At 65.6% G+C, this 55,917-nt stretch carries 54 protein-coding genes and 1 riboswitch (2 of these 55 only partly in view); of the genes, 38 read left to right on the top strand and 16 right to left on the bottom strand.

Going from position 1 to position 55,917, the window contains the following annotated elements; translation table 11 throughout:
* The 5 genes from GGQ64_RS10315 to ppa all read left to right on the top strand — a co-directional run.
* Window positions 1-430, top strand: partial view of a cytochrome c oxidase subunit I gene (locus tag GGQ64_RS10315; RefSeq protein ID WP_183803256.1) — the end only. 1,343 nt of this gene lie to the left of the window's left edge; only the last 430 of its 1,773 coding nucleotides appear in the window; its start codon lies off the left edge, out of view; the stop codon is at window positions 428-430.
* Window positions 427-1,149: a cytochrome c oxidase subunit 3 gene (locus GGQ64_RS10310; protein WP_183803253.1), complete on the top strand. Its 723-nt coding sequence runs from the start codon at window positions 427-429 to the stop codon at window positions 1,147-1,149. Before GGQ64_RS10315 ends, GGQ64_RS10310 begins: the two co-directional genes overlap by 4 nt.
* A gap of 12 nt (window positions 1,150-1,161) precedes the next feature.
* Entirely contained in the window at window positions 1,162-1,884 is a 723-nt protein-coding gene (locus GGQ64_RS10305; protein ID WP_183803239.1) for a heme-copper oxidase subunit III family protein, read from the top strand.
* Window positions 1,885-1,893: 9 nt separating this feature from the next.
* Window positions 1,894-2,271: a cytochrome C oxidase subunit IV family protein gene (locus GGQ64_RS10300; RefSeq protein WP_183803226.1), complete on the top strand. Its 378-nt coding sequence runs from the start codon at window positions 1,894-1,896 to the stop codon at window positions 2,269-2,271.
* Between the two features lie 118 nt (window positions 2,272-2,389).
* Window positions 2,390-2,923, top strand: a complete 534-nt coding sequence (ppa, locus tag GGQ64_RS10295; protein ID WP_183803222.1) for an inorganic diphosphatase — start codon at window positions 2,390-2,392, stop codon at window positions 2,921-2,923.
* 43 nt (window positions 2,924-2,966) lie between these two features.
* Here the strand turns inward: ppa and GGQ64_RS10290 are convergent, their stop codons facing one another.
* Window positions 2,967-3,263, bottom strand: a complete 297-nt coding sequence (locus GGQ64_RS10290) for a DUF167 family protein (protein WP_183803219.1) — start codon at window positions 3,261-3,263, stop codon at window positions 2,967-2,969.
* Between the two features lie 4 nt (window positions 3,264-3,267).
* On the bottom strand, window positions 3,268-3,564 hold the full coding sequence (locus GGQ64_RS10285) for a YggT family protein (protein ID WP_183803216.1): 297 nt from the start codon (window positions 3,562-3,564) through the stop codon (window positions 3,268-3,270).
* A gap of 141 nt (window positions 3,565-3,705) precedes the next feature.
* Between GGQ64_RS10285 and GGQ64_RS10280 the strand changes: the two genes are divergently transcribed.
* Window positions 3,706-4,956 (top strand): MFS transporter, encoded by a 1,251-nt coding sequence (locus tag GGQ64_RS10280; RefSeq protein ID WP_183803213.1) that lies wholly within the window; start codon window positions 3,706-3,708, stop codon window positions 4,954-4,956.
* A gap of 25 nt (window positions 4,957-4,981) precedes the next feature.
* Here GGQ64_RS10280 and GGQ64_RS10275 read toward each other — a convergent pair whose 3' ends face one another.
* The 6 genes from GGQ64_RS10275 to hemC form a co-directional block, all read right to left on the bottom strand.
* Window positions 4,982-5,704: a glutamine amidotransferase gene (locus GGQ64_RS10275; RefSeq protein ID WP_183803210.1), complete on the bottom strand. Its 723-nt coding sequence runs from the start codon at window positions 5,702-5,704 to the stop codon at window positions 4,982-4,984.
* 131 nt (window positions 5,705-5,835) lie between these two features.
* Window positions 5,836-6,321, bottom strand: a complete 486-nt coding sequence (locus GGQ64_RS10270) for a tellurite resistance TerB family protein (RefSeq protein WP_183803207.1) — start codon at window positions 6,319-6,321, stop codon at window positions 5,836-5,838.
* A gap of 55 nt (window positions 6,322-6,376) precedes the next feature.
* Entirely contained in the window at window positions 6,377-7,990 is a 1,614-nt protein-coding gene (locus GGQ64_RS10265) for a heme biosynthesis protein HemY (protein WP_183803204.1), read from the bottom strand.
* Window positions 7,991-8,004: 14 nt separating this feature from the next.
* Entirely contained in the window at window positions 8,005-9,408 is a 1,404-nt protein-coding gene (locus GGQ64_RS10260; protein WP_183803201.1) for a COG4223 family protein, read from the bottom strand.
* Window positions 9,409-9,509: 101 nt separating this feature from the next.
* On the bottom strand, window positions 9,510-10,238 hold the full coding sequence (locus GGQ64_RS10255; RefSeq protein WP_183803198.1) for a uroporphyrinogen-III synthase: 729 nt from the start codon (window positions 10,236-10,238) through the stop codon (window positions 9,510-9,512).
* Entirely contained in the window at window positions 10,238-11,167 is a 930-nt protein-coding gene (hemC, locus tag GGQ64_RS10250; RefSeq protein WP_183803163.1) for a hydroxymethylbilane synthase, read from the bottom strand. Before hemC ends, GGQ64_RS10255 begins: the two co-directional genes overlap by 1 nt.
* Window positions 11,168-11,240: 73 nt before the next feature.
* Between hemC and tsaD the strand changes: the two genes are divergently transcribed.
* From tsaD to GGQ64_RS10200, 10 genes are all read left to right on the top strand, one after another.
* Window positions 11,241-12,335: a tRNA (adenosine(37)-N6)-threonylcarbamoyltransferase complex transferase subunit TsaD gene (gene tsaD, locus GGQ64_RS10245; protein WP_183803160.1), complete on the top strand. Its 1,095-nt coding sequence runs from the start codon at window positions 11,241-11,243 to the stop codon at window positions 12,333-12,335.
* Entirely contained in the window at window positions 12,332-13,324 is a 993-nt protein-coding gene (locus tag GGQ64_RS10240; RefSeq protein WP_183803157.1) for an NAD(P)H-dependent glycerol-3-phosphate dehydrogenase, read from the top strand. The genes tsaD and GGQ64_RS10240 overlap by 4 nt, the downstream gene beginning before the upstream one ends.
* A gap of 16 nt (window positions 13,325-13,340) precedes the next feature.
* Window positions 13,341-13,634 carry a YciI-like protein gene (locus GGQ64_RS10235; protein WP_183803154.1) on the top strand — a complete coding sequence of 98 codons (294 nt, stop codon included), beginning with the start codon at window positions 13,341-13,343 and terminating at the stop codon, window positions 13,632-13,634.
* 5 nt (window positions 13,635-13,639) lie between these two features.
* Entirely contained in the window at window positions 13,640-14,071 is a 432-nt protein-coding gene (locus GGQ64_RS10230) for an EVE domain-containing protein (protein ID WP_183803151.1), read from the top strand.
* Window positions 14,072-14,084: 13 nt separating this feature from the next.
* Window positions 14,085-14,732 carry a 50S ribosomal protein L11 methyltransferase gene (locus GGQ64_RS10225; protein WP_183803149.1) on the top strand — a complete coding sequence of 216 codons (648 nt, stop codon included), beginning with the start codon at window positions 14,085-14,087 and terminating at the stop codon, window positions 14,730-14,732.
* A gap of 406 nt (window positions 14,733-15,138) precedes the next feature.
* A complete protein-coding gene (locus GGQ64_RS10220; RefSeq protein WP_183804237.1) occupies window positions 15,139-18,390 on the top strand; it encodes a helicase-related protein in 3,252 nt (1,083 codons plus the stop codon).
* Window positions 18,391-18,394: 4 nt separating this feature from the next.
* Entirely contained in the window at window positions 18,395-18,829 is a 435-nt protein-coding gene (locus tag GGQ64_RS10215; RefSeq protein ID WP_183803146.1) for an RNA-binding S4 domain-containing protein, read from the top strand.
* 193 nt (window positions 18,830-19,022) lie between these two features.
* Window positions 19,023-19,361, top strand: a complete 339-nt coding sequence (gene fdxA, locus GGQ64_RS10210) for a ferredoxin FdxA (RefSeq protein WP_183803143.1) — start codon at window positions 19,023-19,025, stop codon at window positions 19,359-19,361.
* A gap of 373 nt (window positions 19,362-19,734) precedes the next feature.
* Complete coding sequence (locus tag GGQ64_RS10205) at window positions 19,735-20,304, top strand: CarD family transcriptional regulator (protein ID WP_112595444.1); 570 nt, start codon at window positions 19,735-19,737, stop codon at window positions 20,302-20,304.
* Window positions 20,305-20,680: 376 nt separating this feature from the next.
* Window positions 20,681-21,535 carry an RNA polymerase factor sigma-32 gene (locus tag GGQ64_RS10200; RefSeq protein WP_183803140.1) on the top strand — a complete coding sequence of 285 codons (855 nt, stop codon included), beginning with the start codon at window positions 20,681-20,683 and terminating at the stop codon, window positions 21,533-21,535.
* Between the two features lie 119 nt (window positions 21,536-21,654).
* Here the strand turns inward: GGQ64_RS10200 and GGQ64_RS10195 are convergent, their stop codons facing one another.
* From GGQ64_RS10195 to thiB, 5 genes are all read right to left on the bottom strand, one after another.
* Entirely contained in the window at window positions 21,655-23,721 is a 2,067-nt protein-coding gene (locus GGQ64_RS10195) for a mechanosensitive ion channel family protein (RefSeq protein WP_246422563.1), read from the bottom strand.
* A 195-nt stretch (window positions 23,722-23,916) separates the two neighbouring features.
* Window positions 23,917-25,425, bottom strand: coding sequence for a M48 family metalloprotease (locus tag GGQ64_RS10190; RefSeq protein WP_183803137.1), 1,509 nt, complete (start codon window positions 25,423-25,425; stop codon window positions 23,917-23,919).
* A gap of 284 nt (window positions 25,426-25,709) precedes the next feature.
* On the bottom strand, window positions 25,710-26,450 hold the full coding sequence (locus GGQ64_RS10185; RefSeq protein WP_183803134.1) for a thiamine ABC transporter ATP-binding protein: 741 nt from the start codon (window positions 26,448-26,450) through the stop codon (window positions 25,710-25,712).
* Window positions 26,443-28,056 (bottom strand): thiamine/thiamine pyrophosphate ABC transporter permease, encoded by a 1,614-nt coding sequence (thiP, locus tag GGQ64_RS10180; RefSeq protein ID WP_183803131.1) that lies wholly within the window; start codon window positions 28,054-28,056, stop codon window positions 26,443-26,445. Before thiP ends, GGQ64_RS10185 begins: the two co-directional genes overlap by 8 nt.
* A 47-nt stretch (window positions 28,057-28,103) precedes the next feature.
* Window positions 28,104-29,078 carry a thiamine ABC transporter substrate binding subunit gene (thiB, locus tag GGQ64_RS10175; protein WP_246422579.1) on the bottom strand — a complete coding sequence of 325 codons (975 nt, stop codon included), beginning with the start codon at window positions 29,076-29,078 and terminating at the stop codon, window positions 28,104-28,106.
* 86 nt (window positions 29,079-29,164) lie between these two features.
* A riboswitch (TPP riboswitch) is annotated at window positions 29,165-29,278 on the bottom strand.
* Between the two features lie 95 nt (window positions 29,279-29,373).
* On the opposite strand from thiB, the gene GGQ64_RS10170 reads away from it, so the two are divergent.
* Together GGQ64_RS10170 and GGQ64_RS10165 are read left to right on the top strand one after the other, a co-directional pair.
* A complete protein-coding gene (locus GGQ64_RS10170; RefSeq protein WP_183803125.1) occupies window positions 29,374-30,033 on the top strand; it encodes a thiamine diphosphokinase in 660 nt (219 codons plus the stop codon).
* 3 nt (window positions 30,034-30,036) lie between these two features.
* Entirely contained in the window at window positions 30,037-31,872 is a 1,836-nt protein-coding gene (locus GGQ64_RS10165; RefSeq protein ID WP_183803122.1) for an ABC-F family ATP-binding cassette domain-containing protein, read from the top strand.
* Between the two features lie 115 nt (window positions 31,873-31,987).
* Here the strand turns inward: GGQ64_RS10165 and GGQ64_RS10160 are convergent, their stop codons facing one another.
* The gene (locus tag GGQ64_RS10160; protein WP_183803119.1) at window positions 31,988-32,704 is read right to left on the bottom strand and encodes a hypothetical protein; all 717 of its coding nucleotides are present in this window, start codon (window positions 32,702-32,704) and stop codon (window positions 31,988-31,990) included.
* Between the two features lie 308 nt (window positions 32,705-33,012).
* On the opposite strand from GGQ64_RS10160, the gene sdhC reads away from it, so the two are divergent.
* The 17 genes from sdhC to lpdA all read left to right on the top strand — a co-directional run bounded on the left by sdhC (window position 33,013) and on the right by lpdA (window position 50,203).
* Entirely contained in the window at window positions 33,013-33,405 is a 393-nt protein-coding gene (sdhC, locus tag GGQ64_RS10155) for a succinate dehydrogenase, cytochrome b556 subunit (RefSeq protein ID WP_183803116.1), read from the top strand.
* A 12-nt stretch (window positions 33,406-33,417) separates the two neighbouring features.
* On the top strand, window positions 33,418-33,798 hold the full coding sequence (gene sdhD / locus GGQ64_RS10150; RefSeq protein WP_183803113.1) for a succinate dehydrogenase, hydrophobic membrane anchor protein: 381 nt from the start codon (window positions 33,418-33,420) through the stop codon (window positions 33,796-33,798).
* A gap of 6 nt (window positions 33,799-33,804) precedes the next feature.
* Window positions 33,805-35,646, top strand: coding sequence for a succinate dehydrogenase flavoprotein subunit (sdhA, locus tag GGQ64_RS10145; protein ID WP_183803110.1), 1,842 nt, complete (start codon window positions 33,805-33,807; stop codon window positions 35,644-35,646).
* Window positions 35,647-35,664: 18 nt separating this feature from the next.
* A complete protein-coding gene (locus tag GGQ64_RS10140) occupies window positions 35,665-36,444 on the top strand; it encodes a succinate dehydrogenase iron-sulfur subunit (protein WP_183803107.1) in 780 nt (259 codons plus the stop codon).
* 199 nt (window positions 36,445-36,643) lie between these two features.
* Window positions 36,644-37,198: a protease inhibitor Inh/omp19 family protein gene (locus GGQ64_RS10135; RefSeq protein WP_183803104.1), complete on the top strand. Its 555-nt coding sequence runs from the start codon at window positions 36,644-36,646 to the stop codon at window positions 37,196-37,198.
* A gap of 42 nt (window positions 37,199-37,240) precedes the next feature.
* Window positions 37,241-38,422 carry a cell division protein ZapE gene (zapE, locus tag GGQ64_RS10130; protein ID WP_183804233.1) on the top strand — a complete coding sequence of 394 codons (1,182 nt, stop codon included), beginning with the start codon at window positions 37,241-37,243 and terminating at the stop codon, window positions 38,420-38,422.
* A gap of 180 nt (window positions 38,423-38,602) precedes the next feature.
* A complete protein-coding gene (gene mdh, locus GGQ64_RS10125) occupies window positions 38,603-39,565 on the top strand; it encodes a malate dehydrogenase (RefSeq protein WP_183803101.1) in 963 nt (320 codons plus the stop codon).
* Window positions 39,566-39,593: 28 nt separating this feature from the next.
* Window positions 39,594-40,787 carry an ADP-forming succinate--CoA ligase subunit beta gene (gene sucC / locus GGQ64_RS10120; RefSeq protein ID WP_183803098.1) on the top strand — a complete coding sequence of 398 codons (1,194 nt, stop codon included), beginning with the start codon at window positions 39,594-39,596 and terminating at the stop codon, window positions 40,785-40,787.
* A gap of 16 nt (window positions 40,788-40,803) precedes the next feature.
* Entirely contained in the window at window positions 40,804-41,706 is a 903-nt protein-coding gene (sucD, locus tag GGQ64_RS10115) for a succinate--CoA ligase subunit alpha (RefSeq protein ID WP_183803095.1), read from the top strand.
* Window positions 41,707-41,860: 154 nt separating this feature from the next.
* Window positions 41,861-44,857 carry a 2-oxoglutarate dehydrogenase E1 component gene (locus GGQ64_RS10110; RefSeq protein WP_183803092.1) on the top strand — a complete coding sequence of 999 codons (2,997 nt, stop codon included), beginning with the start codon at window positions 41,861-41,863 and terminating at the stop codon, window positions 44,855-44,857.
* 15 nt (window positions 44,858-44,872) lie between these two features.
* A complete protein-coding gene (locus tag GGQ64_RS10105) occupies window positions 44,873-45,085 on the top strand; it encodes a YciI family protein (protein WP_183803089.1) in 213 nt (70 codons plus the stop codon).
* A gap of 55 nt (window positions 45,086-45,140) precedes the next feature.
* On the top strand, window positions 45,141-46,397 hold the full coding sequence (gene odhB, locus GGQ64_RS10100) for a 2-oxoglutarate dehydrogenase complex dihydrolipoyllysine-residue succinyltransferase (RefSeq protein WP_183803086.1): 1,257 nt from the start codon (window positions 45,141-45,143) through the stop codon (window positions 46,395-46,397).
* A gap of 12 nt (window positions 46,398-46,409) precedes the next feature.
* Window positions 46,410-46,823, top strand: a complete 414-nt coding sequence (locus tag GGQ64_RS10095) for an MAPEG family protein (protein ID WP_183803082.1) — start codon at window positions 46,410-46,412, stop codon at window positions 46,821-46,823.
* A 42-nt stretch (window positions 46,824-46,865) separates the two neighbouring features.
* Window positions 46,866-47,507, top strand: coding sequence for a LysE family translocator (locus GGQ64_RS10090; RefSeq protein WP_183803079.1), 642 nt, complete (start codon window positions 46,866-46,868; stop codon window positions 47,505-47,507).
* Between the two features lie 3 nt (window positions 47,508-47,510).
* Window positions 47,511-48,020 (top strand): hypothetical protein, encoded by a 510-nt coding sequence (locus GGQ64_RS10085; RefSeq protein ID WP_183803076.1) that lies wholly within the window; start codon window positions 47,511-47,513, stop codon window positions 48,018-48,020.
* Window positions 48,017-48,769 (top strand): SDR family oxidoreductase, encoded by a 753-nt coding sequence (locus GGQ64_RS10080; protein ID WP_183803073.1) that lies wholly within the window; start codon window positions 48,017-48,019, stop codon window positions 48,767-48,769. The genes GGQ64_RS10085 and GGQ64_RS10080 overlap by 4 nt, the downstream gene beginning before the upstream one ends.
* Window positions 48,770-48,796: 27 nt before the next feature.
* On the top strand, window positions 48,797-50,203 hold the full coding sequence (gene lpdA, locus GGQ64_RS10075; RefSeq protein WP_183803071.1) for a dihydrolipoyl dehydrogenase: 1,407 nt from the start codon (window positions 48,797-48,799) through the stop codon (window positions 50,201-50,203).
* A gap of 107 nt (window positions 50,204-50,310) precedes the next feature.
* On the opposite strand, the gene GGQ64_RS10070 is transcribed toward lpdA, so the two are convergent.
* Together GGQ64_RS10070 and GGQ64_RS10065 are read right to left on the bottom strand one after the other, a co-directional pair.
* The gene (locus GGQ64_RS10070; protein ID WP_183803069.1) at window positions 50,311-51,393 is read right to left on the bottom strand and encodes a TraB/GumN family protein; all 1,083 of its coding nucleotides are present in this window, start codon (window positions 51,391-51,393) and stop codon (window positions 50,311-50,313) included.
* Between the two features lie 150 nt (window positions 51,394-51,543).
* A complete protein-coding gene (locus tag GGQ64_RS10065; protein WP_183803066.1) occupies window positions 51,544-52,479 on the bottom strand; it encodes a tyrosine recombinase XerC in 936 nt (311 codons plus the stop codon).
* A gap of 133 nt (window positions 52,480-52,612) precedes the next feature.
* Here GGQ64_RS10065 and GGQ64_RS10060 point away from each other — a divergent pair, with 133 nt between their 5' ends.
* The 3 genes from GGQ64_RS10060 to GGQ64_RS10050 all read left to right on the top strand — a co-directional run.
* Window positions 52,613-53,515, top strand: coding sequence for a GNAT family N-acetyltransferase (locus tag GGQ64_RS10060; RefSeq protein ID WP_183803063.1), 903 nt, complete (start codon window positions 52,613-52,615; stop codon window positions 53,513-53,515).
* A gap of 55 nt (window positions 53,516-53,570) precedes the next feature.
* Window positions 53,571-54,704 carry an AAA family ATPase gene (locus GGQ64_RS10055; RefSeq protein ID WP_183803059.1) on the top strand — a complete coding sequence of 378 codons (1,134 nt, stop codon included), beginning with the start codon at window positions 53,571-53,573 and terminating at the stop codon, window positions 54,702-54,704.
* Window positions 54,705-54,774: 70 nt separating this feature from the next.
* Window positions 54,775-55,917: the 5' portion of a primosomal protein N' gene (locus tag GGQ64_RS10050; RefSeq protein ID WP_183803056.1), read on the top strand. 1,062 nt of this gene lie beyond the right edge of the window; the window shows 1,143 of its 2,205 coding nt (coding positions 1-1,143); it begins with the start codon at window positions 54,775-54,777; its stop codon lies beyond the right edge, outside the window.

Here is a 55,917-nt window from a genome sequence, read left to right as displayed (position 1 = left end):
GGGCCAGGTGCATTTCTGGATCACCTTCCTCGGCGCCTACCTGATCTTCTTTCCGATGCACTATGTCGGGCTCGTCGGCGTTCCGCGGCGCTACAACGAGATCGGCGAGACCAGTTTCGTGCCGGAATCGGTGCACGACCTGAACGTCTTCATCACCGTGATGGCGCTCGTGGTCGGCGCGGCGCAGATCCTGTTCCTGTTCAATCTCGCCTGGAGCCTGCGGCACGGGCGCGATGCCGGCGGCAATCCCTGGCGGGCCACGACGCTCGAATGGCAGACGCCGCAGACGCCGCCCGCGCACGGCAACTGGGGCCGGGAACTGCCCGTGGTGTATCGCTGGGCCTACGACTACAGCGTGCCGGGCGCGCCGGAGGACTTCATCCCACAGAACCAGCCGGGTACCTTTCCGACGCGGGAGGCCGGCGCATGACCGCTATGCTTCTGTTCCTCTGCGTGATCGCAGCGATCATCATCTGGTGGTCGGCCGGGCAGGGACTGATGTCGAAGCCCTGGCTCGAGGTCGGCGTTGCCACAGCCCACGGACCGGGAGACAGGCGCGATCCCGATCAGCCGAAGCTGCCGGCCCAGAAGATCGGGCTCGGGGTCTTCCTCGCCGTCGTCGGCGCGCTGTTTACGCTCTTCATCAGCGCCTACCTGATGCGCGTGAGCACGCAGGACTGGTGGGCAACGCCGGTTCCGCGGCTGCTCTATGTCAACACGGGCATTCTTTTCGCCAGCAGCCTCTGCCTGCACTGGGCGAAGGTCGAGGCCGTCCGCGGCCGGCGCGATCAGCTGAGGACGGCGATGCTGGCCGGGCTTGCGACCGCGCTTGCGTTCGTCACCGGACAGGTGTTCGCCTGGCGGCAACTGGTGGCGGCGGGCTACACCCTGACCGACGATGCCTCCACCAGCTTCTTCTACGTGATCACCGGCATGCACGGCCTGCACATCCTCGGCGGCATGGTCGCGCTCGTGCGAACGGCGCGCCTCGTGCGGGCCGAAGCGATCGTCACGCCGCGGCTGCGGCTCAGTGTCGAGCTCTGCGCCATCTACTGGCATTTCATGCTCGCTGTCTGGCTGGTGCTGCTGGCGCTGTTTGCGGGATGGGCCGGCAGCATCGTCGCTTTCTGCCAGCAACTGATCACATAGGGAGACCGGGTCATGGCACAGGTCGTGCAGACACATTCCGCAAAGCCGCACCTGCCACCGGACGGCCGGCAAGGCTTCGTGTCGGACTGGGCCTCGGACCAGCAGGTGTTCAAGAACGTTTCCTGGGGGAAGGCCATGATGTGGATCTTCCTGCTCAGCGACACCTTCATCTTCGGCTGCTTCCTGATCGCCTACATGACGGCGCGGATGTCGACTGTGGTGCCCTGGCCCAATCCCAGCGAGGTCTTCGCGCTGACGATCGGCGGGCACGACATACCGCTGATCCTGATCGCCATCATGACCTTCGTGCTGATCACCTCGAGCGGCACGATGGCGATGGCCGTCAACTACGGCTACCGGCGCGATCGCCGCATGACGGCGCTACTGATGCTGGTGACGGCGATCTTCGGCGCGGCATTCGTCGGCATGCAGGCCTTCGAATGGACAAAGCTGATCCACGAGGGCGTGCGGCCGTGGGAGAACCCGTGGGGTGCTGCGCAGTTCGGCTCGACCTTCTTCATGATCACGGGCTTCCACGGCACACACGTGACGATCGGGGTGATCTTCCTGCTCATCATCGCCCGGAAAGTCTGGCGCGGCGACTTCGACACCGAACGACGCGGCTTCTTCACCAGCCGGAAGGGGCGCTACGAGATCGTCGAGATCACCGGCCTCTACTGGCACTTCGTCGACCTCGTCTGGGTCTTCATCTTCGCGTTCTTCTATCTGTGGTGAGGCAGCGTCATGGCACAGGCAACCGTCGAGACCTCAGTTCATGGAGCCGTCCCGGTATCGGGAGAGGCCGAGCACCAGCAGCATCCGATCAAGCTCTACCTCGTCGTGTGGGGACTGCTTTTCGTGCTCAGCCTCTGCTCGTACATGGTCGACTACTTCGGCGTGCAGGGACTGCTGCGATGGTCGCTCATCATCGTCTTCATGCTCCTGAAGGCGGGGCTCATCGTGGCGTTCTTCATGCACATGGCGTGGGAGCGGCTGGCCCTGATCTATGCGATCCTGCTGCCGCCGATCGCGGTCCTGGTCTTCGTTGCCCTGATGGTGCCCGAGGCGCATCACACCCTGCTGACGCGGCTCGCCTTCTTCGGTGCGACCCCCGGCAACTGAGCCCCACGTGCAGGCGAAACCGGCCGGCGGCCAGTTCTCCGCTACCAATGGCTTGTTGCGTTGCAGCGCGTTTCGCTTTACGAAGCCGCGGAATTCCACAGCATTTAACGGAGCGATCATGCGCATCGATGCAATCTCCATCGGCAAGAACCCGCCGGAAGACGTCAACGTCATCGTCGAGGTTCCCGTCGGCGGTCACCCGATCAAGTACGAGATGGACAAGGATGCCGGGACGCTCGTCGTCGACCGCTTCCTCCACACGCCGATGACCTATCCGGGTAACTACGGCTTCGTGCCGCACACGCTGTCGGAAGATGGCGACCCGATCGACGTGCTGATCGCCTCCACCCGGCCGCTGGTTCCCGGTTGCGTCATCAATGTCCGCCCGATCGGCGTGCTGATGATGGAAGACAACTCCGGCAAGGACGAGAAGATCATCGCCGTGCCCTCGCCGCACCTGACGCTGCGCTACGAGAAGGTCAAGGAATACACCGACCTGCCGGAGATCACGCTCAAGCAGATCGAGCACTTCTTCGCGCACTACAAGGACCTGGAACCCGGCAAGTGGGTGAAGATCTATGGCTGGAAGGACGCGGCCACCGCGCGTGAATTGATCAACGAGGCAGTCGAACGCGCCAAGGCCGAGAAGTAAGCTTGCGACCGGGCGGCACCCGCCGCCATCGCCCTATATTCCTTCAGGCGCCGAGCCTTCTGACGATATCCTCCGGGTCGCCCTCGATCCGGAGGATTTTCTTTCTCTGCGTTTCGCCGCTGACGAGGGTGACCGCCGATTTCGCGACGCCGGCAGCCTTCGCCACGATACTCACCAAAGCCTTGTTGGCCAGCCCCTTCTCCGGCACCGCGCGGACGCGGACCTTGAGATGACGTTCGCCCTGCGCATCCGTGTCGATGCCGTCGACAGCGTCGCGGCCGCCGTTCGGCGTCAGGCGAACCGTCACGGTCACCTGGCCGTCGTGGCGGCGAAAGGGCATGTCCTCAGATGCTGAGGAGGGCCGGTGCGAGCACGCTGCGAATGATTTGCTCGAGGAAGAAGAGGATGATCAGGACCACGATCGGCGACAGGTCTACGCCGCCGAAATCCGGCAGGAAGCGGCGGATCGGCCGGTAGACGGGCTCGGTGAGGTTGTAGAGCGCGCGGCCGATCGAGGCGATGACCTGGTTGTTGGTGTTGATCACGTTGAACGCATAAAGCCAGGAAAAGATGGCCGATGCGATGATGATGAACCACGCGATGCTGATGATGAACAGCAGGGTGTTGATGATCGCGATCATGGTTTTCTCGTTGTCTCCTGTTACTTGCGACCACATGTAGCCATTGGCCGTCCTGCCAGCAAGTGGCCCCTGTTCCTGCTACCGCAAACATGTTTAATGCGCGCCATTGCGATCTGTCGTAGAAAATGAAAGATCACGTGCATGTCACCGCCCGCCGAAGGGCACAGGTTCGCGGCTTTCCGGCACGCGTCCTATGCCCGGTTTTTCCTGTCCCGCTTCCTCACCTCCTTTTCGACACAGATCATCAGCGTCGCGGTCGGCTGGCAGATCTATGACCTGACGCGCGATCCGTTCTCGCTCGGCCTGATCGGGCTCATGCAGTTCCTGCCGTCGCTGCTGCTCATTCTCGTGACGGGCTCGGTGGCGGACCGCTACAATCGACGCGCGATCATGGCGATCTGCCTGGTGGTGTGCACAGTTTGCGCCGCAGCCCTGCTGGGTCTGACGTCGCTGGGCCGATTTGCGACGCTTGCCGTCTTCGCCGTGCTGGTCGTCTTCGGCATCGCCCGCGCCTTTCTCGGGCCCGCCATGCAGTCGCTTGCGCCCAATCTCGTGCCGGCGAAAGACCTCGCCAATGCGATCGCCTGGAACTCGACGGCGCAGCACACGGCGACGATCGTCGGGCCGGTCACGGGCGGCCTGCTCTATGGCCTCGGGCCGATCGTGCCCTACTCCGTCAGCATCGTCCTGTTCCTCGCAGCTTCTGCAGCCGTCCTCTCCATTCCGAAGCCGCCGCAGCGCATGGCGGGTGCGGCGAGGAGCTGGGAGAGCCTGGTCGCCGGCTTTCGCTACATCCGGGCGGAGAAGGTGGTGCTCGGCGCGATCACGCTCGATCTGTTCGCGGTGCTGCTCGGCGGAGCGATCGCGCTGATGCCGGTCTTCGCCCGCGACATCCTGGCACTCGGCCCATGGGGGCTGGGGCTGCTGCGGTCAGCGCCCGGCGTCGGTTCCGTGGCCATGGCCTTCTGGCTCGCCGCGCGTCCGATCCGTCATCGCGCCGGCGTCGCGATGCTGGTCGGCGTCGGACTGTTCGGACTCGCCACCATCGTCTTCGGCCTGTCGCAGTGGGCCTGGCTGTCGATCGCAGCACTGATGGTCATGGGTGCGTCCGACATGATCTCGGTCTATGTCCGCAACACGCTGATCATGCTCTGGACGCCGGATGAGCTGCGCGGACGGGTGACGGCGGTCAACATGGTCTTCGTCGGCGCGTCGAACGAGCTCGGCGAGTTCCGCGCGGGCACGATGGCTGCGTTGATCGGTGCGGTGCCGGCCGTGGTGATCGGCGGCATCGGCACGGTGGCGGTCTCGGTGATCTGGGCGTTCGGCTTTGCCAAGCTGCGCAGGATCGATTCCCTTGCCGTGCCGGACAGGGATCGCCTGCCGGGATAGCCCGCAGGGAAGGGAGCCGGTTGCCTCAGTTCTCGTGGAAGACGCGGTCCAGGAAGCCCATCATCCACTGGCGCAGCGCGGCATCGTGCACCAGCCTGCCGTCGAGATGGGCGCTGCCGACCTGCGCGCCCGGCAGTTCGAAGCGCTGGGCCCCGTGCACCACCCAGCGATGCATCATCGCCAGCGTCAGCTCGCCGTGGAACTGCATGCCCCAGGCATTGTCGCCGTAGCGGTAGGCCTGGTTCTCATAGTGCTCGCCGGTGGCCAGTAGCGTGGCGCCGTCGGGAATCGTGAAGCCCTCGCGGTGGAACTGGTAGACCATCGACGGCCAGGTCATCAAGTCCCGCCCCTCGTCGGTGGGCTGCAGTGGGTACCAGCCGATCTCCGTCATGCCGTCGACATGCGGGCCGACCTCCCCGCCGAGGTGGCGCACGAGCATCTGCGCACCGAGACAGATGCCGAGGAAGGGGCGATCTTCGGAAAGCGGCACCTGCAGCCAGTCGATCTCGCGCCTGATGTAGTCGAGGTGGTCGTCGTTGGCGCTCATCGGGCCGCCGAAGACGACGGCACCGGCATGCCCGTCGAGTGTTTCGGGCAGGGGGTCGTCGAGCACGGGGCGTCGAATGTCCAGCCCATAGCCCGCCTGCTGGAGGATCTGGCCGACGCGGCCGGGACTGGACGTTTCCTGATGGAGGACGATGAGGATCGGGCGGTCTCTCGGACCGGGCTTGCGCGGTATCTGAAGCATCTCGTCGGCTATCCTGCGCGCTGACCCTCCGAGTTCGACATTTTCCCGGCAGGGCGCGCAATGCAATCCAAAATGTCAGAGGCCGTCTTTGCTGTCCACCCGATTGCGTGCCGCCGGAGAGGCCGATCCCTTCAGTCGCCCTGGTCTTCGGCGGCTCCGTTGCCGTCGCCGCGACGGCCGGCGACCTCCTGCCGCTTCATGATTCGCTCCCGCCCGGAAACGCCGAGAAGATCGGCGATCCGCCAGATCGCGTGGTCCTCGAGCTCGCTGCGGTCCCCGTCGGCATAGACGATCTCCCAGAGCAGGCCGACGAGATCGACCTTCTGTTCGTCAGTGAGCTGCCGCTTGAGCTCGGACGTGAACTGGAAGAAGTCGATCGCCTCGCTGGCGGCGGCCGTGCCCGTGTCGACGAGCGCGTTGAACTGGGCTTCATCGAGGCCGTAGAGCTCCTGGAAGCGTTCCCTGAGCGCGGAGCGTTCGGCATCCAGGACATGGCCGTCGGATTCCATGACCTGGATGCACAGGGCCATGACGGCCACGCGCGGATCCCCCGGCTCGAAATTCTGTCTTCCGGTGCCTGAGAGACCGGAAAGGAAACGCTGCAATTTCTCGAACATATCGCCCCATGGAATGTCGCAGTGAAATGGATCGGCCAGAGCCCGGGTTCTGTTCCTAGAAGAAGCGCAGGCCACCGCTTGCGGTGCCGGCCTCCTTGTGTACTTCGGACTTCACGCCCGGATCGTCCGGCAGGCCGCCGAAGAAGGGTTTCGGCTCGTCTACGGCAGGTGCGGTCCGGGCAGTGGTCGCAGGCGGCGGTCCCGCCCTCTCCACGGCCTGCGTCCCGGCGTTGGGCTTCAGTGCGATTTCTCCCGCAGGCTCCGGCTTCTTCGCCGGTACGCTCGCAGCGGCCCGGTCGGCGATCGCCACGGGTGGCAGCGTGCGGATCGCCTCTTCGGCGGAGTTGACCGCGCCGTTTTCGATCGGCCCCTGCCATTCGCTGACCGGCGTCTTCCACTCGAAGGCGTCGAGCTTGCCGGTGACCGGCGAGACGGGAAGCCATTCCGGCGATGTCACGCCGTCGGCCGTCCAGGCCGGATCGCGCGGCGCCTTCAGCGCCTGGTTCATCCAGTGGCGGATCCGGCCCTGGTCGCCGGTATCGGCGTCCTCGATGTCGGCGAGCAACAGGAAGGTGCGCTCGCTCGGCGCCAGCCTCGCGGCGGCTTCGGCCTTGGGACGCGCCACCGCGAACTGGCGCGCGTCGAGGGCCGCCTGGGCCACGGCGAAGAGCGTCTCGGCGTTGTTCGGATGCAGCGCCTCAAGCTTCTCTGCGCGCTTGAGCCGGTCGAGCGCGGAATCGCCGATGCGGGAGTGGACGAAAAGGCGGCCGACGTCGGGATGCGGGTTGGCCTTCCATAGCCGCTCGAGAATGTTGGATGCCTTGCGCAGGTTGCCCTCGCGCAGATAGGCCTTTGCCGCGATCAGTCCCGCCGGGATGAAGTTCTCGTCGATCTTCAGCGCCGCGAGCGCGTCGTCGCGGGCGGCCTTCGGATCGGTCTGGCTTTCCAGCCCCGCGCGTGCGCGAGCCGTGAGCAGGACGACCTTGCGCCGGTCGAGCTGCCTGCGCTCCTCGGGGGAGGCCGGCTTGTGGTGGTCGACGAGCTTCAGCGCCTCGTCCCATTCCCCGGTTCGCGAGTGCTGTTCGAGAACGGCATCGGCCGCCCAGGGCAACTGCGGAGCGGTTTCGGCGGCGCGTTCGGCATACTGTCGCGCGGCCTCGGAGGCGCCGAGACGGCGCGCCTCGAGGTAGAGCCCGCGCAGGCCGAGTTCGCGCGTTTCCGGATCGTCGGCCATCAGCTCGAACTTCCGGCGGGCCTCATCGTGGTTGCCTTCGATCAGCGCCGCCTGGGCTTCGAGAAGGTGGACCAGCGGCTCCTGGTCCGCCCTGATCAGCCCCTTGGCGCGCGACAGCATCTTGCGGGCGGAGACGGCATCGCCTGCGCCGGCTGCGATCAGCCCCGTCGACAGCGCCTGGTAGCCGCGATCACGCTTGCGGGCGCGGAAATGGCGCTGAAGCGCATGGGGCGAGGTCAGGACGACGCGCAGCAGCCACCAGACGAAGATCACCGCCGCCATCAGGGAAACGGCGATCGTGGCGGCGACCATCAGGCTCATGGCGATGCGTTGGCCCTGCCAGATGATAGACAGTTCGCCGGGCCGATCGGCCAGCCAGGCAAAGCCGAGACCGAGGGCGAGCACGAGGAGAACGAAGCAGAGCAGTCTTGTCATGATCGGTGCGCCCCTCAGCCCTGGTTGCCGTTCTTCGCCATGGCGCCGGAGACGATGGCGCCGACGCCGTCCTCCACCGCGATCCTCCGGTCGAGTTCCGCCTTGAAGGGCGCGCCTGCATTGCGCGCGGTTTCCGGCAGGGTCTGCCATTCGATCTGGGCGCCCTTGAGGTCACCGTTCTGCAGCTTGTTTTCGATGCGCGCCACGATCGCCTCGGGGCTGTCGCCCTCGACGCTGCCGACGGGCCGCACGGTGATGACGGAAGAGGCGCTGGCGAGCAGCCGGTCGACGATGCCCTGCTCGCCGGTCGGCTGGTGCACGGCCTCGATCATCTGGTCGGCGACCGGCTGGAACTGGCGCACCAGGTCGGCGCGCGAGGCGACACCGGTCGGCGCGTGCTCACGCAAGGGGGCAACGGACGTATCGTCCGGCGAGACGCTGGCATAGGCTTCCAGCTCCGCGAGATAGGGGCCGCCGCGGTCGATCGCCGTCTTCAATGCCGTCGCGGCCACCGCCCGCGCCATGGCGACGTCGTTGCGCGGTTCGGCAAGCTTCTGCTCGGCCGCATCGATCCGCTCGGCCAGCTGCGCGGACTGATCGGAGACCGCGCGCTCGGTGGCAGCCGCGCGGTCGCCCAGCGCTGCGACGTCGGCCGTCAGCTTGCCGACGGTGGCCTGAAGGGTCGCGATCGATTGCTGGGCCGCCTCGTCCACGCCGCCGGCTACCGGGTTCGCGGTAGCCTGCTCGAGGGCCGCAAGACGGCTTTCGATCGGCTGCAGGTCGGCTGCGGGCGCAGGCGCGGCCGACCGGAGGGTGTTTACCTGCGATTTCAGCGCTTCCAGTTCCGCGCTGATCGCCGCCGGCTCGCCGCCGGAGCTTCCGCCCGGTCCGAGCGCGGGCAGGTAGCCCCCGTATTGCAGTGCGCCGGCACCCGCCAGCGCGACCAGCCCGCCGACGATGGCGGCCGCAAACGCGCCCGACTTGCTCGGCGGCTGCAGGGTATGGGGCGGGGGCGCGGCCTCGAATTGCTGCTCATAGCGGGCTTCCGCCGGCGGCTCCTCGAAAGCGGGCGCTGTCGCAGCGGGGCCAGTGTCAGCGGCGGGTTTTGGAGCCGGCTCGTCGGCGGAAGAAAAGGGTTCCCGACCGGTCGTTTCCTGTTCAACGATTACTTGCGCAGTCGTTGCTTGCTCAGCGGCCACTTGTTCAGAGGGGACCTGCTCTGGAGATTCCTGGTTGGGGAGCCTTTCGTCGGGGGCCGCGTCGGTCCGGGAAGCGTCAGTGCCGCCCGCGGCCACATCCGGCTCGTCGCCGGGGACAGAGGGCGCGGTCTTCGCTTCCTCGGTTGCGGGCGCCGCTTCCAGGTCGATCGTCACGGGTGTCGCGCCTTTCTTGCGGCGTGGCGGCTTTTCCGGTTCCATAAAGGCCTCCTTGCTTTCCCATGCGATACGGTAAACCTAGTTAGGGAAGCCCGACAGGGAAAGCCCTTCCTTCGATTTATGTGCCCGGAAGGCGCGACCCGTCAGAGCAGGTCGAGAAGACCTTCCTCCGTCGGCGTGGCGGAGACGACGACCGATTTGGCGAAGCGTTCGGGGACCATTACCGCCACATTGCGGCTGATACACAGGAACAGCGCATTTTCGAAGCTGTCCAGGTATTCGGTGACCAGCGGCAGCTCGAAGAAGTGACGGGCCGACTCGCGTGAATAGAACAGCACGGCATCCGGCTTTTCGTCGACGATCAGCGGCTTCAGTATCGAGCGCTTCGGCCGTGTCGGCTCCATGCGGTAGCATTCCACCGTCTCGTATGCCGCGCCGGCCGCATCGAGCCGGGCTTCGAACTGTTGCGACCGGGGCGTGCCGGCCAGGTAGAGGAGCGGTTCGGGCGGCACGCCGAAGTCCTGCCTGTGGCGGACGATCAGGTCGGCCAGACTGTTTCCGTCGCTGCCCTCGGCCACAAGCACCGTGCGAAAACCCGCCTCCGTCGCCGCGCGCGCCGTGGCGCGGCCGACGGCGAAGACGGTGGTGAGCAGGTGGCGGTCGAGTTCGCCGCCGATCGAGCGAAGGACGTTCGCAACCTCCGCACTCGTGATCGCGATCGCCGAGTGCCGCCGCGCGAGCCCCTCGGTCGCGGCGTCCGTGTCATGGACGGGGACAACGAGGGACAGGATCGCGGGCGTGTGATGGAGGGCCTTGAGTTTTGCTGCAGTTTTTTCCGCCGAGGCTTGGGGACGGACGACCAGAACCCTCATCAGGTCCACCCGTCGAAGAAGCCGGTTCCGGCGGCCGCACGCACCGTGTGGCCGGCTTTGGCGCCGAGTTCGGCTGCGTCGGAGGATGCGCCCTCGATCGTCGTCTCATGACAGCGCGAGCCGTCGGGGGTGAGGATCATGCCCCGGAAGCGGATGCGGCCGCCCTCGGAGACGGCGTAGCCGGCAATCGGCGTGCGACAGGAGCCGTCCAGCACGGCCAGGAAACTGCGTTCGCAGGTGACCGCCTCGCTGGTCAAGGGATCGTTGATCGTGGCGAGCAGATCGGCGATGCGGCGATCGCCGACGCGGGCCTCGACGCAGATCGCGCCCTGCGCCGGAGCGGGGAGAAAGAGCTCCGGATCGAGGATCTGTGTCGCCACATGCTCCTTGGCGATCCGCTTCAGGCCGGCATAGGCAAGCAGCGTCGCATCGGCCTCGCCGTCGGCCAGCTTGCGCAGCCGCGTGTCGACCTGCCCGCGGAAGACGATGACGTTGAGATCCGGGCGAAGCCTTCGCAGTTGCGCCTGCCGCCGCAGCGAGGCGGAGCCGACCGTCGCACCCTGCGGCAATTCGAGGAGCGTCGGTGCCGTCCGTCCGACGAAGGCATCGCGAGGGTCTTCGCGCGGAAGGAAGGCTGCGAGCTCGAGGCCGTCCGGCAGGCGCGTCGCCATGTCCTTGGTCGAGTGCACGGCGAAGTCGAGATCGCCGGAAAAGAGCTGCGCCTCGATCTCCTCGGTGAAGAGGCCCTTGCCGCCGATCTCCGACAGGGCGCGATCGGTGATGCGGTCGCCCTTGGTCGACAGGACCACGATCTCGAACATGTCTTCGGGCAGGCCGTGGGCCGCCATCAGGCGCGCACGCGTCTCGTGCGCCTGCGCCAGCGCCAGCGGGCTGCCACGGGTCCCGATCCTGAAAGGTTTTGTTTGCATCCACCGTGATCCGTTGTTACCGGAAGCTCTCGTAACCGGCTTTTGCCACCATCGCAATCAACCAGCGTGCTTCATGTCGTCCCACCTGACCATCCTCGGCATCGAAACGAGCTGCGACGAGACCGCAGCAGCCGTCGTCGCACGGGATGAGACCGGTCGCGGCACGATCCTCGGCGACGTGGTGTTGAGCCAGCTGGAAGAGCATAGCGCTTATGGCGGCGTCGTGCCCGAAATTGCGGCCCGGGCCCATGTCGAAGCGCTGGACGAACTGATCGGCCAGGCGCTTTCGCGCGCCGGCAAGACGCTGGACGACGTGGATGCCATCGCGGCGACAAGCGGGCCGGGCCTGATCGGCGGACTGATCGTCGGGCTGATGACCGGCAAGGCGATCGCGCGCGCCAAGGGCAAGCCGCTCTATGCTGTCAATCATCTGGAGGGGCATGCGCTGACGGCGCGGCTGACCGACGGGCTTTCCTTTCCCTACCTGATGCTGCTCGTCTCCGGCGGCCACACGCAACTCGTGCTGGTGCGCGGCGTCGGCGACTACGAGCGCTGGGGCACGACGATAGACGATGCGCTGGGCGAGGCCTTCGACAAGACGGCGAAGCTGCTCGGCCTTCCCTATCCGGGCGGGCCTGCGGTGGAGAGGGCGGCTGCGACGGGCGATCCGGGCCGGTTCACCTTTCCGCGGCCGCTTGTCGGCGAGAAGCGGCTCGACTTCTCCTTCTCCGGACTGAAGACCGCCGTGCGCCAGGCAGCCCAATCGATCGAGCCGGTGAGCGAACAGGACATCGCCGATATCTGCGCCTCGTTCCAGAGGGCCGTATCGCGCACGCTGAAGGACCGCATCGGACGCGGGCTCGAGCGCTTCCGGCAGACGTTCCCCGATGTCACCCAGCCCGCGCTGGTCGTCGCCGGCGGCGTCGCCGCCAACAGGGTCCTGCGGGCGACGCTGCAGGAGCTTTGCGACCGGAACCGGTTCAGGTTCGTCGCCCCGCCGCTTGCGCTTTGCACCGACAATGCGGCGATGATCGCCTGGGCGGGGCTGGAGCGAATGGCCTGCGGCCTGTCGCCCGACGATCTGTCGGTTTCACCCCGCTCACGTTGGCCGCTCGATGCGGAAGCTGCGGCAATGCTCGGCTCCGGCAAGCGGGGGGCGAAGGCATGACGACCGGCCCGCATGTCGTCGTGGTGGGAGCCGGCGCCTTCGGCACGGCACTTGCAACCGTCATAGCCGAGACCGGCGATAGCCGCGTCACGCTGCTTGCGCGACGGACGGAGACGGTCGCGGAGATCACATCGACGCGCCGCAACGAGCCAGCCCTTCCGGGGATCACGCTTTCGGCTGGGCTGGAGGCGACTGCGGACCCGCACGTCCTGAAGGATGCGCCGATCGTGCTCTTTGCCATGCCCTCGCAGGCGCAGGGGGCGGCTGCGCGCGACCTCGCACCCCATCTGTCGGACGAGGCCGCCGTCGTCGTCTGTGCCAAGGGCATGGAGAAGGCCAGCGGCCGGCTGCTGACCGATGTGCTGGCGGAAGAACTGCCGCGCCAGCATGTTGCCGTGCTCTCCGGTCCCGGCTTTGCCGCAGACATTGCGCGCGGGCTGCCGACGGCGATGGTGATCGCGGCTGCCGCGCTGGAGACGGCCGCGTCGCTGGCGCAGGCCCTGTCCGGGCCGACCTTCCGCCTCTATCCCTCGGGCGACCGGATCGGTGTGCAACTCGGCGGCGCGCTCAAGAACGTACTGGCGATCGCCTGCGGCATCGTCGAGGGCGCCGGGCTCGGCGATTCCGCCCGCGCGGCGCTGATCTCGCGCGGCCTGGCGGAGATGTCGCGCTTCGTCGCCGATCACGGCGGCGACGCGGCGACGGTGACGGGGCTCTCGGGCCTCGGCGATCTCGTGCTCACCGGCACCAGCCACCAGTCGCGCAACCTGCGGTTCGGCATCGAGCTCGGCCGCCATGGCAATGCGGATGGCTGGTCGGGAGACCTCGTGGAGGGTGCGTTTGCCGCCGGCGTCGCGTCGAGGGTCGCGGCCGAACGAAACATAGACATGCCGATCACCGATGCGGTCGCCGCGATCATCGACGGCAAGCTGGATCTTGCGACCGCGATCGGCAGGCTGATGACACGACCGATCACCCAGGAATTCTGAAGGAAAGGACATAGCGATGCTTTTTGCTCTTCTCTGCACCGACAAGCCGGGCGCTCTGCAACTGCGGCTGGACACCCGGCCCGAACACGTCGCCCACCTGACGAAGCTCAACGAGGAGGGCAAGCTCGCATTTGCCGGTCCGTTCCTCGATGCGGACGGCAAGCCGAACGGCAGCCTCGTGGTGTTGAAGGCCGACAGCGTCGAGGCCGCCCGCGCGCTCGGCGAGGCCGATCCCTATGCCAAGGCGGGCGTCTTCGCCAGCGTCGAGGTGAAGCCCTGGACCTGGACCTTCAACAATCCGGAGGCTTGAGGCGAATGGCCCACTGGCTTTACAAATCGGAGCCCTCCAAGTGGTCCTGGCAGATGCAGAAGGATGCGGGCGAGAAGGGCACCGAGTGGACCGGGGTGCGAAACTACCTGGCGCGCAACAACATGCGCGCCATGCAGATCGGCGACAAGGGCTTCTTCTACCATTCCAACGAGGGGCTGGAGATCGTCGGCATCACCGAGGTCTGCGCGCTCTCGCACCCTGACTCGACGGCCGGCGACGATCCGCGCTGGGACTGCGTCGACATCCGCGCCGTCCGCGACCTGCCGAATCCCGTCTCGCTGAAGGATATCAAGGCGAACCCGAAACTGGAGAAGATGTCGCTGGTCACCTCCATGCGCCTGTCCGTCCAGCCGGTGACGGATGACGAATGGATCGAGGTCTGCCGCATGGGCGGGCTCGACAAGCCGCCGCGCTGACCGGCTCAGACCCGTGAAGACCGATCCGGAGCGCTTCATCGTCGACAACACGTCGATCCTGTCGCCGCCGCACGTGCCGGAGATCAGGTTGCGACTGGCGACCGAGGCGCACGACCTCTGGCTGAAGACGGAGGAGGAACTGGAGGCGATCGGGCTGCCGCCGCCGTTCTGGGCGTTTGCCTGGGCCGGCGGGCAGGGGCTTGCCCGCTACGTTCTCGATCATCCCGACGTGGTCAGCGGCCGCAGCGTCCTCGATTTCGCGAGCGGCTCCGGCCTCGTGGCGATCGCGGCCTGTCGCGCGGGTGCTGCGCGCGTGCTGGCGGCCGACATCGATCCGTGGACGGAGACTGCCGTGCGGCTAAACGCCGACCTGAACGAGGTCGAGTTGGATTTCGAGCGGCAGGACCTGATCGGGACCGACCGTGGCTGGGACGTGGTGCTGGCCGGCGATGTCTTCTACGACAACGCTTTCGCCCGATCTCTGGTCCCGTGGTTTCGTAGCCTGGCTGCGCGGGGCGCCGCCGTGCTGGTCGGCGATCCGGGGCGCTCCTATTGTCCGAAAGAGCGGATGGAACCGCTTGCGACCTATGAGGTGGCGGTAACGCGCGCCTTGGAAGACAGCGAGGTCAAGCGGACGACGGTGTGGCGGTTCCTCCCATGAGCCGAACGGTGATGGCCTGTTTTGGTGGCCGGGCAGCGCGGAAAAGAATCTTAACCATATTTCCTGGTGGGGCTTTACAGCATTTTGGCGTGCGGTTGTGCCCCGATCGCCTGACTCGGTCAGCTTGTGGCCGAGATTCAGCATATGGTGGGGCAAGGTACTGGAAAACCAACATCTTGTAGGGAACAAAACCTGAATCCGAACGAGTCGTCGTTTCGTCTCCGATTCGTTCGCAAGGTGTTCCAAACTGCGCCGCAGAGCCCGGAAATCCCGGTGAAACGATCGCCAATTCGCCGGCCGCACTTGCCATCCTGCGCGACGATGGGCATTTGTGTTGCCGGCGCGCGGGCGATGACCGGCGCCGAATGATCGATACTCTCCGAGGCATGCCTTGAACGCTGCACCGATGATATTGAGCGGCCGCGGTGTTACCGCGGTGCTCGGACCGACCAATACCGGCAAGACCCATTACGCAATCGAACGCATGGTGGCGCATGAGACGGGCGTGATCGGCCTGCCGCTGCGCCTTCTGGCACGCGAGGTCTATACGCGCCTGGTCGAGAAGGTCGGTCCTCACAACGTCGCGCTGATCACCGGCGAGGAGAAGATCACGCCGCATATGGCGCGCTATTCCGTCTGTACGGTCGAGGCGATGCCGCGGGAGACGCGGGCGTCCTTCGTGGCGATCGACGAGGTCCAGCTTGCCGGCGATCTTGAGCGCGGCCACATCTTCACCGACCGCATCCTGCACCTGCGCGGCCGCGACGAGACGCTGTTTCTGGGCGCGGCGACGATGAAGCCGATCCTGGAGCATCTGCTTCCGGGCATCACGGTCGTCGAGCGGCCGCGCCTGTCGCAGCTTTTCTATGCGGGCTCGAAGAAGATCACGCGCCTGCCGCAGCGCACTGCCATCGTCGCTTTCTCGGCCGACGAGGTCTATGCCATCGCCGAACTCATCCGTCGCCAGCGCGGCGGTGCGGCGGTGGTGCTCGGCGCGCTCTCGCCGCGCACGCGCAACGCGCAGGTCGGGCTCTACCAGGAGGGCGACGTCGAATATCTCGTTGCCACGGACGCGATCGGCATGGGGCTCAACCTCGACGTCGACCACGTGGCCTTCGCCCAGGACCGCAAGTTCGACGGCTACCAGTTCCGCAACCTCAATCCGGGCGAGCTCGGCCAGATCGCCGGCCGTGCCGGCCGGCACATGCGTGACGGCACCTTCGGGGTGACGGGTCGCGTCGATCCGTTCGATCCGGAGCTCGTCGAGCGGATCGAGGCGCACGCGTTCGATCCCGTTCGCGTGCTGCAGTGGCGATCCAAGCGGCTGGACTTCACTTCCATCGCCACCCTGAAGGCGAGCCTCGATGCGCCGCCGGCGATTTCCGGCCTCGCGCGCGCGCTTCCGGCCGTGGACCAGCAGGCCCTGGAGCACCTGGCGCGCTACCCGGACATCAAGGACATGGCGACGGCGCCGGAGCGGGTAGAGAAGCTGTGGGAGGCCTGCGCCTTGCCGGACTATCGCCGGATCGCGCCAGCGCAGCACGCCGATCTGATCTCTACCCTCTATGCCGATCTTGTCCGGCGGGGTACGGTGAACGAGGACTTCCTCGCCGAGCAGGTGCGGCGGGCCGATCGCACCGATGGCGAGATTGACACGCTTTCGGCACGAATCGCCCAGATAAGGACCTGGACCTATGTCTCGAATCGGCCGGACTGGTTGGCCGATCCGACACACTGGCAGGAAAAGACGCGGGAAATCGAAGACCGATTGTCCGACGCGTTACATGAAAGGTTGACGAAACGCTTTGTTGATCGCAGGACATCTGTGCTCATGAAGCGCCTGAGAGAGAATGCGATGCTGGAAGCCGAAATCAGTGTGAATGGTGATGTCTTCGTCGAAGGGCATCATGTGGGACAGTTGGCCGGATTCCGGTTTACGCTTGCTTCGGGCACGGAAGGTCCCGATGCGAAGGCGGTGCAGGGTGCCGCCCAGAAGGCGCTTGCGCTGGAGTTCGAGGCGCGCGCCGCCCGGCTTCATGCGGCCGGCAACAGCGATCTCGCCGTCGGATCGGACGGAACCGTGCGCTGGCTCGGCGAACCGGTCGCGCGTCTTGCCGCGAGCGAGCACATCATGCGCCCGCGCGTCATCCTTCTTGCCGACGAGCAGTTGACCGGAAACGCGCGCGACCACGTCGCCGCGCGCATCGAGCGCTTCGTCAATCATCATATCGCCACCGTGCTCAAGCCGCTCGACGATCTCTCGCGCGCAGAGGATCTGCAGGGAATGGCCAAGGGGCTCGCGTTCCAGCTGGTCGAGGCCCTCGGCGTGCTGTTCCGCCGCGACGTTGCCGACGACGTGAAATCGCTCGACCAGGAGGCGCGCTCGTCGATCCGCAAACACGGCATCCGCTTCGGCGCCTACCATATCTTCATGCCGGCGCTTCTGAAGCCTGCTCCGGCCGAGCTGATCACGCTGCTCTGGGCGCTCAAGAACGATGGCCTGGACAAGCCAGGCTACGGTGAACTGATCCCGGCGCTGGCAGCGGGGCGCACCTCGATCGTCACCGATCCGGCCTTCGAGCGCATGTTCTACAAGCTGGCTGGCTTCCGCTTCCTCGGCAAGCGTGCCGTGCGTATCGACATCCTGGAGCGGCTGGCGGACCTGATCCGTCCGCTGCTGCAGTGGAAGCCGGGTTCTGCACCGCGTCCGGATGGTGCTTATGACGGTCGCCGCTTCACCGCCACGACGTCGATGCTCTCGATCCTCGGTGCTACGCCCGACGACATGGAAGAGATCCTCAAGGGGCTCGGCTATCGCGCCGACAGCGTGAAGGCCGAGGACGCTGCTACGTTCCTGGCAGCTGAGGACGCCAAGCTCGCGCCCAAGGCGGAGAGCGATGTCCCAGCCGCGGCCGAAGTGTCCGGCGAGGTTGCTTCCGCAGCGGCGGACGAAGCCGACGCGGAAGGCGAAACGACCGCAACAGAAGCGCCGGCTGTAACCGAAGAAGCGGCCGCACCCGAAGCGCCGGCCGTAGCCGAGACGCCGGTCGAGCCCGAAGCAACGGCTGCCGTCGAAGCAGCGCCTGTTGGCGAGGCCGAAAGCACGGAACCGGAGGCGGCTGCTGCCGAGCCAGCCGCTGCCGAGGCCGGCACTGAGACGGTGGCCGATGCCGGAGTTGAACCGGTGGCTGATACCGGAGCCGAAACGGTGGCCGCTGCTGCCGCGTCCGAGGGCGAGGCGCCGGCGGAAGTCCGCCCGGTTCTCCTCTGGCGTCCAGGCGGCCGCAACGATCGCACCGACAATGCCCGCCAGGGCCAGCGCGGGCATGGCGAGCGTGGCCAGGGCGAACGCGGACAGGGTGAGCGCCGCGGCGACCGGGGACAGAAGCCCGGCGGACGCCAGGATGGCGACAGGCGCGATGGAGACCGTCGCGACGCTCCGCGGCAGGGCGGGCGCCCCGAGTTCGCCAAGGGCCGCGACGGAAAGCCGCAGGGCGGCCGACCGGACCGGAACGAGCGCAACGACCGCCCGCAGCACGACGATCGTGGCGGCAAGCCTGCCAAGTTCGAGGCGCGGCCGCCGCGCAAGGAGAAGCCGATCGATCCGGATTCGCCCTTTGCCAAGCTGGCTGCCCTGAAGGAGCAGATGAAGAAGTAGGGACATGGCGGACGGGCGAGACCAGCCATCAAGCGAGCGCGAGCCGGGTCAGGGACGCCAGCGCATCGACAAGTGGTTGTTTTTCGCCCGCCTTCGCAAGTCCCGCACGCTCGCTGCCAAGTCCGTCGAACAGGGCGATATCACCGTCAACGGACAGCCCGTTCGGCAACCTTCCTTCAACGTGAAGCCGGGTGACACGATCATCCTGTCTCTCGACCGGCAGGATCTCGTCGTGAAGGTGCTGCTTCCGGGCGTGCGGCGCGGGCCCTACGAAGAGGCGCGCACGCTCTACGAGGACCTGACGCCGCCAGCGCCGCCACGCGATCGGCGCAACCTGTTCGAGCAGGTGACGCGCGAGCGCGGCACCGGTCGCCCGACCAAGCGGGAGCGGCGGGAAACGGATGCCCTGCGCGGTCGTTTCGATCCTCCGGACGAATAGAAAACTGTCCCTCCCGGCCTTGATTTCGCGCATGGTTTGTCCTTGCAAACGCGGATCAAAGTCGCTACGTCGAACCCATGGGCGGGACCGGGATCAGCGCCGTTTGCGTGGTGCGTTCCTCCACCTGCGCCGGCCTGTCCGGCGGAAGTGACGGCCGACCGTCCTTCGGACTGGAATTTCGCTGGAGTAACTCATGACGTACGTCGTGACCGACAATTGCATTCGCTGCAAATATACGGACTGTGTCGAGGTCTGCCCGGTGGACTGCTTCTACGAGGGCGAGAACTTCCTGGTGATCCATCCCGACGAATGCATCGATTGCGGCGTCTGCGAGCCCGAATGTCCTGCCGAGGCGATCAAGCCGGATACGGAGCCGGGGCTCGACAAGTGGTTGAAGATCAACGCCGATTTTGCGCAGGTCTGGCCGAATATCACGGTCAAGAAAGACGAGATGCCCGACGCGAAAGCCTATGACGGCGAGGAAGGCAAGTACGAGAAGTACTTCTCCGCCGAACCCGGCCAGGGCGACTGACGCCGTCGCGGCCGCGTCGCTCGAATTGGGGAAAACCGGTCAGGTCTGCCCGAAAGGGGATAGGGCAGGCTTGATGACCCATGCGAAGCAAATTATTGATTTCGGCACTTTTTTGTGGTAGGGTCGCAACACTGATCCACGTTGAGGCACTTGGTGTGCCCGAACACCACCACGAAAGCAAACGATCCCAAAGGTGCCGCTCACCCCTATAGGCAACGTCGTCGTTGCCGTTCCGTGATGTGCCATCGCATTCGTTTGTGCCTTGTTGGACGGACCAGAAATGGTGCCACCCGGACGGTGTCTCCGTCTTTCCCGGGCCTTCTTGACCCGGCCCCGGCCATGCCGGGAGCGTTACAGGGAGTATTTGAATAGAATGACGACCCAGCAGAAGAAGTCTTCCACGCGTCACGGTTTCAAGACCGGCGAATCGATCGTCTATCCGGCTCACGGTGTCGGCCAGATCGTCGCCATCGAGGAACAGGAAGTCGCCGGCATGAAGCTCGAGCTTTTTGTCATCGATTTCGAGAAAGACAAGATGCGCCTGAAGGTTCCGGTCGCAAAGGCTGTTTCCATCGGCATGCGCAAGCTTTCCGAAACCGATTTCGTCGATCGCGCGTTGAAGGTCGTTCAGGGCAAGGCCCGCGTCAAGCGCACCATGTGGTCGCGCCGCGCGCAGGAATATGATGCCAAGATCAATTCCGGCGACCTGATCTCGATTGCAGAAGTGGTTCGCGATCTCTATCGCGCCGAGAACCAGCCGGAGCAGTCCTATTCCGAGCGCCAGCTCTATGAAGCCGCGCTCGACCGCATGGCCCGGGAGATCGCCGCCGTCAACAAGATGTCCGAAACCGAAGCCGTGCGCCTTGTCGAGACCAACCTGAACAAGGGTCCCAAGCGCGGCAAGGCCATCGAAGAGGACGACGCCCAGGACGAGGCCGCCTGACGAGGTATCCTCCCTATCGAAAAATTCAACCCGGCTGGCCTCCAGCCGGGTTTTTTATTGGAACTTTCATCCCGCACGCACGTTCAGGGCGAATGACAATCCATGCTGGTGCGTCTGCTATATGTTGTTTTGTCCCAAGCACACCGTCCGCACAGGCGGAACGTACAATCCGGGCCGCAAGCCTAACGATATGAAGATTGCCACTCGCTCGCGGCTCTCGAGCAGTATAGCATGTCCTCGTGCGGTCGACCGACGGTCCGTTTGACCAGGGTCAGTTCTGCCGCCGCGAAGATCTCGCAGACGCATGCATTGTCAGGTGAATACCCTGGTCATGTTGACCATGGATCCTTTCAATCCCGGCTCAGGGGAGACGCCCATGGCTACCACCGCCGCAGACCGTCGCATGATCAAGATCGCAATGTCGGCTCCCTATCTCGAGCGCGAAGAGGAGCAGGCGCTCGCTTTCGCATGGCGCAAGGATCATGACCAGGAAGCCCGCAATCGCATCGCCATGGCCCATATGCGCCTGGTGATTTCGCTCGCCGCGCGCTTCCGCAATTTCGGCCTGCCGTTCAACGACCTGCTGCAGGAGGGTTATATCGGCCTGCTAGAGGCGGCGGCCCGCTTCGAGCCGGAGCGCGAGGTTCGCTTCTCCACCTATGCGACCTGGTGGATCCGTGCCTCCATCCAGGACTACGTCCTGCGCAACTGGTCGATCGTGCGCGGCGGCACGAGTTCGGCGCAAAAGGCGCTGTTCTTCAACCTGCGCCGGCTGCGGGCCCGCATCGCCCGGGGCGATGCCCATCTCACCTCCGAATCCGTCTACCGCGAGATCGCCACCGCGCTGAAGGTCAGCCCGGCCGACGTGCGCAACATGGATGCGCGCCTTGCCGCATCCGACGTCTCGCTGCAGGCGCCGGTCTCCGGGGGCGAGGAAGGTGGCGCCAGCCATATCGACTTTCTCGCAAGCGACGCTCCCCTTCCGGACGAGGAAGTCACGGAGATGATCGATGGCGAGCGCCGCCGGAAATGGCTGCATGGGGCGCTGGAACGGCTGAACGAGCGCGAGATGAAGATCATCCGCGCCAGGAGGCTTGCCGACAGCAGTTCGACGCTGGAGGAGCTCGGCGCCGACCTCGGGATTTCCAAGGAGCGCGTTCGCCAGATCGAAAACCGGGCCATGGAGAAACTGCGCATCGCGCTTTGCGAAGCATCGCCCGCTTTCGCCTGACATCGCAGCCTGAAATCTCGAACTGGGCTCGGCGCGCCGTGTGGCGCGCCACGTCCAAGGGCGGATTGCATTCGAATATGCCCGTCGATGGGAAAGGCTGCGCCTTCCCGCGGTCAGGCCTATTCCTTGCCGCCCTCGGCTGCCGCGGCCAGGGCCGCGGCATCGGCCTGCCGCTTGTACATCGCCGCCGCCGCCGCCTCCTTTTCCTCTCCGCCCACCTGGAACGTCGGCTGGGCAAACGAGATGTCGTTTTCCGCAAAGGCCTGGGTGATCATGGTGTAGGCGCGCCGCCGGATGGCGGTCTGTTCGCCGTCCGGTTTTGCGGTGAAGCCGAAGCTGATCTCGATTCCGAATTCGCCGATCTGCTCGACGCCCTTCATCTTCAGGGTCTTGATGATATGCGGCCCGAGTTCCGGATCCTCCTGGAGCTGCTTGCCGATCTCCTTGGCCAGCTTGCCGACCTTGGCGATATCGGTCTTGAACGGTACCCGGACGCGGAACTTGTCGACGGTCCAGTCGCGGCTGCCGTTGCGGATCGCGCCCAACTCGCCGAAGGGCACGGTGAACACAGATCCGCGGTGATGCCGCAGCCGGATCGAGCGCAGGCTGAAGGATTCCACGACACCGTTGTAGCTGCCGCTCTCGATCCATTCGCCCACGCGGAACGCATCGTCCATCAGGTAGAAGACGCCGCTGACGATATCCTTGACGAGCGTTTGCGATCCGAAGCCGATGGCGACGCCGAAGATGCCGGCGCCCGCGATCAGGGGGCCGATCTGGACGCCCATTTCGGCAAGGATGGTCATCGCCGCGATGCAGATCAGTACCGCCGCCAGGGCATTTCGGAAGATGGGAAGAAGCGTTCGCAGCCGTGCGCGCCGGGCCGCCTCGTCGGCCGAAACGGAAAGTTCGTCGGCCGCCGGCGTCAGCTTGCGGTCGATATACGACTTCGCCAGTTGCCATGCGAGATCGACGATCAGGAGCACGACGGCGCTCTTGAATACGCCGTAGACCAGCGTCTGGAGGTACGGGTTGTCTCTTGCGATGATGTTCGGATTGTAATGCCAGGTCAGTCCGAGCCATCCGAGCGCCAGCACGATGATGATGGCGCGCACCCCCCTGAGGAGCAGCACCATCCGGGGCGTGTTCGCGTTGTCCTCGTTCCAGCGCGTCAGGGCGAAGGCGCGGGTGACGCGATCGGCGCCCGACAGCAGCCTGGGCAGGACGACTGCGTAGATGCCGATCCAGAACAGGCCGGTGAAATTGATGCACCACAGCAGCCAGAGCAGCACCAGGTAGAGCGACGCGAGGATGTTGGTCGCCCGGGTGGGGGGATTGCCGTTGCGGTCTGCCGGGCGCCTCCAGATGGCTTCCAGCGCGATCAGGAAAAGCGCTGCCGAGAACAGGTAGACGATGTCCGCCCGGACATCGCTGTCGACCCCCAGCCGCCGGCACATGGCCCACAGGGCAAACCCCAAGGTGAACACCGCCGCGAAGATCCGGATGCGCGCATACTGGAATTGGGTCATGCCGCCCGTTTCCAGAGAGAGACGGCAGAGGCCCATGAACAGGCGGTAGGCGATGACCGCCAGCAACGCATAGAGAACGACGACGCGGACGAGCGGCGGCCAGTCGATGGCCATGAAGATCAGCGTCGCTACGACCGTGAACACGATCAAGGGGCCGAATTCGACATAGGCCCGGGTCAGGACCGCGCTCTGGAACTTGGCCCTGGAAGCCGCCCTGCGGAACAGCCATTCGATCACCGCGCCGACGCAGACGATGCCGAGCACCAGGAACAGCGCCGGGGCGAAGCCGCGTTCGCTTGCCTGCTGGTGTACCCTGGCTGCGGCCGCGGCGATCTCGGAATGGACCCTGGGCAAGGCGGCGCGCAGCGCATGGAAGCGGGACCGTGCCTCCGCCTCAAGGCTTTCGACCTCCAGCGTCGCTTCCCGCTGAGCCTCCGCGGTTGCGTCGGCGGGGCGGCTCTGGATCCAGTTCCTGACGTCGGGATCGTCCAGGAGCTTGATGAGCTCGGCGATCTTTTCCGGCGGCGGAGCGCTCGACTGGGACGCTTGCGCGGCGCCGCCGGTAGCCGGTGCCGTTTGTGCCGCTGCCATGGGAGCGAGCGTCAGCAGGAACATCGAAACGATGAGCGACAGAAGATATGCGGGAAACTTCGGCATAGGACCCCAGCCAACTTGCGGACCCACGAAATGTCATTCCGCCTGCCGTCGATTGAAAACGGTCGTACCTAACTAGCATTTACGGGGGCGCGCCGAAAGATGGCGCAATCGTGGCGAGCGGTTCCGAAGCGATGAAGCCTGAAGCAGATCGAGCGCGAAACCGCTGAACACCTTTGCGCGACTGCTTCAGGCGGACTACTCGGTAATGATCTTGACCTTGTCGCCGGGCTTTATCGTGCTCGTGGCCGTCATCGCGTTGATCAGCCGGAACAGGTCCAGCTTCCGGTCTGTGCCCATCATGCGGCCGGCGAGCGAGGCGACGGTATCGCCTGCGCGCGCGGTGACGACACGCACGCGCAACGGCTTCAGCGAAGCCACTTCCTGGGGCGTCAGCTGCCGGAACGATGACTTCAACACGTCGGCCGTCGGTTCGAGCGCAGGCGAACCCTGGGGGACCGCCGTCAGGAACCGGTAGATCTGGTTGCCGATGCGCACGACCGTGACGTCGAACTCCCAGCGGTCGGCCGCGGCGCGCGCGGTGGCTGCCTCGAGCCCGTTGATCGTGGCGGGCCGGATCGTGTCGGTCTTCAATCCCGTCACCCAGCCGCTGGAAATGTAGTTCACCAGGCTCTGGCGCTGGTTGTCGGCAACGCCGTCGAAACGGATGGCGATGTCGCCTGGGCCGGTTGCCAGCACGGCGTCGGCCTTGTTGTCGATCTGGAAGCCGGCGGGCACGTCGAAGCGGATGCCGAGTTTTCCGTGCAGGAACGTCTGCCCGCGGACATAGCCTTCCTGCGGGCTGTCGCCATAGAGGAGGCCGTCGATGCCGGCGAGGTAGTAGTCGCGGCCGCGGTCTCCCACCGTGCCTTCCGCGCCGAAGGCGCGGGCATGGCGGCGCGCGAGTTCCACCCGCTGGGGTGCGTTCGGATGGCTCGACAGGAAGTCAAGGCTCTGGTCGGATTCGGGATCGACCGCGTTGAACTGTCCATAGGCGGCCATGCTGTCGAGGAAGCGCGCGGCGGCATAGGGATCGTAGCCCGCCTCGCCCAGCATGCGCACACCGATCACGTCGGCCTGCAACTCCTGGTTCCGCGAAAACGCGGCCAGCCGCAACTTGCCGCGCGCGAGCGCCTGCTTGCCGGCGATGTTGCTGGAGAGCACTTCGGCGACGACGCGGCTGGCGATGACCTCCGCCTCTTCCTTCTTCTGGCGCTCTATGCCGTGGTTGGCGGTCACGTGGGCCATCTCGTGCGACAGGACGGCGGCGACTTCGGAGGCGTCGTTGGCAAGCGCCAGCAGGCCGCGGGTGACGTAGAGATAGCCGCCGGGCAGCGCGAAGGCGTTGATCGCCGGCGAGTTCAGGATCGTGATGCGATAGGACTGGTTGGGGTTTTCCGACACCGCCGTCAGGGCGCCGGTAATGCGGGCGACGAGGCGCTCCGTCTTGGCGTCCTTGTATTCCCCGCCGTAGCTGGCGACGATGCGCGGATGCTCACGCGCGCCCATGGCTGCGCGCGGATCGTTCTTCTGCACTTCCGCAACGATCTGGGGTGTCGACGACGGAGCGACGGTCGGTTGGTAGGTTTGCTCAATGGCCGACTGGCACGAGGCGAGCAGGCCCGCGAGCGCAAGCACCAGCGCGGCGCGCGCGGCGACCGTCCTGCGTCCCTTGCTCAAACCTCCATGCTGAAGGCTCTCCAGCATCCGCCCCATGCCCTTTCACAGACCTTGTCGCCTGCCCGCAAGGCAAGCGCGTTCTCGACTTCCGGACCGTAGCCGATTCGAAGTCGGAGAACCTCGTCAGTTCGAATTGTTCGACGGCTGTCCGACATATCGTGCATATGCCCGATGGATCCTGTCCGGACCCGTGGTCGAGAGATAGTCGTACCGCCCGCGGCCGACAACTCCCGATTCCAGAATCGGCTTCCGATGTGGCTGCGGTGACACAGTGTGGCGTCCAAAATATGGCAGGTTCGGTCCGAAAAGTATTATCTATCAATGCCAAGGAAGTTCGCCAATGCGGGCATTTCGCGGTGCGCGAGAAAGGATCCGATCGGTTCCATCAGTGCGATTGTCCCGCCGTCGATGAACATTGCGCTGTCGGCGAGCCGCCGGACGTCCTCCAGCTGATGGGTAATGAACAACAGCGTGCTTCCGGTCTCCGTGCCAAGTTCGCGCAGAAGTTCGGCCATGTCGGCGCGCATCGCGGGGTCGAGCGCGGCGAAGGGTTCGTCGAGGAGCAGGATCGGCCGACTTCGGACGAAGGCGCGGGCGAGTGCGACTCTTTGTCGCTCCCCGCCGGAGAGCAGCGCCGGCTTGCGCCCCCCGTATCCCTCGAGGCCGACCCGGGTCAGCGCATGCTCCACTCGCCGGCGCTCGGGTGCGCCGAGGCGCAGCGAGGGATCGATGCCAAGGCCGACATTCTGCTCCACACTCAGATGGGCGAAGAGATTGTTCTCCTGGAAGATAATCGAAACCGGCCTTTCGGCAGGTTCGCGTCCCGCCATGTCCTTGCCGAAGATCTCGACGGTTCCCGAGCCTATCGGCTGGAACCCTGCGATGACGTTGAAAAGGGTCGACTTGCCCGAGCCCGACGGTCCCGTCACGGCGACGCAGGCGCCGGTGGGGATTTCGCACGAGAAGACCAGGCGCTTCTGCTCGAACTGCACCGTTGCCTCGTAGAGGCGAATAGCGGGAGCGCCCGCTTCGGGGTTGGAATGGTCAGGCATCGTCTCTCGCATTCTTGCCGGAGGCGGTGGAGGGAAGCGTCAACAGCAGGCAGAGGATGCCGAGAAGCAACGCAATGCCGGCCGCATCCGCTGTCCGGTAGCTGCCCATGCGGCTGAACAGGAGCCATGGGAGGGTGACGACGCCGTCCGCCCCGAAGATGGCGACCGCGCCGAGATCGCCCAAGGAGAGCGCCATGGCGAAGGCGAAGGCTGTGAGCAACGGCCGCTTCAGCGCTGGCAGGTCGATCCATCGCAGCCGGTGCAAGCCGGTGACGCCGAGGCTGACGGCGAGCCGGCCGGTACGGGCGATGTGCGTGCGATAGGCCGGCTCCAGCACGCGGATGACGAAGGGAAGGGCCATTAGCGCGTTGATGACGACGACGACATAGGGCGCGAAGCGTCCGACCTCGCCGAATGTGCGCAACATCAGGAACCAGCCGGTCGCGACCACAACCGGGGGCACCAGCAGGATGAGCGAGCTTGTGGCCTGCAGGGTGCCTGCGAGATACCGCAACGGCGCCGGGGCGCGATCGGCGGCGGCGAGCGGCGCGATCGCGATCGCGGGCATGGCGACGGCGAGGCAGAGCGTCGCCGAGGCGAGCGCGATGGCAAGGCTCGTGGCAAGCGCCCTGTGCAGCAACGGGTCAAAGGCGAGCCGCGGCAGGTCGGACGCAAAGCCGGCTGCGACGACGGCCAGCAGCGGCGCGGCGGTGAACAGGGTGAAGGCGAGGATCACAAGGCCGTCCGAAAGCCGCCCGCGCTTGCCGTCGAAACGACGGATGGCGCGGCCGGCGGTCGGCGCTTCCTCGGCGGGCGTGCCCAATAGCCGCATGAAATAGAGCAGTGTGCCGGTCAGGGCAATCTGGAGGACGGAGAGGATCACGGCGCGCGGCGGATCGAAATCGAAGCGCAGCGCCTGATAGATCGCGACCTCGATCGTGGTCGCCGCGGGGCCGCCGCCCAGCGTCAGCACGATCGTGAAGCTGGTGGCGCAGAGCATGAACACGAGGCCGGCGATCCCCGGCAGCAGGCCGCGCATGACCGGCCACTCGATCAGCCGGAAGGCCGCGCCCGATCCCATGCCGAGATTGGCGGAGGTCAGCCAGTATTCGGGCGGAATACGCTCCAGCCCCGCCATCAGCAGCCTGGCTGCGAGCGGCAGGTTGAAGAACACATGGGCGATGAGAATACCGGCCAGGCCATAGACGCTGACGGGATTGTCGAGGCCGAGCGTGGCGAGAGCCTGGTTGACGATGCCGCGGCGGCCCCAGACCTCGATGATGCCGAGCGTTGCCACCAGCGCCGGCAGGCCAAGCGGGAGCGCCGACAGCCGGACTATCCAGTTGCGCCCGGGAAAATGGCGGCGCCGCGCGAGCGCCCGGGCGACGGGAATGGCGAGCGCCACCGAAAGGACGGTGGAGAGGCTCGCCTGCAGCAGCGTGAAGCGGGCAACGCCGAAGAGGTAGGCATCGAACAGCGCGCCGCCGGCGCCGCCTTCGGCATGGAAGAGCAGGACCACCGTCGAGAGACCGGCAAACAGCAGGATCGAGGCCAGGACGATGCCGCCGGCCCGGACAATCGCTGATGCTTCGCGCGTGGTGTACATCCCGGTGCCTCGCCAGCAGGCGGCGTCTTGCCCTCGCCGCCAGCTTCCTACTTTGCACTCATGGCCGAAAGCCATTCGTCGATCCAGGCCCTGCGGTTCGCCGCGACCTCGTCTGCCGCATAAAGGAAGGTGTGCTCCGGCTTAACCAGCTTGTCGAAGGCTGCCGGAAGCGGCGCATCGGTTGCGGCAACCGGCATCATCCAGTTCGTCTCGGGAATGATCGGCTGGAAGCCTGGCCCGGTCATGAAGGTGAGGAACGCCTTGGCCAGTTCGGGATTGTCGGCGGTCTTCGTCATGCCGGCAACCTCGATCTGGACGTAGTGGCCTTCGGAGAAGGCGGCCGCCTGGTAGCGCTCGGTGTTCTCCGCCACCATGTGATAGGCTGGGGAGGTGGTGTAGGACAGCACCATCGGCGCTTCGCCCTTGGTGAAGAGCCCGTAGGCCTCCGACCAGCCGGGGGTCACGGTCAGGACGCGGTCCTTCAGCTTCGCCCAGGCCTCGCCGGCCTTGTCGCCGTAGACGGACTTGACCCAGAGCAGCAGGCCGAGGCCCGGCGTCGAGGTGCGCGGATCCTCGATGACGATCTTGTCGTCAGGATCGCCCTCCACCAGTTCCTTCAGGCTCCTCGGTGGGTTCTTCAGCGCCTCGGTGTCGTAGACGACGGCGAAATGGCCGTAGTCGTAGGGAAGGAAGGTGTCGTCCGAGAACCCGCCCGGAACGGTCAAGCCCTGCGGGGCGAGCTGGTGCGGAACGAACAGGCCGGTCGCCTTGGCTTCGGCTATCAGATTGGTGTCGAGGCCGAGGACGATATCCGCCTTCGTTCCCTCGCCCTCCAGCTTCAGGCGTGTCAGCAGTTCGACGCCGTCGGCGACGCCCACCCATTCGACCTTGCAGTCGCAGGTCTTTTCAAACGCCGCCGCCACCTTGGCGCCGGGCCCCCATTCGGTGACGAAGCTTTCATAGGTATAGATGGTCAGCGTCTTGTCCGCCGCCTGTGCGGGCAGGGCCATGGATACTGTCATGGACGCTGCGGAAAGTAGTGCCAGGGCGGAAAGTAGCGTCTTGCGCATCGGTGCCTCCTTCAAATCCAAAAAACGGGAATAGGGCGCCGGATGTGCCGTCTAATCCCTCCGCCGGTACAAACCGGATCAGGTTCCGCGGGTTGGCCTTGGCCTCTCAGCCCGGTCCATCCTGCGATGGTCGGGCACCCCGTTAGAGCAAGGCAAGCATTAGTCCGCCCCGGCCCCGCTTGCAAGCGGGTCGGCACGGCGGAAAGGCGTTTCCATTCGCGGGCGACATGCGCTAGACGGTGTGCCCATGACGAACGCCGCCGACCAGCTCTTTGTCGTCCTTCTCGGAGGAACGCTCGAACCCACCGCGCGGTTCACGGCGTCGGTTGCCGGCGCCCGCTTCATTGCGGCCGACGGCGGCATGCGCCATGCCGCCACACTCGGGATCACGCCCGAGGTCTGGGTCGGCGATTTCGATTCCGCCTCGCCGGAGGATCTTGCGACCTGGGCCCATGTCCCGCGCGAGCCCTATCCGGCGGCCAAGAATGCGACGGACGGGGAGATTGCCGTCTCGGCAGCGCTGGAGCGCGGGGCGCGAAAGCTCGTTCTCGCCGGCGCCCTCGGCGGCGAGCGCAGCGACCATGCGCTGATGCACCTTCTTCATGCCGTCGCGCTCAAGGAGGATGGGCTCGACATCACCCTGACCTCCGGCCTCGAGGAGGCCTGGCCGCTGCTCCCCGGCTGCACCACGGTCGCGCTGCCGGACAGGAGCCTGTTCTCGGTCCTCGGCCTGTCGGCGCTCTCCGGCCTGTCGATCGAGAACGTCCGCTATCCGCTGGCCGGGTTCGACCTGCCGTTCGGTTCCTCGCGCACGGTTTCCAACGTCGCGCTCGGCCCCGTCACCCTCACCCTTGCCGCCGGGCGCGCCGTCCTGCTCGCCCGGCCCTATGACCATTCAGGAACCTGACGCTTGGCACCGCCCATTCTGAAACTCGACGACATATCCTTGAGCTTCGGCGGCACGCCGCTGCTCGACGGCGCGAACCTGCAGGTAGAGCCGGGCGATCGCATCTGCCTTGTCGGTCGCAACGGTTCCGGCAAGTCGACGCTGCTGAAGATCGCCGCCGGAATGGTCGAGGCGCAGTCCGGCGAGGTGTTCCGCCACCCGTCCGCCACCGTTCGCTACCTGGAGCAGGCCCCCGATTTCGAAGGGTTCGCCACGGTCGCCGCCTATGCGGAGGCCGGCCTCGGCCCGGGCGACGATCCCTATCGCGTCACCTACCTGCTGTCGCATCTCGGGCTGACCGGGGCGGAGGATCCCGAGACGTTGTCGGGCGGCGAAGCGCGGCGCGCGGCACTCGCCCGCGTGATGGCGCCGGAGCCGGATATCCTTTTGCTCGACGAGCCGACCAACCATCTCGACCTGCCGACCATCGAATGGCTGGAAGACGAACTGATGCGCAGCCGCTCGGCGCTCGTCGTCATTTCGCACGACCGGCGGTTCCTGGAGAAGGTCTCTAATGCCACCGTCTGGCTCGACCGCGGCACCTCGCGCAGGATCGACCGCGGCTTTGCCCATTTCGAGGCGTGGCGGGACGAAGTGCTGGAAGCGGAAGAGCTGGAGCAACACAAGCTCGGCAAGGCGATCCAGCGCGAGGAGCACTGGCTGCGCTACGGCGTGACGGCGCGGCGCAAGCGCAACATGCGCCGCCTCGGCGAACTGCAGACCATGCGTTCGCGCCACCGCGGCCACAAGGGGCCGCAGGGCACGGTGCAGGCGACCGCATCCGACGCACAGGAATCCGGCAAGCTGGTGATCGAGGCGGACAAGGTCACGAAGAACTACGGCGAGCGCACGATCGTCGCCCCGTTCTCGATCCGGGTGCATCGCGGCGACTGCATTGGCCTGGTCGGCCCCAACGGTGCCGGCAAGACGACGCTTCTGAAGATCCTGACGGGCCAGCTCGCGCCCGACAGCGGCACGGTCAAGCTCGGCACCAATCTGGAGATCGCCACGCTCGACCAGCGCCGCGAGGACCTGAACCCGGACGATACGCTTGCGCACTATCTCACCGATGGGCGCGGCGAGAGCCTGATCGTCAACGGCGAGCAGCGGCACGTGACGGGCTACATGAAGGAATTCCTGTTCCAGCCGGAGCAGGCGCGCACGCCGATCCGCAACCTCTCCGGCGGCGAACGCGCGCGACTGATGCTGGCCCGCATCCTGTCGCGGCCGACGAACCTGCTGATCCTCGACGAGCCGACCAACGACCTGGACATCGAGACGCTGGATCTCCTGCAGGAGATCGTCGCCGGCTTTTCCGGTACCGTCATCCTCGTCAGCCACGACCGCGACTTTCTCGACCGCACCGTCACCTCGACGATCGCGCCCGCCAATCCGGAGGCGCCGGACGGGCGATGGATAGAATATGCCGGCGGATATTCCGACATGATGGCCCAGCGGCGCGGCGCGATCGAAGAGCGCCGCAAGGCGGAGAAGGCAGAGAAGGCGGATAAGACGAGGACCAGCGACGCCGCTCCGGCCGAGAGGCCGGGCGACAAGGCCAGGGGCAAGCTTTCCTACAAGCAGAAGTTCGCGCTCGAAAGCCTGCCGAAGGAGATGGAGAAGATCCAGTCCGAAATCGCCAGGCGCGAGGAGACCATGGCCGACCCGGCGCTGTTTTCGAAAGACCAGGCTACCTTCAACCGCCTTGCCGGCGAACTGGAGACGCTGCGGACCGACCTGACGCGCATGGAAGAGGAGTGGCTCGAGCTGGAAATGCTGCGCGAGGAATTGGAAGGCTGAAGGGGACCTCGATCCGGAGGCTTCACACGCGGCGCCGCCGTCGTTGTTCTGCGGCGGATCGAACGTCAATCTCAAGGCGGGAACGATCGTCCCCGCCTGTCGAAGATACCGGCAGCTATGGGCGGATGACGCAGACGCCGGCTTCCCAACTGCAGCTTGCGGTCTCGGTTTCCGGCGTCACGGCAATGACCTTGGCGCCGTATTGCGGCCGGACGGACGGGAAGCCGCCGGATGCATCGCCATACTCGCCATCGAAATAGAAATAGTTGCCGTTGCCCGGATCCTCATAGGCGGAGATCGAGCCGCCATAGAAGTTGTTGCCGAGGCCACTGCGGTCATGGTCCTGGCCTTCGGCATAATAGGGCCGGGCCGGCCCCTGGTAGTAGGGGCGAGCGCGATTGCCCCATGCGTCGCCATCACGGCGCGACCCGTCGAAGCGCCAGTCCCAGCCGGCCTGGCGGCTGCGGTTCCAGTTTCCACGGTCCCAGCGTGCCCGATCCCAGCGTTCCCGATCCCAGTTTCCGCGGTTCCAGTCGCGGTGATCCCAGCGGTCGGCGCGGCGCAGGGTCCACGCCCGGGTGCGCATGCTCGTCGAGCCGCGGATGACGTCGCGCGTCCGGTCGCGGTCGACATGGTGCCTGCGTTTCCAGGTGTCGTCGCGTCCCCTGTCCGCACGGGTGGAGACTGAGCGGGTTGAGCTGTGCGAGGAAAAACTGCGGTGGCTTCCGCCTTCGTTGCGGTCGCGTGCCTCTGCCATGGGTGCCATGGCGATCGAAAATGAAAGGGTGGCGAGCGCGATTGCAGTCATGCAGGCTCGGGAAAACAGACTCATTCTGTTTCGCCTCCAGGTTACGCTTAACAGATCCTTGCAGCCACTCTGGGCCAATATCGCTGGAAAGTCACTGGCTTGGTTAAGGAACCGGTAAGAAACGTTAACAATGGTTAACGGTCCCGGAGGCCCCTCATCACCACACTTTTGTCTTAATCGATTAAATTGATTTTGCCCGTCGATGACACTTGTGGTTCCGCATTCCGGCGATTAAACGTCGCAGACACTGCATTGCACACAAAGACGTGCAATTCCGGAGTGAAAATGTCCAGATATCGGGGCCATTCTCCGGGATTTCCGTGAGGGTTCTGATGACGAATGTCACAAAAGGCCGGCCGCTCTCGCCGCACCTCCAGATCTACAAGCCCATCCCCACCATGGTCATGTCGATCGTGCATCGCATCACCGGCGGTGCGCTCTATTTCGGCACGGTGCTCGTGGCCTGGTGGCTGATCGCAACAGCGATGGGTGAGGATTATTTCAACTGGGTCAACTGGTTCTTCGGGACCTGGATCGGCAAAGTGATCCTAGTCGGCTATACCTGGGCCCTGTTCCATCACATGGTGGGCGGCTTTCGCCACTTCGCCTGGGACACGGGATACGGGTACGAGAAGCATTTCGCCACGAAGGTAGCCAAGGCGTCGCTGGTCGTATCGCTTGCATTGACGGTGCTGGTCTGGGCGATCGGCTATCTGGTGCGCTGAGGAACAACAATCATGGACATGCGTACACCTCTCGGCCGCGTTCGCGGACTCGGCTCGGCCAAGGAAGGCACGGAGCACTTCTGGCGCCAGCGGCTGACGGCAGTTTCCAACGTGCCGCTGATGCTCTTCTTCGTCGGCTTCCTCGTCTGCTACGCCGGCGCGCCCTATGCCGAGGTCCGGGCGGCGCTGTCGCACCCGATCGTCGCGGTGCTGATGGCGCTGGTCGTGCTTTCCGCGCTCTACCACATGAAGCTCGGCATGCAGGTCATCATCGAGGACTATGTCCACGCGGAAGGCATCAAGATCGTCCTCCTCATGCTCAATACCTTCTTTGCGGTCCTGGTCGGCGGGCTCTGTCTTTTCGCCGTCCTGAAGATCGCGTTCGCAGGATAACGCACCATGGCACCGAATTCCTCGCCGGCGACAAGCGGCAAAGCCTATCAGTATGTGGATCATGCCTTCGATGTGGTCGTGGTGGGGGCGGGCGGCGCGGGACTGCGCGCGACCCTCGGCATGGCCGAGCAGGGGCTGAAGACGGCCTGCATCACCAAGGTCTTCCCGACCCGTTCGCACACGGTCGCAGCCCAGGGCGGCATCGCCGCCTCCCTGCAGAACATGACGCCGGACAGCTGGCAGTGGCACCTCTACGACACCGTCAAGGGCTCCGACTGGCTCGGCGACGTCGACGCCATGCAGTATCTCGCCATGGAAGCGCCAAAGGCGGTCTATGAGCTCGAGCACTACGGCGTTCCCTTCTCGCGCAACGAGGAAGGCAAGATCTACCAGCGGCCGTTCGGCGGCCACATGCAGAACTACGGCGAGGGCCCGCCGGTGCAGCGCACCTGCGCGGTCGCCGACCGGACCGGCCACGCCATCCTGCACACGCTCTACGGCCAGTCGCTGCGCAACAACGCCGAGTTCTTCATCGAGTATTTCGCGCTCGACCTGATCATGTCGGCCGACGGCCGCTGCACCGGCGTCGTCGCGTGGAACCTCGACGACGGCACGATCCACCGCTTCTCCGCCAAGATGGTGGTGCTGGCGACGGGTGGCTACGGCCGCTCCTATTTCTCGGCGACCTCGGCGCACACCTGCACCGGCGACGGCGGCGGCATGATCGCGCGCGCCGGCCTGCCCTTGCAGGACATGGAGTTCGTGCAATTCCATCCGACCGGCATCTACGGCTCGGGCTGCCTGATCACCGAAGGCGCGCGCGGCGAAGGCGGCTACCTGGTCAATTCCGAGGGCGAGCGCTTCATGGAGCGTTACGCGCCGTCGGCCAAGGATCTTGCCTCGCGCGACGTGGTCTCCCGCTGCATGACGATGGAAATCCGCGAGGGCCGCGGCGTCGGCAAGAACAAGGACCACATCTTCCTGCACCTCGACCACCTCGATCCGGCCGTGCTGCACGAGCGGCTTCCCGGCATTTCGGAGAGCGCGAAGATCTTTGCCGGTGTCGACGTCACCCGCGAACCGATCCCGGTTCTGCCGACCGTGCACTACAACATGGGCGGCGTTCCGACGAACTTCTGGGGCGAGGTTCTCAACGCCGACAGCGCCAATCCGGAGCGCGTCGCGCCCGGCCTGATGGCGGTCGGGGAAGCCGGCTGCGCCTCGGTGCACGGCGCCAACCGCCTGGGCTCCAACTCGCTGATCGACCTCGTGGTGTTCGGCCGTGCGGCTGCCATCCGCGCCGGCGAGGTGATCGACCGCGCCGCCCCCATCCCCGCGCTCGACACGGCGGCCTGCGACAGGATCATGGAACGCTTCGACCGGCTGCGCTTCGCCGATGGCAACACACCGACGGCGGTGCTGCGCGACAAGATGCAGCGCACCATGCAGGACGACGCGGCCGTGTTCCGCACGCAGGAATCGCTGGAGAGCGGCTGCCGCCGCATGAAGGAGATCTGGGACGAGATGGCCGACATCAAGGTCACCGACCGGTCGCTCATCTGGAACTCCGACCTGGTGGAGACGCTGGAACTGGAAAACCTGATGGCCAACGCGATCGCCACCGTCGTCGGCGCCGAAGCCCGCAAGGAAAGCCGTGGTTCCCACGCCCGCGAGGACTATACGTCCGGCCCGTTCGCCGGCCGCGACGACGTCAACTGGCGCAAGCACACGCTGTCCTGGGTCGACGCGAACGGCAACGTCAAGCTCGACTACCGGCCGGTCCACACCGACCTCATCGCCGAAGGGATCGATCCGAAGAAGATCGAACCCAAGGCCCGCGTCTACTGATCCCGAGGAACGCTGGACATGGTTGAACTCGCACTTCCGAAGAATTCGCAGATGACCGAAGGCAAGGTCTGGCCGAAGCCGGCCGGTGCCACCAACACCCGCGAACTCCGCGTCTACCGCTGGAGTCCGGACGACGGCAAGAACCCGTCGATCGACACCTTCTATGTCGATATCGACGACTGCGGCCCGATGGTGCTGGACGCGCTGCTCTACATCAAGAACAAGATCGACCCGACGCTGACGCTGCGCCGCTCCTGCCGCGAGGGCATCTGCGGCTCCTGCGCCATGAACATCGACGGCACCAACACGCTCGCCTGCACGAAGGGCATGGACGAGGTGAAGGGTGCCGTGAAGGTCTACCCGCTGCCGCACATGCCGGTGGTCAAGGACCTGGTGCCGGACCTGACGCACTTCTACGCCCAGCACCGCTCGATCGAGCCCTGGCTGAAGACGGTGACGCCGACGCCGGCCAAGGAGTGGAAGCAGAGCCACGAGGACCGGCAGAAGCTCGACGGCCTCTACGAGTGCATCCTGTGCGCCTGCTGCTCGACCTCCTGTCCGAGCTACTGGTGGAATGGCGACCGCTATCTTGGCCCGGCCGTGCTGCTGCAGGCCTATCGCTGGCTGATCGACAGCCGCGACGAGGCCACCGGCGAGCGCCTCGACAATCTCGAGGATCCCTTCCGCCTCTATCGCTGCCACACGATCATGAACTGCGCCCAGGCCTGCCCGAAGGGGCTGAACCCGGCCAAGGCGATCGGCGAGATCAAGAAGATGCTGGTCGAGCGGCGGCTCTGACCCAACTTGGGCGAAACATTGCAAATGCCGGGCCTCGCGCCCGGCATTTTCATGAGGGGTCGCCGGCGTCAATCGGGTGCGGTGGCCATGGGCTGCGGCGAAACATGATGGCTAAGACTTGATTTAAACCTTCGATTCACGGTAATCCGCCATGATTGTCGCATATGCAGGGCATCGACGAAGGGGCAGGAGTTTCGACATGCGGATTGTACAGGTGGCAGGCGGACTGATGATGGCGCTGGCGTTGGCCGGCTGCCAGCGGACTTCCATGGGCGGCGTCGATACGCAGCCGACCGCACCGCTGCAGCCTGCGCCGGTCGGCACGGTCTCTTCCAGCCAGCTTCCCGATCCCTCTACCAGCACCAGCGGCGGCTCGTCCCAGTTTCCCGCCGCGCCCACGACGGACACGGCCATGGCGACGCCAGGCGCGGGCGGCGTTCCGGGTGCCGATGCCGGCGCTTCGGCTGCGGCGCTGGACGTCAAGAAGGAAGGCATGGTCGGCAACTGGCGCGTCAGCAACGGCCCGACCTCGTGCGACATGTTCCTGACGCTCACCAACCTCGGTTCCGGCTCGCGCGGCGGCACCCGCGGCTGCGCAGGCGAGCTGACGCAGATGGGCTCATGGGAAGTGGCCGGCAAGCAGGTCGTGCTGAAGAATCGCGACGGCAACGAGATTGCGCGTCTCTACAAGACCGCCGACTCGCGCTTCGACGGTTCCACCAGCGGCGGCCAGCCGATCAGCCTGTCGCGCTGATCGCGTATATTTCTTTCCTCACGGAGATCTTCTGCAGTGCCCATGAAGCAGGATTGGGACAAGGTCTCCGCCTATCCGGAACACGGCGTCACCGACAAATTGAAGGCGAAGGTGGCTGCAGGCGAGATGCAGGCCGACCCGCTGCAGGCCGCGATGGCACAGCGGTTCGATGTGCTTCTTCACGCCATCCAGGCGCAGCGGCCGGCGCGCAAGTCGAGTGCGCTCGGCTGGCTGTTCGCCGCGCGCAAGCCGGAGAAATCCGCAGTTCCACGCGGCCTCTACATCCATGGCGGGGTTGGCCGCGGCAAGACCATGCTCATGGACCTGTTCTTCTCGCTCGTGCCGATCAAGCGCAAGCGCAGGGCCCATTTCCATGAATTTATGGCCGATGTGCACGATCGCATCCACCAGCATCGCCAGAAGCTGAAGAACGGCGAGACCAAGCAGGCCGATCCAGTGCCGCCCGTGGCCGAGGCTCTGATCGCGGAGGCACGGCTTCTGTGCTTCGACGAGTTTTCCGTGACGGATATCGCCGATGCGATGATCCTGTCACGGCTGTTTTCGGAACTGTTCGCGCGCGGCTGCATCCTGGTCGCCACCTCGAATGTCGAGCCGGACAACCTCTACAAGGACGGCCTCAACCGCGGCCTGTTCCTGCCCTTCGTCGACCTGCTCAAGAAGCACGTCGATATCGTCGCGCTGGATTCGGGGACGGACTACCGGCTGGAGAAGGACGAGGGCCTGCCCGTGTTCCGTCATCCGCTCGGGGCGGAGGCGGACCAGGCCATGGACAGGGCCTGGACGCGGGAGACGGCGGGGAACGAGGTGAAGCCGGCGACCATCGGCTTCCGGGGGCGCGAGATCGCCGTTCCCGCCGCCGCCGGACGGGCGGCCCGCTTTGCCTTCGCCGATCTCTGCGAAAAGCCGCTGGGTGCTGCCGACTACCTCGCCGTCCTGAAGCGCTACGACACGATCTTCGTCGACCATATTCCCTTTCTCGGTCCCGACCGGCGCAACGAGACGAAGCGCTTCATCAACCTCGTCGACACGATCTACGATCACGGCGCCCGCCTGTTCGCCTCCGCCGCGGCGGCGCCGGAGAGCCTTCTGGTTGCGAAGAAGGGAACGGAAGGCTTCGAATTCGACCGGACGGTTTCGCGGCTGATCGAGATCCGCAGCGTCGAGTATGCGGAAAACCATCGGCGGAACGCGGTAGAATTGTGACGACCTTGCGACAGATTTTCTTACGTTTACGTAAGAAAATGATGATCTAACCGATTGAAATATCTATACCAAAAAGTATTAGTTGATATTTAAGGCTTTGGGCGCTAATCCGTTTGCCCGGACGGTCCCGGCGTTTGCGACGCCGACCGATCGGAGATGGATCGCAAAGGAAGCACTTTCATGGCGCGCAAGAAGATCGCACTTATTGGTTCTGGAATGATCGGTGGCACGCTGGCGCATCTGGCCGGCCTGAAGGAACTGGGCGACATCGTTCTGTTCGACATCGCCGACGGCGTTCCGCAGGGCAAGGGTCTCGACATCGCCCAGTCCTCGCCCGTCGAAGGCTTCAATGCCTCGCTCACCGGCGCCAGCGACTACGCGGCGATCGAGGGCGCCGACGTCTGCATCGTCACCGCCGGCGTCGCCCGCAAGCCGGGCATGAGCCGCGACGACCTGCTCGGCATCAACCTCAAGGTCATGGAACAGGTCGGCGCCGGCATCAAGAAGTATGCCCCGAACGCCTTCGTGATCTGCATCACCAACCCGCTCGACGCCATGGTCTGGGCTCTCCAGAAGTTCTCCGGCCTGCCGAAGAACATGGTGGTCGGCATGGCCGGCGTGCTGGATTCGTCGCGTTTTCGCCTGTTCCTGTCGGAAGAATTCAAGGTTTCGGTCCAGGACGTCACGGCCTTCGTTCTCGGTGGCCACGGCGACACCATGGTGCCGCTCGCCCGTTACTCGACTGTCGGCGGCATTCCGCTGACCGACCTGGTCAAGATGGGCTGGCTCACCAAGGAGCGCCTCGAAGAAATCATCCAGCGCACCCGCGACGGCGGCGCCGAAATCGTCGGCCTGCTCAAGACCGGTTCTGCCTATTACGCTCCGGCTGCCTCGGCCATCGAGATGGCGGAATCCTTCCTCAAGGACAAGAAACGTGTTCTGCCTTGCGCCGCTTACCTTTCCGGCCAGTACGGCGTGAAGGATATGTATGTCGGCGTGCCGACCATCATCGGCGCCGGCGGCATCGAGCGCATCATCGAGATCGATCTCAACAAGACCGAGCAAGAAGCATTCGACAAGTCTGTCGGCGCCGTCGCCGGACTTTGTGAAGCCTGCATCAACATCGCTCCGGCGCTGAAGTAATCGCTTCGGCCAAGAGAGAGGGATTCCCATGAACATTCATGAATACCAGGCCAAGGCTCTCCTGAAGGGCTACGGCGCACCGGTCGCCGAAGGTGTGGCCATCCTCAAGGTCGAAGAGGCCGAGGCTGCTGCGAAGAAGCTTCCCGGCCCGCTCTACGTGGTCAAGAGCCAGATCCATGCCGGCGGTCGCGGCAAGGGCAAGTTCAAGGAACTCGGCCCCGACGCCAAGGGCGGCGTTCGCCTGGCCAAGTCGATCGACGAAGTCGTCGCCCACGCCAAGGACATGCTCGGCAACACGCTGGTGACCGCGCAGACGGGCGAGGCCGGCAAGCAGGTCAACCGCCTCTATATCGAGGATGGCGCCGACATCGACCGCGAACTCTACTGCTCGCTGCTGGTCGACCGCTCGGTCGGCAAGGTCGCCTTCGTAGTTTCGACCGAGGGTGGCATGGACATCGAGGCTGTCGCCCACGACACGCCGGAGAAGATCCACACGATCGCCATCGACCCGGAAGCCGGCGTGACGGCTGACGACGTTGCCAAGATCTCCAAGGCTCTCGAGCTTTCGGGTGCTGCCGCAGAAGATGCCAAGGCGCTGTTCCCGGCGCTCTACAAGGCCTTCGGCGAAAAGGACATGGCGCTCCTCGAGGTCAACCCGCTGATCGTCATGAAGGACGGCCACCTGCGCGTTCTCGACGCCAAGATGTCGTTCGACGGCAACGCGCTGTTCCGCCACGACGACGTGAAGTCGCTGCGCGACGAAACCGAAGAAGACGCCAAGGAAATCGAAGCCTCCAAGTGGGACCTCGCTTACGTTGCGCTCGACGGCAACATCGGCTGCATGGTCAACGGTGCGGGCCTCGCCATGGCGACGATGGACATCATCAAGCTCTACGGCAAGGAGCCGGCGAACTTCTGTGACGTCGGGGGCGGCGCCGGCAAGGACAAGGTTGCTGCGGCCTTCAAGATCATCACGGCCGACCCGAAGGTCGAGGGCATCCTGGTCAACATCTTCGGCGGCATCATGAAGTGCGACGTCATCGCCGAGGGCGTTGTCGCCGCCGTGCAGGAAGTCGGCCTGAAGGTTCCGCTCGTCGTGCGCCTCGAAGGCACCAATGTCGAGCTCGGCAAGAAGATCCTGAACGAGTCGGGTCTGGCGATCACGGCAGCTGACGATTTGGACGATGCCGCCAAGAAGATCGTCGCGGCGATCAACGCCTAATTTGAGGACCTGATACATGTCTATTCTCGTCAACAAAGACACCAAGGTCCTCGTCCAGGGCCTGACCGGCAAGACCGGCACCTTCCACACCGAACAGGCGCTCGCCTATTACGGTACGCAGATGGTCGGCGGCATCCACCCGAAGAAGGGTGGGGAGACCTGGACCGGCTCGAAGGGTGAAAGCCTGCCGATTTTCGCAACCGTTGCCGAAGGCAAGGAAAAGACCGGTGCCGACGCGTCCGTGATCTACGTCCCGCCGGCAGGTGCTGCGGACGCGATCATCGAGGCGATCGACGCCGAAATCCCGTTCATCACCTGCATCACCGAGGGCATTCCGGTTCTGGACATGGTGCGCGTCAAGGCTCGCCTCGACCGCTCCAAGTCGCGCCTGCTCGGCCCCAACTGCCCGGGCATCCTGACGCCAGAAGAATGCAAGATCGGCATCATGCCGGGCTCGATCTTCCGCAAGGGGTCGGTCGGCATTGTCTCCCGCTCCGGTACGCTGACCTATGAGGCCGTGTTCCAGACGTCGAACGAGGGCCTCGGCCAGACGACGGCTGTCGGCATCGGCGGCGACCCGGTCAAGGGCACCGAGTTCATCGACGTGCTGGAGATGTTCCTCGCCGACGAAGCCACCCAGTCGATCATCATGATCGGCGAAATCGGCGGCGCGGCCGAGGAAGAGGCAGCGCAGTTCCTGATCGACGAGGCCAAGAAGGGTCGCAAGAAGCCGATGGCAGGCTTCATCGCCGGTCGTACCGCTCCGAAGGGCCGCACCATGGGCCATGCCGGTGCCGTCGTTTCCGGCGGCAAGGGCGACGCGGAATCGAAGATCGCCGCCATGGAAGCGGCCGGCATCAAGGTGTCGCCTTCTCCGGCGCGCCTCGGCAAGACACTCGTCGAAGTCCTGAAGGGCTGAGACGAACGACAGGGGCGGCCGGCCCAGCGCCGGCTGCCTGTTCCCATCGCCCGGCCCGTCGACGAGGACGAGCTTTGCGGGCGGGCGTTTCCCCCGGGCGCACCTTCCGGGGTCGATTGAAGTCAGGAGGCGGGCGCGGCGCCCGCGAGCGACCATGGCAAGACAAGACGCCAACGAACAGTTTCAGGTGACGTCGTTCCTCGACGGTGCCAATGCAGCCTATATCGAACAGCTCTATGCCCGCTACGAGCAGGATCCATCCTCCGTGGCGCCCGAATGGCAGGGCTTCTTCAAGGCTCTCGACGACCGGTCCGCCGACATCGCGAAGGCGGCACAGGGCGCGTCCTGGAAGAAGAAGAACTGGCCGATCGCCGCCAATGGCGAACTGGTGTCGGCGCTCGACGGCGACTGGGGCACGGTCGAAAAGGCCGTGGAGAAGAAGGTCAAGGCCAAGGCCGAGGAGACTGCGGTTTCGACCGGCGTCCCGGTCAATGCCAGCGACGTCCAACAGGCGAGCCGCGACAGCGTGCGCGCCATCATGATGATCCGCGCCTACCGCATGCGCGGCCACCTGCACGCCAAGCTCGACCCGCTCGGCCTTGCCGATCCGGTGGAGGACTACGACGAACTGTCGCCGAAGTCCTACGGCTTCTCGGAAGCGGACTACAGCCGCCCGATCTTCCTCGACAATGTGCTGGGTCTCGAATACGCGACGATCCCGCAGATGATCGAGATCCTCGAGCGCACCTACTGCTCGACGCTCGGCGTCGAGTTCATGCACATCTCCGATCCGGAGATCAAGGCGTGGATCCAGGAGCGCATCGAGGGCCCCGACAAGGGGGTCGAGTTCACGCCGGAAGGCAAGAAGGCGATCCTGCAGAAGCTGATCGAGTCGGAAGGCTTCGAGCAGTTCATCGACGTCAAGTACAAGGGCACCAAGCGCTTCGGTCTGGACGGCGGTGAATCTCTGATCCCGGCGCTCGAGCAGATCATCAAGCGCGGCGGGCAGGAAGGGCTGAAGGAGATCGTCCTCGGCATGGCCCATCGCGGCCGCCTGAACGTGCTGTCCCAGGTGATGGCCAAGCCGCACCGGGCGATCTTCCACGAGTTCAAGGGCGGCTCCTACGCACCCGACGACGTCGAAGGCTCCGGCGACGTGAAGTACCATCTCGGTGCTTCCTCCGACCGCGAGTTCGACAACAACAAGGTCCACCTATCGCTGACGGCGAACCCCTCTCACCTGGAGATCGTCAACCCGGTCGTGATGGGCAAGGCGCGTGCCAAGCAGGACCAGATGGCGACGGTCTTCGAGGGCGACATCATCCCCTTGCGCGAGCGTGCCAAGGTCATGCCGCTGCTTATCCACGGCGACGCAGCCTTTGCCGGCCAGGGCGTCATTTCCGAAATCCTCGGCCTTTCCGGCCTGCGCGGGTATCGCGTCGCCGGAACGATGCACGTCATCATCAACAACCAGATCGGCTTCACCACCAATCCGGCCTTCTCGCGCTCGTCGCCCTATCCGTCCGACGTCGCCAAGATGATCGAGGCGCCGATCTTCCACGTCAACGGCGACGATCCGGAAGCGGTCGTCTACGCCGCCAAGATCGCGACCGAATACCGGATGAAGTTCCACAAGCCGGTCGTGCTCGACATGTTCTGCTACCGCCGCTTCGGCCACAACGAAGGCGACGAGCCGGCGTTCACGCAGCCGAAGATGTACAAGGCGATCCGCGCCCACAGGACGGTCGTGCAGATCTACGGCCAGCGCCTGATCGACGAGGGGCTGATCACCGAAGGCGAATTCGAGAAGATGAGGGCCGATTGGCGCGCCAGGCTCGAACAGGAGTTCGACGCCGGCCAGTCCTACAAGCCGAACAAGGCCGACTGGCTGGACGGCGTGTGGTCTGGCCTGCGCGCCGCCGACAATGCCGACGAGCAGCGTCGCGGCAAGACCTCGGTGCCGATGAAGCAGTTGAAGGAGATCGGCCGCAAGCTCTCCACCACTCCGGAAAGCTTCAAGGCGCACCGCACGATCCAGCGCTTCATGGATAACCGCGCCCAGATGATCGAGACCGGCGAAGGCCTCGACTGGGCGATGGGCGAGGCGCTCGCCTTGGGCACGCTCTGCGTCGAGGGCACCAAGATCCGCCTGTCCGGCCAGGACAGCGAGCGCGGCACGTTCTCGCAGCGCCATTCGGTTCTCTACGACCAGGAAACCGAAGAGCGCTACATTCCGCTCGCCAACCTGTCGCCGACCCAGGGCCGCTACGAGGTCATCAACTCGATGCTCTCGGAAGAAGCGGTGCTCGGCTACGAATACGGCTACTCGCTGGCGCGGCCGAATGCGCTGACGTTGTGGGAAGCCCAGTTCGGCGACTTCGCCAACGGCGCGCAGGTGGTGTTCGACCAGTTCATCTCGTCGGGCGAGCGCAAGTGGCTGCGCATGTCGGGCCTCGTCTGCCTGCTGCCGCACGGCTACGAGGGCCAGGGACCGGAGCATTCCTCGGCCCGCCTCGAGCGATTCCTGCAACTCTGCGCGGAAGACAACATGCAGGTCGCCAACATCACGACGCCGGCGAACTACTTCCACATCCTGCGCCGGCAGATCAAGCGCGACTTCCGCAAGCCGCTGATCCTGATGACGCCGAAGTCGCTGCTGCGCCACAAGCGGGCGGTCTCGAGCCTGTCGGAGCTTGCCGGCGAAAGCTCGTTCCACCGCCTGTTGTGGGACGACGCAGAGGTGATCAAGGACGGCCCGATCAAGCTGCAGAAGGATGCCAAGATCCGCCGCGTCGTCATGTGCTCGGGCAAGGTCTACTACGACCTGCTCGAAGAGCGCGAGAAGCGGGGCGTCGACGACGTCTACCTGCTGCGTCTGGAGCAGCTCTACCCGTTCCCGGCCAAGGCACTCATCAACGAGCTGTCGCGCTTCCGTCATGCGGAGATGGTCTGGTGCCAGGAAGAGCCGAAGAACATGGGCGCCTGGTCGTTCATCGACCCGTACCTGGAGTGGGTGCTCGCCCACATCGATGCCAAGCACCAGCGCGTCCGCTATACCGGCCGTCCGGCAGCAGCTTCGCCGGCGACGGGCCTGATGTCGAAGCACCTCGCACAATTGGCGGCGTTCCTCGAGGACGCGCTCGGCGGCTAAGGGGAGGGTGGCGCGATGGCATATTTCCACTTGAGGCTCGTGCCGCCGCGCCCCACCTTTCCGCATGACGCGACGGAGCCGGAGGTGAAGGCCTGGGGCATGGCGCTCGTCGAGGTGGAGAATGCTGAAGAGGCCCAATTGCTTGCCGATGCCGATCCGGTAATCCTTGCCGGGATCGGCTTCCGGTTCGATATCGCACCCATGCCGACCCTGATCCTCCGGTCGTAACACGCCGGTTTTCCGCAACAGAATTCAACCCATTCAACATTTCAGGACTTGAACAATGGCAACTGAAATCCGCGTTCCGACCCTCGGCGAATCCGTCAGCGAAGCGACCGTCGGCACCTGGTTCAAGAAGGTCGGCGACACCGTCAAGGCGGACGAACCGCTCGTCGAACTGGAAACCGACAAGGTGACCGTCGAAGTGCCGGCGCCGGCTTCCGGCGTCCTGTCAGAGATCGTTGCGCCGAACGGCGAGACGGTCGGCCTCGGGGCACTGCTCGGCCAGATCGCCGAGGGCGCTTCCGCCGGTGCCGCAGCTCCCGCCGCCAAGGCTGCCGAGACGGCACCCGCCGCAGCATCCGCACCTGCTCCTGCAGCAGCACCGGCCGCCGCTGCCGCGCCGGCTGCGGCTTCCTCGTCCATGCCGCCGGCTCCGGCGGCGGCGAAGATCCTCGCTGAGAACAACCTTTCCGCCGATCAGGTGGACGGCTCCGGCAAGCGCGGCCAGGTGCTGAAGGGCGACGTGCTCGCCGCCGTCGCCAAGGGCATTGCGGCGCCGGCAGCCTCGGCTGCACCCATCCAGATCCAGGCCCGCGCGCCTTCGCCGGAAGCAGACGCCCCGCGCGAAGAACGCGTGAAGATGACGCGCCTGCGCCAGACCATCGCCAAGCGTCTGAAGGATGCGCAGAACACCGCCGCCATGCTGACCACCTACAACGAGGTGGACATGAAGGCGATCATGGACCTGCGCACCAAGTACAAGGATATCTTCGAGAAGAAGCACGGCGTGAAGCTCGGCTTCATGGGCTTCTTCACCAAGGCCATCACGCATGCGCTGAAGGAACTGCCGGCCGTCAACGCCGAGATCGACGGCACCGACATCATCTACAAGAATTATTGTCATGTCGGCATGGCCGTCGGCACTGACAAGGGCCTCGTCGTTCCGGTGATCCGCGACGCCGACCAGATGTCGATCGCCGAGATCGAAAAGGAGCTCGGTCGCCTTGCCAAGGCTGCCCGCGACGGCACCCTATCGATGGCCGACATGCAGGGCGGCACGTTCACCATCACCAATGGCGGCGTCTACGGCTCGCTGATGTCCTCGCCGATCCTGAACGCGCCGCAGTCGGGCATCCTCGGCATGCACAAGATCCAGGAGCGTCCGGTCGCGATCGGCGGCCAGGTCGTCATCCGTCCGATGATGTACCTGGCGCTCTCCTACGACCACCGCATCGTCGACGGCAAGGAAGCCGTGACGTTCCTGGTCCGGGTCAAGGAAAGCCTGGAAGATCCGGAACGCCTCGTTCTGGACCTGTAAGGACCGGCCGGGATGGACGCCGCAGCGCTCGCCACTTCACCGTTTCTCACGCTCGTGGCGTGGAGTGCGGCGCTGCTCGTCTTCCAGGTGATGCTGCAGGGGGCGCTGGCGACCCACGACCGCGGGGCGGACTGGAACGCCGGCCCGCGCGACGGCGAGGCCAAGCCGCTCGGCAAGCTCGCCGGGCGGGTGGAGCGGGCGTCTGCCAACCTGCGCGAGACCTATCCGGCCTTCATCGGCCTCGCGCTGGCGCTGGCCCTTTCCGGCGATCCGTCCGGCTGGGGCTATAGCGGCGCGCTCCTGTGGTTCGCCTGCCGCATTCTCTACATACCGCTTTACCTGGCGGGCATCGCCTATGTCCGCTCGCTGATCTGGCTCGGCTCGCTGGCTGGGCTTTTCGTGATGTTCGCTGCCCTCGTATTGTGATCGACGCGCCGCGTCCGCCGATCGGGCGCACCGGAGACTGGGATGCACACCTACCTGATCGAACTTGCTTCGCTGATGGCGATCTTCGCCTTTGCCATCGTCTCCCCCGGCGCCGACCTCGCCATGGTCATGCGTCAGTCGATCGTGCACGGCAGGCGGTCAGCGATCATCACCTCGTTCGGCATCGGCGCCTCGCTGATGTTCCACGTCAGCTACACGATCCTCGGTCTCGGCCTGATCATCTCCCAGTCGATCTACCTGTTCAACATCGTCAAATGGTGCGGCGTCGCCTATCTCGTCTATATCGGCATCAAGGCGCTCAGGGCCGGCCGGACGGAGATCGATGCTCCCGCGGCCGCGGGCGCTGCGGACGGCAAGCGGCAGCCGGCGCTGCGGGCCTTCGGCCTCGGCTTCATGGCGAATGTGCTGAACCCCAAGGCGGTCTTTTTCTTCCTGTCGATCTTCTCCACCGTCGTCAGCGCGCATACGCCGATGACGATCAAGTTCGGCTACGGGCTCGTGATGGCGACCTGCCTGATTTGCTGGTTCATCGGCGTGTCCCTGTTCATGACGACGCCCAGGATGCGCGCGGCCTTCTCGCGCGCCAGCCAGTGGATCGATCGCACAAGCGGGGTCGTCTTCATCGCGCTCGGCATCAAGCTTGCGACGGAACGGGCCGGTTGATCCATGCGCGTCTGCCGCCCTCTCCTGATGGCATCGGTCCTTTCGATCTCGCTTACGAGCGCGTCGCTGGCGGCGCAGTGCCCGCAAGCGCAGGCGATCTATGTCGACAGGGACGAGGTCTATGAGCTCGCCTTCGAGCCGGTCGGGTCGGAGGCGGCGGTGGTCAGCCACCTGTTCAAAATCCGGCAGGTGAAGGGCGGGCTGCTCCTGAACGGCCATATCATGCCCGGCGACGAGGTGGCGCGGTCGAACGGCATGATCATGCACAATTGCCCGACGGGTGACGTGACCGGCGAGGAGATCGCCGCCTGCACCGTCTGGGAAGGGGTGATCTATCCGGTCGGCGCGGACGGAAACATCGGCGAAACGGTGCCCGAGGAGGGCGAGGAGGCCGCCGAGCGGCTGCTGCTCGCCGGTTTCGGTCCGGCGCTTCGCTACTCCAATGCCTGGGAAGAGAAGAAGCTCACCAGCGTTCCCTGGGACGTCCTGGTCTACAAGGGGTGCGCGCAATGATCGACAGTCCCGTCCTGCTCGTGACCGGCGGAAGCCGCGGTATCGGTGCCAGCGTCTGCCGGCTGGCGGCTGCGGCCGGATGGCAGGTGGCCGTGAACTACGCGTCGAATGCGGCTGCGGCCGAAGCGGTCGTTGACGATATCCGCAAGGGCGGTGGCTCGGCCGTGGCGGTGGAAGGCGATGTGGGCACCGAGATGGGCCTGGCCTCCATCTTTTCCGCCGTGGATGCGACGTTCTCGCGGCTCGACGGGCTCGTCAACAATGCGGGCATCATCGGCCATCCCGCCCGGGTGGACGAGATCGGCGTCGACCGGCTCGACCGCCTGTTCGCCGTCAACGTTATCGGCTCGATCCGCTGCGCGCAGGAAGCCGTCCGGCGGATGTCCACCCGCCACGGCGGCCGCGGCGGGTCGATCGTCAACATCTCCTCCATGGCCGCCGTGCTCGGCGCGGCCGGCCAGTATGTCGACTATGCCGCGACCAAGGGCGCCATCGAGAGCTTCACCATCGGCCTAGCACGCGAGGTCGCCGCCGAAGGCATCCGCGTCAACCTGGTGCGCCCCGGCATCATCGACACCGATATCCACGCTTCCGGCGGGCTGCCGGACCGGGCGCGCGACCTGGCGCCGGCCATTCCCATGCAGCGACCGGGCACGCCCGACGAAGTGGCGCAGTCCGTTCTCTATCTACTCTCCGACGCGGCATCCTATGTCACGGGTGCCGCCCTCAACGTCAGCGGCGGCCGCTAGGCCAGCCGCGCTCAGGAAGGACATTCAATGGCATATGATCTCGTTGTTATCGGTTCCGGTCCGGGCGGCTACGTCTGCGCCGTCAAGGCGGCCCAGCTCGGCCTGAAGGTCGCCGTCGTCGAGAAGCGCGCGACCTATGGCGGCACCTGCCTCAACATCGGCTGCATTCCGTCCAAGGCGCTGCTGCACGCCTCCGAGATGTATAGCCACGCCGCCCACGGCATGGATGCGCTGGGGATCGAGGGGCTGACGCCGAAGCTGAACCTGATGAAGATGCTGGCCCACAAGGACGCGACGGTGAAGTCGAACGTCGACGGCGTCGCCTTCCTGTTCAAGAAGAACAAGATCGACGGCATCCAGGGCACCGGCAAGGTGCTGGGCGCCGGCAAGGTCGGTGTGACCAGCGACAAAGGCGAGGAGCAGGTCCTGGAAACGAAGGCGATCGTGATCGCCACAGGCTCTGACGTCGCCGGCATCCCGGGCGTGAAGGTGGATATCGATGAGACCGTCATCGTCTCCTCCACCGGCGCGATCGCGCTGGAGAAGGTGCCGGAGAACCTGATCGTCGTCGGCGGCGGCGTGATCGGGCTCGAGCTCGGCTCTGTGTGGATGCGTCTTGGTTCCAAGGTCACGGTCGTCGAGTACCTCGACACGATCCTCGGCGGCATGGACGGCGAGGTCTCCAAGCAGTTCCAGCGCATGCTCGCCAAGCAGGGCATGGATATTCGCGTCGGCGCGAAGGTGACCGGCGTCGAGAAGACCAAGTCCGGCGCGAAGGTGACCTTCGAACCGGTCAAGGGCGGCGAGGCCACCACGATCGAGGCCGACGTGGTGCTGATCGCCACCGGACGCCGGCCCTATACGGATGGGCTGGGCCTTGCCGAAGCGGGCGTCGCGCTCGACAGCCGCGGCCGCGTCGAGATCGACGGCCACTTCCAGACCAACGTTGCCGGCATCTACGCGATCGGCGACGTCGTGCGCGGCCCGATGCTGGCCCACAAGGCCGAGGACGAGGGCGTGGCGCTGGCCGAGATCCTGGCGGGCCAGGCCGGCCACGTGAACTACGACGTGATCCCGAGCGTGGTCTACACCCAGCCGGAAGTCGCCTCTGTCGGCAAGACAGAGGAGGAGCTGAAGGCCGCGGGCACCGCCTACAAGGTCGGCAAGTTCCCGTTCTCGGCAAACGGCCGCGCGCGGGCGATGCTCGCCACCGACGGCTTCGTCAAGATCCTGTCCGACAAGGAGACCGACCGCGTCCTCGGCGGCCATATCGTCGGCTTCGGCGCCGGCGAGATGATCCACGAGATCACCGTTCTGATGGAATTCGGCGGCTCGGCCGAAGATCTGGCCCGTACCTGCCATGCGCACCCGACCATGTCGGAGGCGGTCAAGGAAGCAGCGCTCGGCGCTTTCTTCAAGCCGATCCATATGTGATCCGGCCAGGATCGGAAAACGTCAAGCCCCGGTCGGCAGGTGCAGACCGGGGCTTCTTTTTGTCGTGCTTGCGACGGAAACCGAGGCTCGCGATGTGGGCCGGCGACCTATCGTACCGGCGTCAGCGTAAATCCCGCCGAGCGCAGCAATTCCACCACGCCTTCCTTGCCCGGCAGGTGCAGGGCGCCGACGGCGATGAAGACGTTGCCATCGGCGAGGATGGGTGCGGCGCGCTCCGCCATGCGGTGGTTGCGGTCGATGATGATGCGCTGTTCGAAGTCGGCGTAGCCGCTGTCGTCGCTTTCGATGCCCGGCGGCGGCACGCGCATCAACGGCAGGATCATGCCGGTCTGTCCGGAGAGATAGAGCTGGCTCATCGTCTCGATGACGTCCTCGATACCGTCGCCGAGCTGTACCACTTGGAGGAGGCCTGCCAGCTGCGGCTCGAGCGGCAGGCCGTCGAGCGCGGTGATCTGTTCGACCATCGTCTCCAGTCCCTTCAGCGTCTTGCCGTCATCGAGCGCATCCTGCGCGAGCTTCTGGTCGAGGAAGGCCATGCCCGCCTGCTTGCGGGCCATTTCGCAGGTGGGAATGGCCACGAAGCTCATGATCATCCACGGCTTCATGCGCGACACCGCCGCAAGCGAGAGGCCGCGCGCGTTCAGGCCTTCGGCGAGGATTGCCGCGTCCTTCTCGCCCAGCAATCCGGTGATCGTCCGGCCGTCGGTAAACATGGTAAGGTCGGGGCGGGCGAGGATGGCCGCGCTCGCCTTCTTCACATCGGCAATCTCGTCGGATTCGACGACGACCGTCCGTGCTTCGGCGTAGGCCGCCTGTGCCGCGTCCGGCATCGCGACCACCCGCGGATCGGTCACGTGCATGGTGCCGAGCAGGTAGGAGGGCGGCGTGCCCGGTTTCTCGATCTTCCAGAAAATGCCCTCGCCGTTCGGCGACGCCTTTGCCTCCCCGACCAGCTTCGCATAGGCGGCCGGATCGCTCGCCTGCAGTTCGGGAAGCAGGTTCTTGCCGGCGCAGGCGGCGGGCTCGGCGGCGTTTGCGGGCGACAGCGACAGCAGGACGAAGAGGAAGGACGCGGCGACAAGGACATGCAGCGAGGCTGCGAGCCACAGCATCGTATCGGCCAGACGGTCCGGGAAGACTGCCCGCGGCTGGAAAGGCGATCGGTTCATGATGTTCGGTGTCCCTGCGATGTCCCTGCGGTTTTCCTTCCAACCCTAGCCGTCCGGCCCTCACAATCCCTTAACGGGCGGCGCGGTGCGCGTGGGCGCAAAGGCTCGGGCCCCATCATGGCGAGGCGCCGTGGCCGTCGTGGGGCGAAATCAGGCGCGGGGATGGGCGCGGTCGTAGATCTCCAGCAGCCGGGCCGAATCGACGCCGGTATAGACCTGGGTCGTCGACAGGCTCGCGTGCCCCAGCAGTTCCTGGATGGTGCGCAGGTCGCCGCCGCCGGCAAGAAGATGGGTGGCGAAGGAGTGACGAAGCGCGTGCGGGGTGGCGCTGTCGGGCAGGCCGAGCGCGCCGCGCAGCTTCTGCATCTCGCGCTGGATGATCGCGGGCTGCAGTGGGCCTCCGCGGGTGCCGCGAAAGAGCGGCTTGTCGCGGGCGAGCGGGATGGGGCAGAGGCGCAGGTAGTCTTCGACGCCGTCTCGCGCCGCCTGCAGGAGTGGGACGATGCGGGTCTTGCCGCCCTTGCCGGTGATGCGAAGCGCCGTCGGGGCGCCGGCAAAGTCCTCCGGCGTCAATGCCAGCGCTTCAGAGATGCGCAGGCCGCAGCCGTAGAGAAGCGTCAGCACCGCTGCGTTGCGCACGCTGATCCAGGGCTCCTCCGACAATTGGGTGCCGGCATCGACAACGGAGAGCGCCTGCAGGTCGGTCAGGGGCTTGGGCAGGGATTTCGGCTGCTTCGGCGAACGGATCGCCGCTGCACCGGCTGCGTTGACGAGACCCTTGCGTTCCAGGTGGCGCAGGAAGGAGCGCAGGCCCGCCAGGCCGCGGCCGAGCGTGCGGGCACCTGCCCCGTCCCTCCGACGTGCGGCGAGAAATCCGCGCAGGTCCGCCGGCCGCAGATTGCCGATGTCCTTCAGGCGTGCGGGCGAGGCGAGGTGGCCGGTGAGGAAGGCCAGAAACTGGCGCGTGTCGCGCTCATAGGCTTCCAGCGTATTGTCCGAAAGCCGTCGCTCCTCGGCCAGCGCCGAAAGCCACGAGGCGCGCTCGTCCAGCAGGGACGGGTCGGCAATAATGAGCAGTTGATCCATGTTCGCGGCCTGTTGCTTCGGGCAGTCCATCTTGCCGCCACGCGGTTAGGGATTTGTTAACATTGACATCGTTCCTGTCACGCTTAGATCATATGGACCTGCGATACGGAGCTGGACTCGGACAGGCGGACCCATGGCAAGACGTGACTCGGGAACAGCGTTCGCACATCTCGCGGAGGCAGTGGCGCTCGTCTCGCACGGGCAGCCCGGCCACATCGTCGACACGCTGATCGCCGAGCGCGGCACCCGCATCGTCGAGCACCCGCTATGGCCGGTCATGCGGCCATTCCTCCATATACTCCTCAACTATCGCCGGGCGATCGAATTCGCCGATGCGGTCGCCAACTTGCCCGGTTTCCAGGCCCTGGAATTCCTCAGTTCCGCGCTGGAGCTGGACGTGGCGGTGCGCCACGAGGAACGCATTCCGGAAAAGGGCGGCTTCCTGCTCGTCAGCAACCATCCGACGGGGATCGCCGACGGGGTTGCCGTCTTCGACCTGATGAAGCGCCGGCGGCCCGACATGATGTTCTTCGCCAACCGCGATGCCATCCGGGTCAATCCGCGCTTCGTCGAGATGATCATCCCGGTCGAATGGCGCGAGGAACACAAGAGCAAGCTGAAGGCGCGCGAAACGCTGCAGATCACCAACCGGACGATCGCCGAGGGCAAGGCCGCCGTCCTCTTTCCCTCCGGCCGCATCGCCTATTGGGCGAACGGGCGGCTGAACGAACGGCCGTGGAAGATTTCCGCGGTCTCGCTTTCGCGCAAGTACGACCTGCCGATCCTTCCCGTCCATATGACGGCGCGCAATTCCGGGTTGTTCTACTGGCTCGCCAAATGGTCGACGGAACTGCGGGACATGACCGTGTTCCACGAACTCCTGAACAAGAAGGGCAATCGCTTCGAGTTCACCGTCGGCAACATGATCCGGCCGGAGCAACTGGCCGGCGATCCGGTTGACGTCACCAGGGCGCTGGAGCGCCATTGCGTGTTCTCGCTGGCCGCAGATTCGGACGCACGGTTTCAGTCCCTCTGACCGCGGTTCAGCTTTTTCCCTTTTCTCCGCCGGCCGGAATCGCTTAGTTGAGGCGATGATGCTGCGCTCCATGCTTGCCGAAAACTACCGTTCGCTACGGTCGATCCGCATGGATCTCGGCCAGGTGAACCTGTTCGTCGGCGAGAACGGTACCGGAAAGTCCAATCTCTACCGCTCGCTCCAGCTCGTCCAGGCGGCCGCGCGCGGGACGCTTGCAAGCGAGATCGCAGCCGAAGGCGGCATGGCGTCGGTGCTGTGGACGGGGCGCAGGAAACCGAACGAGCCGGTTCGCGTCCGGCTCGAGGCCGAGATTCTCGACGAGGAACGCGCCATAACCTTCCGATACGGGATCGAGGCGGGGTTGCGGCCGCCGGCGGCCGCCGGGTTCGCATTCGAGCCGCAGATCAAGACCGAGGAGCTTTCGATCGAGACCGGGCGGCGCCCGGTCACCGTCCTGAAGCGTGCCGGCCCGGGCATCATGGTGCGCGGCGAGACGGGGCGGATGGAGGAGCATCCGGAACAGGCGCTGACCTCGGAGACGGCGCTCTCCCTTCTCGGCGATGCGGGGCACTATCCCGAGATCGGCGCCTTCCGCCGGGCGGTGCTGCAATGGCGCTTCTTCCACGGCTTCCGAACCGACCGCGATTCGCCGCTTCGCCAGCCGTGCCTTTCCGTCACCGCGCCGATGCTCGACGAGGACGGAGGCAATCTTGCTGCCGTGTTTGCCACGCTCGCCCATATCCGGCAGGACACGGTCGACCTCGAAAGGGCGATCGCCGATGCCTTCGAAGGAGCGCGGCTGTCGATACTGGAGCCCGGCGAGTTCGCCTCCTTCGGGTTGGTGTTTCCGCAGTTTCCGAAGCGGCTGTTCCAGCCGCGCGAATTGTCAGACGGGCAGATCCGCTTCCTGGCGCTCGCCGCCGCACTCCTTTCCTATCGCAGCCCGCCGCTGGTGGCGCTGAACGAGCCGGAGGCGAGCCTGCATCCCTCCATGCTGGCGCCGCTGGCAGCGATGATCGCCAGCGCCTCGCGCACCAGCCAGGTCTGGCTCGTCACCCATTCGGAACTTCTGGCGCGCGAGGTGGAGAGCCGCTGCGGGGTGCGGGCAAGGCGGGTGATCCGCAACGACGGGGCCACCTGGATCGAAGGGATGCGCCTGAGCGGAGAGATCGCGGAGGACGAAGCGTGAGCGTGCGGCCTGCCTTCCTTCCGTTCCGGCATCACCGGTCTCGCAACGTCCATCGTGGGGGCGGTGGGCGATGAACCGGCTGACCGACGATCTGTTCGGCGGCGCGCCGAAGCTGAAGACTGCGCCCGTGCTGGTGCCGATGCCGGCGCCGCGGGCCTATTCCTATTCGGTGCCCGACGACATGGCGGTCGAGCCCGGCTCGATCGTGCAGGTGCCGCTCGGCTCGCGGCTCGTGGCCGGCGTCGTCTGGGACCGGCTCGGCGAGGACGACGTCGACCCGAAGAAGCTGCGGCCGATCGCGAAGGTGTTCGACTGCCCGCCGCTGACGAAGGAGATGCGTGCCTTCATCGACTGGGTTGCCGCCTATACGCTGACGCCGCCGGGGCTCGTGGCGCGCATGGCGCTGCGCGCGCCGGCCGCCTTCGACCCCGAACCGATGATCGAGGGGCTGCGCTTCACCGGCGTCCGCCCGGAGCGCATGACGGCTGCGCGCGAGCGGGTGTTGGCGTTGGTGGACGAAGGCTTTCCCTGGACCCGTTCCGGGCTTGCACATGCCGCCGGCACCTCCTCCAGCGTCATCGACGGGCTGGCCGCGCAGGGCAGTTTCGAGACGATCTTCCTGCCGCCGCCGCCGGTGGTTGCGCGGCCCGATCCCGACTATGCCGCCCCGCGGCTGGAAGGGCCGCAGACGGATGCCGCCGCCGATCTCGTCGAACAGATCCGCAACGGCCACTTCGCCGTCGCGCTGATCGACGGTATCACCGGCTCCGGCAAGACGGAGGTCTATTTCGAGGCGATCGCGGAGGTGCTGCGGCAGGGCCGGCAGGTGCTGATCCTGCTGCCCGAGATCGCGCTGACGGCGAGCTTTCTCGAACGCTTCCAGGATCGGTTCGGGGCAAAGCCGGCCGAGTGGCATTCGGATCTCGCGCCGCGGATGCGCGAGAAGGTGTGGCGGCAGGTGACGACCGGCGAGGTGCGCGTCGTCGCCGGCGCCCGCTCGGCATTGTTCCTGCCCTTCGAGGATCTCGGGCTCGTCATCGTCGACGAGGAGCACGATCCGGCCTACAAGCAGGAGGACCGGGTATTCTACAACGCCCGCGACATGGCGGTGGTGCGGGCCCGGATCGGCAATTTCCCGGCCGTGCTGGTATCGGCGACGCCATCGGTCGAAAGTCGCGTCAACGCCGACAACGGACGCTACCAGGTGCTGCAC

Source organism: Mycoplana azooxidifex, from assembly GCF_014196765.1.
Taxonomy (GTDB): Bacteria; Pseudomonadota; Alphaproteobacteria; order Rhizobiales; family Rhizobiaceae; genus Mycoplana; species Mycoplana azooxidifex.
Note: the sequence above shows the minus strand (reverse complement) of the source record. Positions and strands in the feature narration are given on the sequence as shown.

Bases quoted from the DNA above. Each gene is read 5' to 3' on its own strand.
- odhB (WP_183803086.1), top strand. From the start codon at position 45,141: ATGGCAACTGAAATCCGCGTTCCGACCCTCGGCGAATCCGTCAGCGAA.
- GGQ64_RS10070 (WP_183803069.1), bottom strand. From the start codon at position 51,393: ATGAACCGATCGCCTTTCCAGCCGCGGGCAGTCTTCCCGGACCGTCTG.
- GGQ64_RS10170 (WP_183803125.1), top strand. From the start codon at position 29,374: ATGACGAACGCCGCCGACCAGCTCTTTGTCGTCCTTCTCGGAGGAACG.
- ppa (WP_183803222.1), top strand. From the start codon at position 2,390: ATGCGCATCGATGCAATCTCCATCGGCAAGAACCCGCCGGAAGACGTC.
- GGQ64_RS10290 (WP_183803219.1), bottom strand. From the start codon at position 3,263: ATGCCCTTTCGCCGCCACGACGGCCAGGTGACCGTGACGGTTCGCCTG.
- lpdA (WP_183803071.1), top strand. From the start codon at position 48,797: ATGGCATATGATCTCGTTGTTATCGGTTCCGGTCCGGGCGGCTACGTC.
- GGQ64_RS10280 (WP_183803213.1), top strand. From the start codon at position 3,706: ATGTCACCGCCCGCCGAAGGGCACAGGTTCGCGGCTTTCCGGCACGCG.
- GGQ64_RS10085 (WP_183803076.1), top strand. From the start codon at position 47,511: ATGCGCGTCTGCCGCCCTCTCCTGATGGCATCGGTCCTTTCGATCTCG.
- GGQ64_RS10305 (WP_183803239.1), top strand. From the start codon at position 1,162: ATGGCACAGGTCGTGCAGACACATTCCGCAAAGCCGCACCTGCCACCG.
- GGQ64_RS10240 (WP_183803157.1), top strand. From the start codon at position 12,332: ATGACGACCGGCCCGCATGTCGTCGTGGTGGGAGCCGGCGCCTTCGGC.
- hemC (WP_183803163.1), bottom strand. From the start codon at position 11,167: ATGCAAACAAAACCTTTCAGGATCGGGACCCGTGGCAGCCCGCTGGCG.
- sucC (WP_183803098.1), top strand. From the start codon at position 39,594: ATGAACATTCATGAATACCAGGCCAAGGCTCTCCTGAAGGGCTACGGC.
- tsaD (WP_183803160.1), top strand. From the start codon at position 11,241: ATGTCGTCCCACCTGACCATCCTCGGCATCGAAACGAGCTGCGACGAG.
- sdhC (WP_183803116.1), top strand. From the start codon at position 33,013: ATGACGAATGTCACAAAAGGCCGGCCGCTCTCGCCGCACCTCCAGATC.
- GGQ64_RS10265 (WP_183803204.1), bottom strand. From the start codon at position 7,990: ATGACAAGACTGCTCTGCTTCGTTCTCCTCGTGCTCGCCCTCGGTCTC.
- GGQ64_RS10275 (WP_183803210.1), bottom strand. From the start codon at position 5,704: ATGCTTCAGATACCGCGCAAGCCCGGTCCGAGAGACCGCCCGATCCTC.
- GGQ64_RS10260 (WP_183803201.1), bottom strand. From the start codon at position 9,408: ATGGAACCGGAAAAGCCGCCACGCCGCAAGAAAGGCGCGACACCCGTG.
- GGQ64_RS10220 (WP_183804237.1), top strand. From the start codon at position 15,139: ATGATATTGAGCGGCCGCGGTGTTACCGCGGTGCTCGGACCGACCAAT.
- GGQ64_RS10270 (WP_183803207.1), bottom strand. From the start codon at position 6,321: ATGTTCGAGAAATTGCAGCGTTTCCTTTCCGGTCTCTCAGGCACCGGA.
- GGQ64_RS10135 (WP_183803104.1), top strand. From the start codon at position 36,644: ATGCGGATTGTACAGGTGGCAGGCGGACTGATGATGGCGCTGGCGTTG.
- GGQ64_RS10190 (WP_183803137.1), bottom strand. From the start codon at position 25,425: ATGCTGGAGAGCCTTCAGCATGGAGGTTTGAGCAAGGGACGCAGGACG.
- GGQ64_RS10205 (WP_112595444.1), top strand. From the start codon at position 19,735: ATGACGACCCAGCAGAAGAAGTCTTCCACGCGTCACGGTTTCAAGACC.
- GGQ64_RS10160 (WP_183803119.1), bottom strand. From the start codon at position 32,704: ATGAGTCTGTTTTCCCGAGCCTGCATGACTGCAATCGCGCTCGCCACC.
- GGQ64_RS10060 (WP_183803063.1), top strand. From the start codon at position 52,613: ATGGCAAGACGTGACTCGGGAACAGCGTTCGCACATCTCGCGGAGGCA.
- thiP (WP_183803131.1), bottom strand. From the start codon at position 28,056: ATGTACACCACGCGCGAAGCATCAGCGATTGTCCGGGCCGGCGGCATC.
- GGQ64_RS10300 (WP_183803226.1), top strand. From the start codon at position 1,894: ATGGCACAGGCAACCGTCGAGACCTCAGTTCATGGAGCCGTCCCGGTA.
- GGQ64_RS10200 (WP_183803140.1), top strand. From the start codon at position 20,681: ATGGCTACCACCGCCGCAGACCGTCGCATGATCAAGATCGCAATGTCG.
- GGQ64_RS10285 (WP_183803216.1), bottom strand. From the start codon at position 3,564: ATGATCGCGATCATCAACACCCTGCTGTTCATCATCAGCATCGCGTGG.
- sucD (WP_183803095.1), top strand. From the start codon at position 40,804: ATGTCTATTCTCGTCAACAAAGACACCAAGGTCCTCGTCCAGGGCCTG.
- zapE (WP_183804233.1), top strand. From the start codon at position 37,241: ATGAAGCAGGATTGGGACAAGGTCTCCGCCTATCCGGAACACGGCGTC.
- mdh (WP_183803101.1), top strand. From the start codon at position 38,603: ATGGCGCGCAAGAAGATCGCACTTATTGGTTCTGGAATGATCGGTGGC.
- GGQ64_RS10055 (WP_183803059.1), top strand. From the start codon at position 53,571: ATGATGCTGCGCTCCATGCTTGCCGAAAACTACCGTTCGCTACGGTCG.
- GGQ64_RS10215 (WP_183803146.1), top strand. From the start codon at position 18,395: ATGGCGGACGGGCGAGACCAGCCATCAAGCGAGCGCGAGCCGGGTCAG.
- GGQ64_RS10105 (WP_183803089.1), top strand. From the start codon at position 44,873: ATGGCATATTTCCACTTGAGGCTCGTGCCGCCGCGCCCCACCTTTCCG.
- sdhA (WP_183803110.1), top strand. From the start codon at position 33,805: ATGGCACCGAATTCCTCGCCGGCGACAAGCGGCAAAGCCTATCAGTAT.
- GGQ64_RS10255 (WP_183803198.1), bottom strand. From the start codon at position 10,238: ATGAGGGTTCTGGTCGTCCGTCCCCAAGCCTCGGCGGAAAAAACTGCA.
- GGQ64_RS10235 (WP_183803154.1), top strand. From the start codon at position 13,341: ATGCTTTTTGCTCTTCTCTGCACCGACAAGCCGGGCGCTCTGCAACTG.
- thiB (WP_246422579.1), bottom strand. From the start codon at position 29,078: ATGACAGTATCCATGGCCCTGCCCGCACAGGCGGCGGACAAGACGCTG.
- GGQ64_RS10065 (WP_183803066.1), bottom strand. From the start codon at position 52,479: ATGGATCAACTGCTCATTATTGCCGACCCGTCCCTGCTGGACGAGCGC.
- fdxA (WP_183803143.1), top strand. From the start codon at position 19,023: ATGACGTACGTCGTGACCGACAATTGCATTCGCTGCAAATATACGGAC.
- GGQ64_RS10095 (WP_183803082.1), top strand. From the start codon at position 46,410: ATGGACGCCGCAGCGCTCGCCACTTCACCGTTTCTCACGCTCGTGGCG.
- GGQ64_RS10195 (WP_246422563.1), bottom strand. From the start codon at position 23,721: ATGCCGAAGTTTCCCGCATATCTTCTGTCGCTCATCGTTTCGATGTTC.
- GGQ64_RS10110 (WP_183803092.1), top strand. From the start codon at position 41,861: ATGGCAAGACAAGACGCCAACGAACAGTTTCAGGTGACGTCGTTCCTC.
- GGQ64_RS10230 (WP_183803151.1), top strand. From the start codon at position 13,640: ATGGCCCACTGGCTTTACAAATCGGAGCCCTCCAAGTGGTCCTGGCAG.
- GGQ64_RS10080 (WP_183803073.1), top strand. From the start codon at position 48,017: ATGATCGACAGTCCCGTCCTGCTCGTGACCGGCGGAAGCCGCGGTATC.
- GGQ64_RS10090 (WP_183803079.1), top strand. From the start codon at position 46,866: ATGCACACCTACCTGATCGAACTTGCTTCGCTGATGGCGATCTTCGCC.
- sdhD (WP_183803113.1), top strand. From the start codon at position 33,418: ATGGACATGCGTACACCTCTCGGCCGCGTTCGCGGACTCGGCTCGGCC.
- GGQ64_RS10140 (WP_183803107.1), top strand. From the start codon at position 35,665: ATGGTTGAACTCGCACTTCCGAAGAATTCGCAGATGACCGAAGGCAAG.
- GGQ64_RS10310 (WP_183803253.1), top strand. From the start codon at position 427: ATGACCGCTATGCTTCTGTTCCTCTGCGTGATCGCAGCGATCATCATC.
- GGQ64_RS10185 (WP_183803134.1), bottom strand. From the start codon at position 26,450: ATGCCTGACCATTCCAACCCCGAAGCGGGCGCTCCCGCTATTCGCCTC.